53 protein-coding genes (1 of these 53 running past the window's edge) are annotated in these 57,671 nt (G+C 54.0%); 21 read left to right on the top strand and 32 right to left on the bottom strand.

Annotation, left to right across the window (positions count from 1 at the left end; all coding sequences use genetic code 11):
• The 7 genes from GRPL_RS21005 to dnaA form a co-directional block, all read right to left on the bottom strand.
• Window positions 1–287, bottom strand: partial view of a YidR family protein gene (locus GRPL_RS21005; protein WP_032697061.1) — the start only. Its footprint begins 940 nt before the window's first position; only the first 287 of its 1,227 coding nucleotides appear in the window; its start codon is at window positions 285–287; the stop codon falls past the left edge of the window.
• Window positions 288–627: 340 nt separating this feature from the next.
• Window positions 628–1,761: a BamA/TamA family outer membrane protein gene (locus GRPL_RS21010; protein ID WP_046853304.1), complete on the bottom strand. Its 1,134-nt coding sequence runs from the start codon at window positions 1,759–1,761 to the stop codon at window positions 628–630.
• A gap of 263 nt (window positions 1,762–2,024) precedes the next feature.
• On the bottom strand, window positions 2,025–2,837 hold the full coding sequence (gene yidA / locus GRPL_RS21015) for a sugar-phosphatase (RefSeq protein ID WP_032690173.1): 813 nt from the start codon (window positions 2,835–2,837) through the stop codon (window positions 2,025–2,027).
• Between the two features lie 213 nt (window positions 2,838–3,050).
• Complete coding sequence (gyrB, locus tag GRPL_RS21020) at window positions 3,051–5,465, bottom strand: DNA topoisomerase (ATP-hydrolyzing) subunit B (protein ID WP_004869170.1); 2,415 nt, start codon at window positions 5,463–5,465, stop codon at window positions 3,051–3,053.
• Between the two features lie 28 nt (window positions 5,466–5,493).
• Window positions 5,494–6,567, bottom strand: coding sequence for a DNA replication/repair protein RecF (gene recF / locus GRPL_RS21025; protein ID WP_032690172.1), 1,074 nt, complete (start codon window positions 6,565–6,567; stop codon window positions 5,494–5,496).
• A gap of 139 nt (window positions 6,568–6,706) precedes the next feature.
• Window positions 6,707–7,807 carry a DNA polymerase III subunit beta gene (gene dnaN / locus GRPL_RS21030; RefSeq protein ID WP_004869173.1) on the bottom strand — a complete coding sequence of 367 codons (1,101 nt, stop codon included), beginning with the start codon at window positions 7,805–7,807 and terminating at the stop codon, window positions 6,707–6,709.
• A 4-nt stretch (window positions 7,808–7,811) separates the two neighbouring features.
• A complete protein-coding gene (gene dnaA, locus GRPL_RS21035) occupies window positions 7,812–9,218 on the bottom strand; it encodes a chromosomal replication initiator protein DnaA (RefSeq protein ID WP_032690170.1) in 1,407 nt (468 codons plus the stop codon).
• A 322-nt stretch (window positions 9,219–9,540) separates the two neighbouring features.
• Between dnaA and GRPL_RS28550 the strand changes: the two genes are divergently transcribed.
• From GRPL_RS28550 to GRPL_RS21070, 11 genes are all read left to right on the top strand, one after another.
• Window positions 9,541–9,621 (top strand): hypothetical protein, encoded by an 81-nt coding sequence (locus GRPL_RS28550; protein WP_418325380.1) that lies wholly within the window; start codon window positions 9,541–9,543, stop codon window positions 9,619–9,621.
• A gap of 218 nt (window positions 9,622–9,839) precedes the next feature.
• Window positions 9,840–9,980: a 50S ribosomal protein L34 gene (gene rpmH / locus GRPL_RS26555; RefSeq protein WP_004871828.1), complete on the top strand. Its 141-nt coding sequence runs from the start codon at window positions 9,840–9,842 to the stop codon at window positions 9,978–9,980.
• 15 nt (window positions 9,981–9,995) lie between these two features.
• A complete protein-coding gene (rnpA, locus tag GRPL_RS26550; RefSeq protein ID WP_049264554.1) occupies window positions 9,996–10,355 on the top strand; it encodes a ribonuclease P protein component in 360 nt (119 codons plus the stop codon).
• Window positions 10,319–10,576, top strand: coding sequence for a membrane protein insertion efficiency factor YidD (yidD, locus tag GRPL_RS26545; RefSeq protein WP_015585463.1), 258 nt, complete (start codon window positions 10,319–10,321; stop codon window positions 10,574–10,576). The genes rnpA and yidD overlap by 37 nt, the downstream gene beginning before the upstream one ends.
• A 2-nt stretch (window positions 10,577–10,578) precedes the next feature.
• Entirely contained in the window at window positions 10,579–12,225 is a 1,647-nt protein-coding gene (gene yidC, locus GRPL_RS21040) for a membrane protein insertase YidC (RefSeq protein WP_032690168.1), read from the top strand.
• Between the two features lie 83 nt (window positions 12,226–12,308).
• A complete protein-coding gene (mnmE, locus tag GRPL_RS21045; RefSeq protein WP_032698486.1) occupies window positions 12,309–13,673 on the top strand; it encodes a tRNA uridine-5-carboxymethylaminomethyl(34) synthesis GTPase MnmE in 1,365 nt (454 codons plus the stop codon).
• A 181-nt stretch (window positions 13,674–13,854) separates the two neighbouring features.
• The gene (locus tag GRPL_RS21050; RefSeq protein WP_032690166.1) at window positions 13,855–14,259 is read left to right on the top strand and encodes a GNAT family N-acetyltransferase; all 405 of its coding nucleotides are present in this window, start codon (window positions 13,855–13,857) and stop codon (window positions 14,257–14,259) included.
• Window positions 14,260–14,377: 118 nt separating this feature from the next.
• Window positions 14,378–15,562, top strand: a complete 1,185-nt coding sequence (locus tag GRPL_RS21055; protein ID WP_032698485.1) for an MFS transporter — start codon at window positions 14,378–14,380, stop codon at window positions 15,560–15,562.
• On the top strand, window positions 15,531–16,490 hold the full coding sequence (gene yidZ / locus GRPL_RS21060; protein ID WP_032690164.1) for an HTH-type transcriptional regulator YidZ: 960 nt from the start codon (window positions 15,531–15,533) through the stop codon (window positions 16,488–16,490). The genes GRPL_RS21055 and yidZ overlap by 32 nt, the downstream gene beginning before the upstream one ends.
• Before the next feature lie 310 nt (window positions 16,491–16,800).
• The gene (locus GRPL_RS21065) at window positions 16,801–17,385 is read left to right on the top strand and encodes a 4'-phosphopantetheinyl transferase family protein (RefSeq protein WP_181890566.1); all 585 of its coding nucleotides are present in this window, start codon (window positions 16,801–16,803) and stop codon (window positions 17,383–17,385) included.
• Window positions 17,386–17,422: 37 nt separating this feature from the next.
• Window positions 17,423–17,989 carry an NADPH-dependent FMN reductase gene (locus GRPL_RS21070; RefSeq protein ID WP_032690162.1) on the top strand — a complete coding sequence of 189 codons (567 nt, stop codon included), beginning with the start codon at window positions 17,423–17,425 and terminating at the stop codon, window positions 17,987–17,989.
• Window positions 17,990–18,044: 55 nt separating this feature from the next.
• Here the strand turns inward: GRPL_RS21070 and GRPL_RS21075 are convergent, their stop codons facing one another.
• On the bottom strand, window positions 18,045–19,382 hold the full coding sequence (locus tag GRPL_RS21075) for an NCS2 family permease (protein ID WP_004869195.1): 1,338 nt from the start codon (window positions 19,380–19,382) through the stop codon (window positions 18,045–18,047).
• A 168-nt stretch (window positions 19,383–19,550) separates the two neighbouring features.
• On the opposite strand from GRPL_RS21075, the gene yieH reads away from it, so the two are divergent.
• Complete coding sequence (gene yieH / locus GRPL_RS21080) at window positions 19,551–20,216, top strand: 6-phosphogluconate phosphatase (protein WP_032697067.1); 666 nt, start codon at window positions 19,551–19,553, stop codon at window positions 20,214–20,216.
• 97 nt (window positions 20,217–20,313) lie between these two features.
• On the opposite strand, the gene phoU is transcribed toward yieH, so the two are convergent.
• From phoU to glmU, 7 genes are all read right to left on the bottom strand, one after another.
• A complete protein-coding gene (gene phoU, locus GRPL_RS21085) occupies window positions 20,314–21,039 on the bottom strand; it encodes a phosphate signaling complex protein PhoU (RefSeq protein WP_004869199.1) in 726 nt (241 codons plus the stop codon).
• Window positions 21,040–21,090: 51 nt separating this feature from the next.
• On the bottom strand, window positions 21,091–21,864 hold the full coding sequence (gene pstB / locus GRPL_RS21090) for a phosphate ABC transporter ATP-binding protein PstB (RefSeq protein WP_004869200.1): 774 nt from the start codon (window positions 21,862–21,864) through the stop codon (window positions 21,091–21,093).
• A gap of 45 nt (window positions 21,865–21,909) precedes the next feature.
• Window positions 21,910–22,800 (bottom strand): phosphate ABC transporter permease PstA, encoded by an 891-nt coding sequence (gene pstA / locus GRPL_RS21095; protein ID WP_032690160.1) that lies wholly within the window; start codon window positions 22,798–22,800, stop codon window positions 21,910–21,912.
• Window positions 22,800–23,759 carry a phosphate ABC transporter permease PstC gene (gene pstC, locus GRPL_RS21100; RefSeq protein WP_004869204.1) on the bottom strand — a complete coding sequence of 320 codons (960 nt, stop codon included), beginning with the start codon at window positions 23,757–23,759 and terminating at the stop codon, window positions 22,800–22,802. The genes pstA and pstC overlap by 1 nt, the downstream gene beginning before the upstream one ends.
• A 121-nt stretch (window positions 23,760–23,880) precedes the next feature.
• Window positions 23,881–24,921 (bottom strand): phosphate ABC transporter substrate-binding protein PstS, encoded by a 1,041-nt coding sequence (pstS, locus tag GRPL_RS21105; protein WP_032690159.1) that lies wholly within the window; start codon window positions 24,919–24,921, stop codon window positions 23,881–23,883.
• A 340-nt stretch (window positions 24,922–25,261) separates the two neighbouring features.
• On the bottom strand, window positions 25,262–27,091 hold the full coding sequence (glmS, locus tag GRPL_RS21110; protein ID WP_032698484.1) for a glutamine--fructose-6-phosphate transaminase (isomerizing): 1,830 nt from the start codon (window positions 27,089–27,091) through the stop codon (window positions 25,262–25,264).
• Between the two features lie 186 nt (window positions 27,092–27,277).
• On the bottom strand, window positions 27,278–28,648 hold the full coding sequence (gene glmU / locus GRPL_RS21115; RefSeq protein WP_032690157.1) for a bifunctional UDP-N-acetylglucosamine diphosphorylase/glucosamine-1-phosphate N-acetyltransferase GlmU: 1,371 nt from the start codon (window positions 28,646–28,648) through the stop codon (window positions 27,278–27,280).
• Between the two features lie 345 nt (window positions 28,649–28,993).
• Here glmU and GRPL_RS21120 point away from each other — a divergent pair, with 345 nt between their 5' ends.
• Entirely contained in the window at window positions 28,994–31,165 is a 2,172-nt protein-coding gene (locus GRPL_RS21120; RefSeq protein WP_032698483.1) for a right-handed parallel beta-helix repeat-containing protein, read from the top strand.
• 420 nt (window positions 31,166–31,585) lie between these two features.
• Here the strand turns inward: GRPL_RS21120 and GRPL_RS21125 are convergent, their stop codons facing one another.
• The 13 genes from GRPL_RS21125 to asnC all read right to left on the bottom strand — a co-directional run bounded on the left by GRPL_RS21125 (window position 31,586) and on the right by asnC (window position 43,081).
• Complete coding sequence (locus GRPL_RS21125) at window positions 31,586–32,005, bottom strand: F0F1 ATP synthase subunit epsilon (RefSeq protein WP_004869216.1); 420 nt, start codon at window positions 32,003–32,005, stop codon at window positions 31,586–31,588.
• A gap of 20 nt (window positions 32,006–32,025) precedes the next feature.
• Complete coding sequence (gene atpD, locus GRPL_RS21130; RefSeq protein WP_004869217.1) at window positions 32,026–33,408, bottom strand: F0F1 ATP synthase subunit beta; 1,383 nt, start codon at window positions 33,406–33,408, stop codon at window positions 32,026–32,028.
• Between the two features lie 26 nt (window positions 33,409–33,434).
• Window positions 33,435–34,298 carry a F0F1 ATP synthase subunit gamma gene (atpG, locus tag GRPL_RS21135; RefSeq protein WP_004869218.1) on the bottom strand — a complete coding sequence of 288 codons (864 nt, stop codon included), beginning with the start codon at window positions 34,296–34,298 and terminating at the stop codon, window positions 33,435–33,437.
• 50 nt (window positions 34,299–34,348) lie between these two features.
• The gene (gene atpA, locus GRPL_RS21140; RefSeq protein ID WP_004869219.1) at window positions 34,349–35,890 is read right to left on the bottom strand and encodes a F0F1 ATP synthase subunit alpha; all 1,542 of its coding nucleotides are present in this window, start codon (window positions 35,888–35,890) and stop codon (window positions 34,349–34,351) included.
• Between the two features lie 12 nt (window positions 35,891–35,902).
• Window positions 35,903–36,436, bottom strand: a complete 534-nt coding sequence (atpH, locus tag GRPL_RS21145; RefSeq protein WP_004869220.1) for a F0F1 ATP synthase subunit delta — start codon at window positions 36,434–36,436, stop codon at window positions 35,903–35,905.
• A gap of 14 nt (window positions 36,437–36,450) precedes the next feature.
• A complete protein-coding gene (gene atpF, locus GRPL_RS21150; protein WP_004869221.1) occupies window positions 36,451–36,921 on the bottom strand; it encodes a F0F1 ATP synthase subunit B in 471 nt (156 codons plus the stop codon).
• A 54-nt stretch (window positions 36,922–36,975) separates the two neighbouring features.
• Window positions 36,976–37,215 (bottom strand): F0F1 ATP synthase subunit C, encoded by a 240-nt coding sequence (gene atpE / locus GRPL_RS21155; RefSeq protein ID WP_000429386.1) that lies wholly within the window; start codon window positions 37,213–37,215, stop codon window positions 36,976–36,978.
• 47 nt (window positions 37,216–37,262) lie between these two features.
• Window positions 37,263–38,078, bottom strand: coding sequence for a F0F1 ATP synthase subunit A (gene atpB / locus GRPL_RS21160; protein ID WP_004869223.1), 816 nt, complete (start codon window positions 38,076–38,078; stop codon window positions 37,263–37,265).
• A gap of 8 nt (window positions 38,079–38,086) precedes the next feature.
• Window positions 38,087–38,467, bottom strand: coding sequence for a F0F1 ATP synthase subunit I (gene atpI / locus GRPL_RS0125520; RefSeq protein WP_004869225.1), 381 nt, complete (start codon window positions 38,465–38,467; stop codon window positions 38,087–38,089).
• Between the two features lie 614 nt (window positions 38,468–39,081).
• Window positions 39,082–39,705: a 16S rRNA (guanine(527)-N(7))-methyltransferase RsmG gene (gene rsmG, locus GRPL_RS21165; protein ID WP_032690155.1), complete on the bottom strand. Its 624-nt coding sequence runs from the start codon at window positions 39,703–39,705 to the stop codon at window positions 39,082–39,084.
• A gap of 114 nt (window positions 39,706–39,819) precedes the next feature.
• Window positions 39,820–41,709: a tRNA uridine-5-carboxymethylaminomethyl(34) synthesis enzyme MnmG gene (gene mnmG / locus GRPL_RS21170; protein WP_032697069.1), complete on the bottom strand. Its 1,890-nt coding sequence runs from the start codon at window positions 41,707–41,709 to the stop codon at window positions 39,820–39,822.
• Window positions 41,710–42,090: 381 nt separating this feature from the next.
• Window positions 42,091–42,531 (bottom strand): FMN-binding protein MioC, encoded by a 441-nt coding sequence (gene mioC / locus GRPL_RS21175; protein ID WP_004869231.1) that lies wholly within the window; start codon window positions 42,529–42,531, stop codon window positions 42,091–42,093.
• A 91-nt stretch (window positions 42,532–42,622) separates the two neighbouring features.
• On the bottom strand, window positions 42,623–43,081 hold the full coding sequence (gene asnC / locus GRPL_RS21180) for a transcriptional regulator AsnC (RefSeq protein ID WP_004869233.1): 459 nt from the start codon (window positions 43,079–43,081) through the stop codon (window positions 42,623–42,625).
• Between the two features lie 153 nt (window positions 43,082–43,234).
• On the opposite strand from asnC, the gene asnA reads away from it, so the two are divergent.
• Window positions 43,235–44,227, top strand: a complete 993-nt coding sequence (asnA, locus tag GRPL_RS21185) for an aspartate--ammonia ligase (RefSeq protein ID WP_032690153.1) — start codon at window positions 43,235–43,237, stop codon at window positions 44,225–44,227.
• Between the two features lie 17 nt (window positions 44,228–44,244).
• Here the strand turns inward: asnA and viaA are convergent, their stop codons facing one another.
• Both viaA and ravA read right to left on the bottom strand, forming a co-directional pair.
• Complete coding sequence (viaA, locus tag GRPL_RS21190; RefSeq protein ID WP_032690152.1) at window positions 44,245–45,693, bottom strand: ATPase RavA stimulator ViaA; 1,449 nt, start codon at window positions 45,691–45,693, stop codon at window positions 44,245–44,247.
• Complete coding sequence (gene ravA / locus GRPL_RS21195) at window positions 45,690–47,189, bottom strand: ATPase RavA (RefSeq protein WP_032690151.1); 1,500 nt, start codon at window positions 47,187–47,189, stop codon at window positions 45,690–45,692. Before ravA ends, viaA begins: the two co-directional genes overlap by 4 nt.
• Before the next feature lie 217 nt (window positions 47,190–47,406).
• Here ravA and kup point away from each other — a divergent pair, with 217 nt between their 5' ends.
• The 7 genes from kup (at window position 47,407) to rbsR (ending at window position 55,313) form a co-directional block, all read left to right on the top strand.
• Window positions 47,407–49,275 (top strand): low affinity potassium transporter Kup, encoded by a 1,869-nt coding sequence (gene kup / locus GRPL_RS21200; RefSeq protein WP_004869240.1) that lies wholly within the window; start codon window positions 47,407–47,409, stop codon window positions 49,273–49,275.
• Window positions 49,276–49,460: 185 nt separating this feature from the next.
• Window positions 49,461–49,880, top strand: a complete 420-nt coding sequence (gene rbsD, locus GRPL_RS21205) for a D-ribose pyranase (RefSeq protein ID WP_032690150.1) — start codon at window positions 49,461–49,463, stop codon at window positions 49,878–49,880.
• 10 nt (window positions 49,881–49,890) lie between these two features.
• Complete coding sequence (rbsA, locus tag GRPL_RS21210) at window positions 49,891–51,396, top strand: ribose ABC transporter ATP-binding protein RbsA (RefSeq protein ID WP_032690149.1); 1,506 nt, start codon at window positions 49,891–49,893, stop codon at window positions 51,394–51,396.
• A 5-nt stretch (window positions 51,397–51,401) separates the two neighbouring features.
• Window positions 51,402–52,367, top strand: coding sequence for a ribose ABC transporter permease (gene rbsC / locus GRPL_RS21215; protein WP_004869245.1), 966 nt, complete (start codon window positions 51,402–51,404; stop codon window positions 52,365–52,367).
• A gap of 27 nt (window positions 52,368–52,394) precedes the next feature.
• Window positions 52,395–53,285 carry a ribose ABC transporter substrate-binding protein RbsB gene (gene rbsB, locus GRPL_RS21220; protein ID WP_004869247.1) on the top strand — a complete coding sequence of 297 codons (891 nt, stop codon included), beginning with the start codon at window positions 52,395–52,397 and terminating at the stop codon, window positions 53,283–53,285.
• 99 nt (window positions 53,286–53,384) lie between these two features.
• Window positions 53,385–54,317: a ribokinase gene (rbsK, locus tag GRPL_RS21225; protein ID WP_162180056.1), complete on the top strand. Its 933-nt coding sequence runs from the start codon at window positions 53,385–53,387 to the stop codon at window positions 54,315–54,317.
• Between the two features lie 12 nt (window positions 54,318–54,329).
• Window positions 54,330–55,313, top strand: coding sequence for a ribose operon transcriptional repressor RbsR (gene rbsR, locus GRPL_RS21230; RefSeq protein ID WP_032690147.1), 984 nt, complete (start codon window positions 54,330–54,332; stop codon window positions 55,311–55,313).
• Here the strand turns inward: rbsR and mdtD are convergent.
• A complete protein-coding gene (gene mdtD / locus GRPL_RS21235; RefSeq protein ID WP_032690146.1) occupies window positions 55,310–56,707 on the bottom strand; it encodes a multidrug transporter subunit MdtD in 1,398 nt (465 codons plus the stop codon). The two genes, rbsR and mdtD, sit on opposite strands and share 4 nt — an antisense overlap.
• Before the next feature lie 12 nt (window positions 56,708–56,719).
• Complete coding sequence (locus GRPL_RS21240) at window positions 56,720–57,421, bottom strand: FadR/GntR family transcriptional regulator (RefSeq protein WP_032690145.1); 702 nt, start codon at window positions 57,419–57,421, stop codon at window positions 56,720–56,722.
• Window positions 57,422–57,671 lie beyond the last annotated feature (250 nt).

Raw genomic sequence — 57,671 nt, 5'->3', positions numbered from 1 at the left:
CGATGGTGAAAATCATACTGCCAGTTTTCATCCGGGTGTTCCGGACCATGTATAAAGACGTATTTATCCATCGCAGGATGAACGGTCACCACACCAACATGCGCCCCGTGTTCCGCACCATAGAGGATCTCTACGGCCCCGGTTTGCACATTAACCCGTTCAATCGTCTTTCCGGTAAAGGAGGCTCCCGACGGACGAACGTCAAAGGCCAGCCACTGGCTGTCCGCAGTCCAGGTGCGCGTGTTGGTTAGCTGATGATGGCGGGGAGCAAAGGTGACTTGTTTCATAGAGATACCCTGATGCACAACGTTCATATCAGGGTATAGCATCGGACAGAATTAACCTACACGTTTAACATCGCCCGCCGGCAGGATACAGGAGTTGCCCCCGGCAACGCGATTGCGGCACTACAGACCAGAACCGGGCCGGGATAACGCGCACAAACCAGGCAAGCGCAGGAAAACGTTGCTTATTCCCGCTTTAGTGGTGTCGAATCGCGCCTGAATATGAGCGGATGTTCCAGCCCGAATGCAGCGACCGACGTCGACTATGGCGATGTAAACCACGAGAGTAAACCGCGACACCACGGTACTTCTGCAGGTGGATTCACAAGGACAGAACCCGACATCAGAAGGCTTCACCGACCTGGAAGTAAAAGCCGCTGCTGCCTTTGCCGATACCATAGTCGAGGCGAATATTCACCCGCGGTTTAAATTCAAAGCGATAGCCAACGCCCGCCGTCGGTAGCCAACGGCCGTCATTCAGAGAATCAACGGAAGGTCCCATCGTCCCTGCGCCAACCCAGGCAACAATGCCATGGCGCCAGGTAAGCTGGCGACGATACTCCAGCTGGGTGCTCAGCACATTTTTATCGCGATAGCGCCCCTGATAATAGCCGCGCATGCGCTCATCGCTGCCGAGAAGCGGCAGCATGCTCCACGGTACATCGCCGTGGGTAAATACTCCGTCGCTCTCCCACGCCAGGACGCTTTTTTCGCTGAGCGCGGTGTAGCGGCTGTAGTGAAGATGCCATTCATCAAATCGGGTATCGCTCCCCAGCCCCGGAGCATAGTGGGTATAGCGGAGGTCCGCATACTGGCCCTGGCGAGGGTTCGGAACAAAATCCCGATCGTCCCAGTTCACATCGATGCTGAAGCCAGAACTGAATACCGAGGGCCCCTGAGGAGTGCTTTCAATTTTGGGCAAATCGTCGCGGTCCGTCTCATCGGCATTCTGGGCGGCCAGTGACCAGCCCACGCCAAGATACATATTGTCCACCAGCTGTCGATATACGGTGGGCCGCAGCGTCAGTACCTGCGCGGTATATTTCTCTTTGCCACCGTCGTTATCGGCGGCAGTGAAACCTTGTCCCCAGTAATACGTTGGCGTATTGGCCAGCGAACCTTCGACAAAGATGCGCCAGAGATCGTCGGCAAAAAAGGCGTAGTTTTTTACGCTAATACCAAATGCGCCGGTGGAACTGGCGTAGCCGCTGAGCGTTAACGTCGAATTTTGACTGACGGTATCGCCGGGATCGGGGCGATACATGCCAACCATTGCGGTGCCGATTCCCAGACCTAGCTCCGGCGTGTAGAACGGCCCGGGCATCACGCCCCAGTCGATCCCTTTCGAAGCATCAAACTGGTCGCTGGCCCCCAGGTTTTTCAGCCAGTCATCAATATGTTCCTGGCTCAACGCCTGCGCCTGCCCGATAAAAGAGCATGCGGTACAACACAGAATGACGCTACGCAGCGTGCTCAAAAACGTTTCTCTCCGAGATAAAGGTGATGACGGCCGGCAATACGAAACCGCGTCGGGTTTGATTATAGTTGGCATCCGGCGTGGCTTTTTCGAGGGCGGTACGGGTTCATCGATATAAGAAGGAAAGCTTATCGAATTTGCAGCAATGAAGGGGAGACTTCTGTGCGGACTGGCGTGCGGTGAGGCAAAAATGCCCTAAGCGGTTAATTTAATGCATCATCAAGGCAGAATCAGGCCCGAAAACGCCGGGCCTGAAGATCGGGTCAGGATAAAACGTACTTCTCAATCGCCCAGGCTACACCATCTTCAAGGTTCGATTTGGTGATGAAGTTGGCGGCTTCCTTCACGCTCGGAATCGCGTTATCCATCGCCACGCCGACGCCGGCAAACTCAATCATCGCAATGTCGTTTTCCTGATCGCCAATCGCCATGATCTCTTCCTGCTTGATATTCAGCGCATCGGCCAGAGACTTCACGCCGGTTCCTTTATTGACGCGCTTATCGAGGATTTCGAGGAAGTACGGCGCGCTTTTCAGCACGGTATACTTCTCTTTGACTTCCGCCGGGATGCGGGCGATAGCCTGGTCAAGGATTGCCGGCTCATCGATCATCATCACCTTCAGCAGCTGGATATTCGGGTCCATATTTTCTGCTTCGCAGAAGACCAGTGGAATCGTCGCCACGTAGGATTCATGCACCGTGTAGTAGCTCACATCGCGGTTCGCGGTGTATAGCGTATTGCGATCGAGAGCATGGAAGTGAGAGCCAACATCGCGGGAAAGCTGTTCAAGATAGCGGTAGTCATCATAGCTCAGCGCTGTTTGCGCCACGGTACTGCCGTCGCTTGCCTTCTGTACTAATGCGCCGTTGTAGGTGATGCAGTAGTCTCCCGGCTGCTCCATGTGCAGCTCTTTCAGATAGCTATGCACACCGGCATACGGCCGGCCGGTGGTGAGCACAACGTTGACGCCACGCGCGCGCGCCGCGGCAATCGCGGTTTTAACAGCAGGAGAGATGGTATGGTCAGGCAGCAGCAGCGTACCGTCCATATCAATTGCAATCAGTTTAATAGCCATGAGATCCCCAGGTAAGATGAGTCCTGGGCCATGCTAACGCGATTCCGCTCAAAAAACAGCAACAGAAGAAGGGGAAAACGAGGATAGGATCGAAACGAGGAATTCCTCTTTTAGGCCGGAGGAACGCCCGGATAGTGGCGCGAGGCGCCCTGTCCGGGCAACATATTCCGCAACCCCGGCCGGCATCGCGCCACCGGGGACCAGAAGATGAGCTTAGATATCGATGTTCGCCGCTTTCAGGGCGTTTTCTTCGATAAAGGCGCGGCGCGGTTCTACGGCATCGCCCATCAGGGTGGTGAACAGCTGATCGGCAGCAATCGCATCCTTCACGGTTACGCGCAGCATACGACGGCTATCTGGATCCATCGTGGTTTCCCACAGCTGATCCGGGTTCATCTCGCCCAGCCCTTTATAGCGCTGGATAGACAGACCACGACGGGACTCTTTCACCAGCCAGTCCAGCGCCTGCTCGAAGCTGGCTACCGGTTGACGGCGTTCGCCACGTTCGATAAACGCGTCGTCTTCGATAAGCCCACGCAGTTTCTCGCCCAGCGTGCAAATACGACGATACTCACCGCCGGTGATAAACTCGTGATCCAGCGGATAGTCGGTGTCCACGCCGTGGGTACGCACGCGGATAACCGGTTCGAACAGATGCAGCTCGGCATTTTCGTGAACATCGAATTTCCACAGGCTGCCGTGCTGCTCTTTCTCATTCAGATCGGTCACCAGCGAATTCACCCAACGGGTTACGGTCTGCTCATCGGACAGATCGGCTTCGTTCAACGTCGGCTGATAAATCAGCTCTTTCAGCAGCGCTTTCGGGAAGCGACGCTCCATGCGAACAATCATTTTCTGCGTCGCATTGAACTCGGCAACCAGTTTCTCTAATGGTTCACCCGCCAGGGCCGGGGCGCTGGCATTGGTGTGCAGGGTTGCGCCATCAAGGGCGATAGAGATCTGGTATTGATCCATCGCTTCATCGTCTTTGATGTACTGTTCCTGTTTGCCTTTCTTCACTTTGTACAGCGGCGGCTGGGCAATGTAGACATGGCCACGTTCAACAATTTCAGGCATCTGACGGTAGAAGAAGGTCAACAGCAGAGTACGAATGTGCGAGCCGTCGACGTCCGCATCGGTCATGATGATGATGCTGTGATAACGCAGTTTATCCGGGTTGTACTCATCGCGACCGATGCCGCAGCCCAGCGCGGTAATCAGCGTCGCCACTTCCTGAGAAGAGAGCATTTTATCGAAGCGGGCTTTCTCGACGTTGAGGATTTTACCCTTCAGCGGCAGGATTGCCTGGTTCTTACGGTTACGACCCTGCTTCGCAGAACCGCCCGCTGAGTCCCCTTCCACGAGGTACAGTTCGGAGAGCGCCGGGTCGCGTTCCTGGCAATCTGCCAGTTTACCCGGCAGGCCTGCCAGGTCCAGCGCGCCTTTACGGCGGGTCATTTCACGTGCACGACGCGCGGCTTCACGCGCGCGGGCCGCATCAATAATTTTGCCGACCACGATTTTGGCGTCAGACGGGTTTTCCAGCAGATATTCATTCAGCAGTTCGTTCATCTGCTGCTCTACCGCCGTTTTCACCTCGGAGGAAACCAGTTTGTCTTTGGTCTGTGAGGAGAACTTCGGATCCGGAACCTTCACGGAAACCACGGCAATCAGGCCTTCACGCGCATCGTCGCCGGTGGCACTGACCTTCGCTTTTTTGCTGTAGCCTTCTTTATCCATGTAGGCGTTCAGGGTACGGGTCATCGCCGCACGGAAGCCCGCCAGGTGCGTACCGCCGTCGCGCTGTGGAATGTTGTTGGTAAAGCAGTAGATGTTCTCCTGGAAACCGTCGTTCCACTGCAGCGCGACTTCAACGCCAATACCGTCTTTTTCGGTGGAGAAATAGAAGATATTCGGATGGATCGGCGTTTTGTTCTTGTTGAGATACTCAACGAACGCCTTGATGCCGCCTTCGTAGTGGAAATGGTCTTCTTTGCCGTCACGCTTGTCGCGCAGGCGGATAGACACCCCTGAGTTCAGGAATGACAGCTCACGCAGGCGTTTTGCCAGGATTTCGTATTCGAATTCGATGACGTTGGTGAAGGTTTCATAGCTCGGCCAGAAACGCACCATGGTACCGGTTTTTTCGGTATCACCGGTTACGGCCAGCGGTGCCTGCGGTACGCCGTGGGCGTAGATCTGGCGGTGAATCTTGTTGTCGCGCTGAATCACCAGCTCCAGTTTCTGTGACAGGGCGTTAACTACAGAGACGCCCACGCCGTGCAGACCACCGGAGACTTTATAGGAGTTATCATCAAATTTACCGCCTGCGTGCAGTACGGTCATGATGACTTCAGCTGCCGACACACCCTCTTCCGGGTGAATACCGGTCGGAATACCGCGGCCATCGTCCTGTACGGAGACAGAGTTATCGCTATGGATAGTGACAACGATGTCTTTACAGTAACCTGCGAGCGCTTCGTCGATAGCGTTATCCACAACCTCGAATACCATGTGGTGCAGACCGGTGCCGTCATCCGTGTCGCCGATATACATACCCGGGCGCTTACGCACCGCATCCAGCCCTTTCAGGACTTTGATACTGGAGGAGTCATAAGAATTCGACATCAACGTTTCTCGCTCATTTAAACTTAGGTTAATCCGTTATTTTACCCTTTTCCACGGTGAACATCTTCGAATTTTTGTCCGACATGTCCATTACGTGTTCAGCGCCGATCGCGCTGACGAAAACCTGCGACTGCGTGGCTTTTAAGCGGCTGGCAAGCAGTCCGCGCCGCGCGTCATCAAGTTCCGAGGCAAAATCATCTATCAGATACAGACAGCGTCTCCCGCTTTCGCGGGTTAAAAACTCGCCCTGCGCCAGTCGTAGCGCGCACATCAGGAGTTTAAGCTGCCCACGTGACAAAGTATCTTCGACCGGCGCACCATCGGCACGAATGCGGAAATCCGCTTTGTGCGGGCCGTGGGCGGTGTAGGTCAGCATGCGGTCACGCTCGAAGTTTCTCTCCAGCACTTCGGAATAATCCGTTTCTTTCTCCCAGCCGCGCTGGAATGAGAAGGTCAGAGAGAATTCAGGTAAAAACTGTTTACAGGTATCCGCCATGTCTTCGACGATCGCGGCGCTATATTCGGCACGCCAGCGGCTGATTTGTTCCGCCAGCGGAATCAGTTCCAGATCCCAGGGACGTATCTGCGCATAGCGGCTGACCTGGCGCAGCGCGGCATTACGCTGCTTCAACAAGCGCTTCAGATTGCTCCAGGCGGTAAAGAATCCGGCTTCGTTGTGAAAGCATCCCCAGTCAAGGAACGCTCTTCTGTATTTGGGGCCGCCGTTGAGTAATGTAAACCCCTCCGGCGTAATCAGCTGCATCGGCATCAGGTGCGCCAGTTCCGCCACTTTGTGGCCGTCGCTACCGTCAATACGAACCTTGCTGTCGCCCTGTTTATCTTTAGTCAGGCCAATGGAGATTTCACGCTCTTCGCCCTGCAGGCGTCCGTGCAGCACGAACGACTCCTGCTCATGGCGAATCACCCGGCCAATTTGCAAGCTGCGAAACGCCCGACCGTGGCCGAGCGTATAGATGGCCTCGAGCACACTGGTTTTGCCGCTGCCGTTGGCGCCAACCAGAAAGTTAAAGCCGGGAGATAAGGCGAGATCCGCATTTTCAATGTTGCGGAAATCTTTGATCAGGAGTCGGGATAGCGACATAGTCAGCTCATAACCAGGGCATTATCGTCGCAGTTAGTCTGGTTACGGCCAGCGCGCAGCAACCGGAGCGTACTAAAGTACGTGAGGATTGCGAGCACTGCCCGGAGCCAGAATAACAAGTAAGATAGCCCGATATTCTTTACAAGCGCATAGGCATGACAACGTAAGCTGCGGATTGTGATGCCGCATCCTCAATCTGCACGCTCGATACCGAGTCGGTCAGCAAAATACGCACATTTTCGCACTTCAGCGCATTAAGCACATCCAGCACATAGCTGACGTTAAAGCCGATTTCCATCTCGCTGCCGGAGTAGGAAACGTCGAGAATCTCTTCCGCTTCTTCCTGTTCCGGGTTATTGGCGGTGATTTTCAGCTGATTTTCGCTGACATAGAGACGCACGCCGCGGAATTTTTCGTTCGACAGAATCGCGGCACGAGCAAAGGCCTGCTTAAGAATATCGCAGCCGGCATCCAGATGTTTATCGGGATTCTTCGGCAATACCCGGCGATAATCAGGGAAACGGCCATCAACCAGCTTCGATGTGAAGATAAAGTCACCGACGTGGGCGCGAATATTGTTGCTGCCAATCTGCACGCGCAGCGGCGTATCGCCGCCATCAAGCATGCGCATCAGCTCAATCACCCCTTTACGCGGCACGATCACCGAATGGTTCGGCAACGATTCACCCAGCGGCATTGAACAGACCGCCAGACGGTGTCCGTCGGTGGCAACGGTACGCAGTTCGTCACCTTCGGTTTCAAACAACATGCCGTTTAAGTAATAACGCACATCCTGATGCGCCATCGAAAACTGCGTGGCTTCAATCAGGCGCTTCATCGTCGCCTGCGGCAGGGTAAATTCGACTTCACTCTGCCAGTCATCAAGATTCGGGAAATCGGCAGCGGGCAGGGTCGACAGCGAAAAACGACTGCGTCCGGAACGCACCAGCATCCGATCGCCTTCCAGCTGAACGGCAATCTCCGCGCCTTCGGGCAGGCCGCGGCAGATATCAAAGAATTTTCGCGCCGGAACGGTCGTTGCACCCGCCTCATGCGGTTGAATCAGCGCAACGCGCGCCACCATTTCCATTTCGAGGTCCGTACCGGTCAGCGACAGCGCGCCATCCGAGACCTGAAGCAGCAGGTTACCGAGAATTGGCAGCGTCGGACGACCCCCTAAGGGACCGCTCACCTGTTGCAGCGGTTTTAATAAATGTTCACGTTCTACGGTAAATTTCATAGCGTCACGAGGATAATGTTCTGATTAAATTGGAAAAGTCTTCTTTGATATCGTGGCTTTCTTCACGCAGCTGCTCAATCTTACGGCAGGCGTGTAGCACGGTGGTATGGTCGCGACCGCCAAACGCATCGCCGATTTCCGGCAAACTGTGGTTGGTCAGTTCTTTCGCCAGCGCCATCGCCATCTGGCGTGGACGCGCCACCGAACGGGAGCGGCGTTTCGACAACAGGTCCGCTACCTTAATCTTGTAATATTCCGCCACCGTCTTCTGAATATTGTCGATGGTGACCAGTTTTTCCTGCAGCGCCAGCAGATCGCGCAGCGCTTCACGCACGAAATCGATGGTGATCGCCCGGCCGGTAAAGTTGGCATTGGCGATAACGCGGTTCAGCGCCCCTTCCAGCTCACGTACGTTAGAGCGTAGACGCTTGGCAATAAAGAAGGCCACTTCTCCCGGCAGACGAATGTCGTTTTCGTCGGCCTTTTTCATCAGGATCGCCACGCGGGTTTCCAGCTCAGGCGGCTCGATCGCCACCGTCAGCCCCCAGCCAAAGCGGGATTTCAGACGATCCTCAACACCATTGATCTCTTTCGGATAGCGATCCGAAGTGAGAATGATCTGCTGATTACCCTCCAGCAGAGCATTAAAGGTGTGGAAAAACTCTTCCTGAGAACGCTCTTTATTGGCAAAGAACTGAATATCATCGATCAACAGGGCGTCGACGGAGCGGTAGTAGCGTTTAAACTCTTCAATGGCGTTGTTCTGTAACGCTTTAACCATGTCCTGAACAAAACGCTCCGAGTGCATATAGACCACTTTGGCGTTGGGTTTGCGCGCAACAATGCCGTTACCGACCGCGTGCAACAGGTGGGTTTTACCCAGACCGGTACCGCCATAAAGGAATAAAGGGTTATATGCGCCACCCGGGTTATCGGCGACCTGACGCGCCGCCGCACGAGCCAGCTGGTTAGATTTACCTTCCACAAAATTGTCGAAGGTGTGCTTAACGTTAACGTTAGAGCGGTAGGTAGGCTCCGCCGGTGCCGGGACGTTATCCCAGCCGGGACGCACGATCGTTGGCGCGACGCGCGCCGTCTGAACCTGCGCTGCCGGTACGGCGGTCGCAACATGCGTATTTACCGCGCCGCGTTGCGCCTGCACCGCCGGGCGAGTCCCGACTTCAAATCGCAGTTGTGGGGCATCAGCACCGCAAAAATCATTGAGGAGTCCATTGATATTATTGAGGTATTTATCCCTTACCCAATCGAGCACAAAACGGTTTGGCGCATACAGTGCCAACGTGTTATCGCTCAATTCCGCCTGCAACGGGCGTATCCACATACTGAATTCTGTGGCTGGTAACTCATCCTGCAATCGGGCAAGACACTGCTGCCAAAGCGAAAGTGACACGGCGGACTCCACTCGAACATAAAATCGATATAAAGAAAAAAAGAAACAATCGTGATTGTTGGCACACGTCGACAAGACCCAGCATTGGCCGAAAAGCCCCTGCACAAAAGGGGTGACGCGCGAACCGCTATCTGCGGTATTTATCCGATGCGGATCGGTGGATCGCGATCAGGACCGGGGATCATAGCCTAAACTGAGAAAGATATCTTGTGTTTCTCAACAGATTCTTCCCGATTTATCCACAGGAAGGATCAAAGCCGGGTAAGTGTAATCGATCCGGAGAGGAGTGAGGCACGATTTCGCCCACATATTGGAAAATTTAATGAGCTATGCTGGTTTAGGGCCTAAACGATCTAACAAAGATCCTTTACGATCCTTGCGCTTTACCCGTCAGGCCGTATAATCCTCCACCCGGCGCGTAATGCCCGTTTTCCGTTGCCTGTCGCAGGTCATTTTTTGTGCGACAAGGTGCGAGAAATAAGGAAAGAGAATTGACTCCGGAGTGTACAATTATTACAATCCGGCCTCTTTAATCACCATCGCTGCCGCGTAAGTCGTTCGAAGTTCGTTCGGGTATACGCAAAAGTCAGTGAAATTATTCAAGTTTAGGTAGAAACCGCCATGAAACGCACTTTTCAACCGTCTGTACTGAAGCGCAACCGTTCTCACGGCTTCCGTGCACGTATGGCTACTAAAAATGGTCGTCAGGTTCTGGCACGTCGTCGTGCTAAAAGCCGTGCTCGTCTGACCGTTTCCAAGTAATAAAGCTAACCCTGCGTGGTTAAGCTCGCATTTCCCAGGGAGTTACGTTTGTTAACTCCCAGTCATTTCACTTTCGTCTTCCAGCAGCCACAACGGGCTGGCACGCCGCAAATCACCATCCTCGGCCGCCTGAATTCGCTGGGGCATCCCCGCATCGGTCTTACCGTCGCCAAGAAAAACGTCAAACGCGCACATGAACGCAATCGGATTAAACGTCTGACGCGTGAAAGTTTTCGTTTGCGTCAACATGAACTCCCGCCAATGGATTTCGTGGTGGTGGCAAAGAAAGGGGTTGCTGACCTCGATAACCGTGCTCTCTCGGAAGCGTTGGAAAAATTATGGCGCCGCCATTGTCGCCTGGCTCCCGGGTCCTGATAGGCCTTATTCGGGTCTATCAGCGCCTGATTAGTCCGCTACTCGGGCCGCATTGTCGTTTCACGCCAACCTGTTCAAGCTACGGAATTGAGGCATTGCGCAGGTTTGGAGTGATAAAAGGCAGTTGGTTGACAGTGAAACGCGTATTAAAATGCCACCCTTTACACCCTGGTGGTGACGATCCCGTCCCGCCTGGACCATTTGATACCAGAGAACACTAACGATGGATTCGCAACGCAATCTTCTTATCATCGCTTTGTTGTTCGTGTCTTTCATGATCTGGCAAGCCTGGGAGCAGGATAACAATCCTCAGGCTCAGCAACAGACCACGCAGACAACGACCACAGCAGCGGGTAGCGCCGCCGACCAGGGCGTACCGGCCAGTGGCCAGGGGAAACTGATTACGGTAAAAACCGATGTGCTTGAGCTGACCATCAACACCCGCGGTGGTGATGTGGAGCAAGCGCTGCTTCCGGCTTATCCGAAAGCACTGAAGTCGACTGAACCGTTCCAGTTACTGGAAACCACGCCACAGTTTATCTATCAGGCTCAAAGCGGCTTAACCGGTCGTGATGGCCCGGATAACCCGGCTAATGGAGCCCGCCCGCTGTATAACGTCGATAAAGATGCGTTTGTGCTGGCGGAAGGCCAGAACGAAATCGTCATTCCGCTGACGTATACCGATAAAGCAGGCAACGTCTTCACCAAAACCTTCACGCTGAAACGCGGTGATTATGCGGTGAACGTGGGTTATAACGTGCAGAACGTTGGTGAAAAACCGCTGGAGATTTCTACCTTCGGTCAGTTGAAACAGACTGCCAACCTGCCAACCAGCCGCGATACCCAAACCGGTGGCCTGTCTACGATGCACACCTTCCGTGGTGCCGCGTACTCAACGTCGGAATCGAAATACGAAAAATATAAATTCGATACCATCGTCGATAACGAAAACCTGAACGTCAGCACCAAAGACGGTTGGGTGGCGATGCTGCAGCAGTACTTCACCACCGCATGGGTTCCGCATAACGCTGGTACCAACAGCTTCTACACCGCCAACCTCGGCAACGGTGTTGTCGCAATCGGCTATAAATCGCAGCCGGTACTGGTACAGCCGGGTCAAACCGACAAGCTGGAAAGCATTCTGTGGGTCGGTCCGGCCATTCAGGACAAAATGGCTGCCGTCGCGCCGCACCTGGATCTGACCGTCGACTACGGCTGGCTGTGGTTCATCTCCCAACCGCTGTTTAAGCTGCTGAAATTCATCCACAGCTTCCTCGGTAACTGGGGCTTCTCGATTATCGTTATCACCTTTATCGTTCGTGGCATCATGTACCCGCTGACCAAAGCGCAGTACACCTCCATGGCGAAGATGCGCATGCTGCAGCCGAAGATTCAGGCAATGCGTGAGCGTCTGGGCGATGACAAACAGCGCCAAAGCCAGGAAATGATGGCCCTGTATAAAGCAGAAAAGGTCAACCCGCTGGGTGGCTGCTTCCCGCTGATTATTCAGATGCCAATCTTCCTTGCGCTGTACTACATGCTGAGCGCCTCGGTTGAACTGCGTCATGCGCCGTTTATCCTGTGGATCCACGACCTGTCAGCGCAAGACCCGTACTACATCCTGCCGATCATCATGGGCGCGACGATGTTCTTCATTCAGAAGATGTCTCCGACCACCGTGACCGACCCGATGCAGCAGAAGATCATGACCTTTATGCCGGTCATCTTTACGGTATTCTTCCTGTGGTTCCCGTCAGGTCTGGTGGTTTACTATATCGTCAGCAACCTGGTGACCATTATTCAGCAGCAGCTGATTTACCGTGGTCTCGAGAAGCGTGGTCTGCATAGCCGCGAGAAGAAAAAGAGCTGATACTCTGCTTAAGCCGCAGTAGAATCAATGCCAGAGAAGGCGGTCAATAGACCGCCTTTTTTACATTTACATAGAGAGTCATCATGAGCCATAACGACACTATCGTCGCCCAGGCAACCCCACCGGGACGCGGTGGTGTGGGCATCCTGCGCATCTCCGGCCTTAAAGCGCGCGACGTCGCGCAAGCGGTTCTCGGCAAGCTGCCAAAACCGCGCTACGCCGATTATCTGCCCTTTAAAGATACCGACGGCACGCCGCTGGATCAGGGTATTGCGCTATGGTTCCCCGGCCCGAACTCCTTTACCGGTGAAGATGTCCTGGAACTCCAGGGCCACGGCGGCCCGGTGATTCTGGATCTGCTACTGAAACGAATCCTGACGCTGCCGGGCGTGCGTATCGCCAGGCCCGGGGAGTTCTCTGAACGCGCATTTCTTAACGATAAGCTCGATCTCGCCCAGGCTGAAGCGATTGCTGACCTGATTGACGCCAGCTCCGAGCAGGCAGCACGCTCGGCGCTCAACTCGCTGCAGGGCGCCTTCTCTGCCCGGGTGAATCATCTGGTGGAAGCGCTGACCCATCTGCGTATCTATGTTGAAGCCGCTATCGACTTCCCGGATGAAGAGATAGATTTCCTCTCCGACGGTAAAATTGAAGCCCAGCTCAACGGCGTGATTGCCGATCTTGATGCCGTTCGCGCCGAGGCCCGCCAGGGCAGCCTGCTGCGAGAAGGGATGAAAGTGGTGATAGCCGGCCGCCCGAACGCCGGGAAGTCGAGCCTGCTGAACGCGCTGGCCGGGCGCGAAGCGGCGATCGTGACCGATATTGCCGGAACCACCCGCGATGTGCTGCGCGAGCATATCCATATCGACGGCATGCCGCTGCATATCATTGATACCGCAGGACTCCGCGATGCCAATGATGAGGTTGAGCGCATTGGTATTGAACGTGCCTGGCAGGAAATCGAGCAGGCCGATCGGGTACTGTTCATGGTGGACGGTACGACCACCCGCGCCGTCGACCCGGCGGAGATCTGGCCAGACTTTATCGAGCGTTTACCGGCGAAACTGCCGATTACCGTGGTGCGAAATAAAGCCGATGTCACCGGCGAAACGCTGGGTATCAGTGAAGTGAATGGCTACTCGCTGATTCGGCTGTCGGCGCGAACCGGAGAGGGCATAGATGTCCTGCGCAACCATCTCAAGCAGAGCATGGGCTTCGATACCAATATGGAAGGCGGTTTCCTCGCCCGTCGTCGCCACCTGCAGGCGCTGTCAGAAGCCGCCAGCCATCTACAGCAGGGCAAAGCGCAGCTGCTTGGCGCCTGGGCCGGAGAGCTGCTGGCGGAAGAGCTGCGGCTCGCGCAGCAGGCGCTGAGCGAAATCACCGGCGAGTTTACCTCTGATGACCTGCTGGGGCGCATTTTCTCCAGCTTCTGTATCGGGAAATAACGCGGCATCACTGCGCATTGGTGAGCATGAACTAACCTGCATCAACATAATGTTTATGCAGGTTTTTTTATTTCTCTGGCAGGGGGTTTTCCCTTTAACCTCACGATCCCACCGACGCAAGGTTGCTTCCTGTAACGTGGCATCATTAAATGTCATGACCCTCCCACAGCAGGATAGCGTCATGACTTCTGATTACACCGTTATCGAGACCGTCCCGTCGGCAGAGGATTTTTGCCGTTTACGCCTTATTGCCGGCATGTCCCCGCGCCCGCTGGAGGGCGTGAAGGCCGGGTTGCCGCGCAGCTGCTATGGCGTGCATATCCTCTGGCAAGGCGTTCCCGTGGGCATGGGGCGCATCGTCGGTGATGGCGCGGTGAATTTCGACATCGTCGATGTGGCGGTCGATCCGGCGCACCAGGGGAAAGGGCTGGGAAGAGTCATCATGGAAAAGATCGTCAGCTGGCTGGACGCTAACGCCTGCCAGGGCGCCTATGTCACGCTGGTCGCCGACGTCCCCGGGCTGTACGCGAAGTTTGGGTTTACCCCGGTGCGCCCGGCCAGCGAAGGAATGGCCAGAGTCTGGTAGTTTATCGCAGAACGCAACGAGGGTTTTTCCTCTCAGGAAATCATTGTTGTCCAAATGGCAACTCGTACTGCCGCGCAATAGCCATTACTCTGTACGCCTCTATTCTCGCGGGGGTCTTATGGCACGCTTTCTTATCTGCAGTTTTGCGCTGGTTTTACTCTATCCATCCGGCATCGATATGTATCTGGTGGGTTTGCCGCGTATTGCGCAGGACCTCGGCGCCAGCGAAGCACAGCTGCATATTGCGTTCTCGGTTTACCTTGCGGGCATGGCCGCCGCGATGCTGTTTGCCGGCAGAGCAGCCGATAAATCCGGGCGTAAACCGGTCGCCATTTTCGGTTCGACGACATTTATTCTGGCTTCGCTGCTCTGTGCGCACGCGCAGACCAGCGATCTCTTCCTCGTCGGGCGTTTTATCCAGGGCATCGGGGCGGGGAGCTGTTATGTCGTCGCTTTCGCCGTGCTGCGCGATACGCTCGACGATCGTCGTCGCGCCAGGGTGCTGTCGCTGTTAAATGGCATCACCTGCATTATCCCGGTCCTGGCTCCCGTTCTGGGTCACCTGATTATGCTGAAATACCCGTGGCAGAGCCTGTTCTACACCATGACCGGCATGGGAGTGATGGTCGGCCTGCTCTCGGTCTTTATGCTGCGGGAAACGCGGCCGGCAGCCCCTTCGCATACTCTCGCCGGGCAGAAAAATGCCACGGAATCCCTGCTGAACCGCTTTTTCCTCAGCCGTATCGTCATTACGACCCTCAGCGTAACGGCGATCCTCACCTACGTTAACGTCTCCCCGGTATTGATGATGGAAGAGATGGGGTTCGATCGCGGACAATATTCGATGGCGATGGCCTTAATGGCGCTGGTCAGCATGACGGTGTCGTTCTCAACGCCCTTTGCGCTCACCCTGTTTAAACCGCGGACGTTGATGCTGACGTCACAGGTCATGTTCTTTACGGCCGGGACTTTGCTCAGCCTTGCCACCAGCCAGACGGTAACTATGCTGGGTCTGGCGCTGATTTGCGCTGGCTTCTCAGTGGGCTTTGGCGTTGCTATGAGCCAGGCCCTGGGGCCCTTTACCCTGCGTGCCGGGGTTGCCAGCTCGGTACTGGGCATTGCTCAGGTTTGCGGCTCTTCGCTGTGGATTTGGCTGGCCGCCATCATCGGGTTAAGTGCCATGAATATGCTGATCGGGATTCTCATTGGCTGTAGCATAGTGAGTATTGTTCTGATTCTGGCCGCTTCCTCTGTTCGGGCTGCGCAACATAATGAAGAAATCCCTGTCGAGTCTCGATCTTAATTTATTACTCTGTCTGCAGCTTCTGACCCAGGAGCTCAGCGTCACCCGCACGGCGAAACGCATGAACGTTTCGCCGTCGGCGGTGAGTAAATCATTAGCTAAACTGCGTACCTGGTTTGACGATCCGCTATTCGTCAAAACGCCGCTCGGTCTGTCGCCGACGCCATTGATGACCAGCATGGAGCAGGATCTGGCGGACTGGATGCAGATGGGCAACCAGATCCTCGATAAACCCCACCACATCATGCCGAGCGGTCTGAAGTTTGAACTGGCGGCGGAAACACCGCTGCTGATGATCCTGTTTAATTCGCTGTCGCAGCAAATCTACCAGCGCTATCCCCAGGCGCTAATTCGCCTGCGCAACTGGGACTACGACTCGCTGGACGCGATCATTCGCGGTGAGGTTGATATCGGCTTTTGCGGACGTGAAACGCATCCGCGTTCACGGGAGCAGCTCAGCCAGCTGCCGTGGTATATCGATTTTGAAGTCCTGTTTACCGACCTGCCTCAGGTCTGGCTGCGCGCGGATCACCCGGCACTCGACGAAGAGTGGAATCTGGAGACCTTTTTACGCTATCCGCATATCAATATTAGCTGGGAACAGAGTGATACCTGGGCGCTGGATGACGTTCTCCACGAGCAGGGGCATAAACGTACCGTTGCGTTAACGCTGCCGGGATTTGAACAATCGCTGTTTATGGCCGCCCAGCCGAATCACACGATGCTGGCCACCGCGCCACGTTATTGCCATCACTATAACCGGCAGCACCATCTGCCGCTGGTGTCGCGGCCGCTTCCGCTGGAGCCGCTATTGCTGGAAAAAACGCGGGTGCCCTTTACCCTGCTATGGCACAAACGCAACAGCGACAACCCGAAGATAGTCTGGCTCAGAGAAACGTTTAAGCGGCTCTATGCGGACCCCCTCTGACGTGATTTCTCCTGCCATCCCCGCCTGACTGCGCAAGAAATTGTAAAAATCGCGCAAATCCCTTTTCAAGGGGGGATTTCCGCATTAAAACCTATCAATACCAGGTGATAATAGATCCCCACAACTTTTTCTCTGACCATTAATCACGGAGCGACGAATGGCAACGCATTTTGCAAGAGGGATACTCAGCACCAGGGAGCCGCTATCGACACGACTGTCCGCGGCCTGTCATCAATCCGCACAGCGCCTGCCAGAATACCGACAGGCCCGCTATCGCGCATCACGTTCACTGCTCGCCGAACTGTTGTTTATGCTGTATGGCATTAGTGAGCTCCCCGAAATCATCAGCGAAGATAACGGCAGGCCCGTTTTTCGCGATCCCCACCTGCCCCGATTTTCCATTTCCTATGCCGGAAACATTGTCGGCGTGAGCTTGACGACGGAAGGTGATTGCGGACTGGATATGGAGCTTCAGCACGCCTCACGCGGCGTCCACCCGCTGCACGATGCCAACCGCTACGTGTTCAACAGCAATGAGAATTTATGGATTAACATCCAGCACGACCCTGACGAAGCGCGCGCCCAGCTGGTGGCGCTGCGCCGGAGCGTGCTGAAGTTAACCGCTGAAGCGCCCGTTCGTCTGCAGCTGCTACCCGGCGCGGGCCGACTGCGAACCACCAACATGCAGCCTGTTGAAGCCCTGTGCGATGCGGAAACGATACTGGTCTGGTCGATTGCCGCCACGCCGGCCATCGGCCCGCTTAAAGTCTGGGAATACAATTGTCAGGAAGGCTGGCGTAGTCTGCCGGACGCACAGATGCGAGCAAAGGAGTCCTCTGCCCGTCTGATGCGCTTTACCAGCCTGCCCATAGAAAAAGCACTCTCCCTCAACTGACCGGTCTGTCCGGCCATCATGATGCAAAGGAGCAATCATGTCTGATACGTTGAAAGTTGTTACGCTACTCGGAAGTCTGCGCAAGGGGTCTTTTAATGGCATGGTTGCACGCACCCTGCCTGGCATTGCGCCGGCGGGCATGGAGATCGTCGCGCTGCCATCGATTGGCGACATTCCGTTATATGACGCGGATATCCAGCAGGAAGACGGGTTTCCGCAAAGCGTGCAGGATATTGCACAACAGATTCGCGAAGCCGACGGCGTTGTTATCGTCACGCCTGAATATAACTATTCCGTTCCTGGCGGCCTGAAAAATGCGATTGACTGGCTGTCGCGTCTGCCTGAACAACCGCTGTCCGGCAAACCGGTCCTGATTCAAACCAGCTCCATGGGCGCAATTGGCGGCGCGCGCTGCCAGTATCACCTGCGTCAAATTCTGGTGTTCCTCGACGCGATGGTGATGAACAAGCCTGAGTTTATGGGCGGCGTGATTCAGAACAAGGTCGATCCGCAATCGGGAGAGGTGGTCGATCAGAGCACGCTCGACCATTTGAGTGGGCAGCTGAGCGCCTTTGCCGAGTATATTCAGCGAGTAAAAGCGTAAAAAAAAGCCCGGCATCGCTGCCGGGCTTTTTCATTATGCACGACATGCACGACGCTTAGTGCGCGTCGATAAACACGATTTTCAGTACGAACAGCAGCGAGACGATAATCACGCACGGGCTGAGATCGCGCAGGCGACCGGTACCAATCTTCATCACGCAGTAAGAGATAAAGCCTAACGCAATCCCCTCGGTAATCGAGAAGCTGAACGGCATCATCACCGCGGTCACAAAGGCCGGCACCGCTTCCGTCAGGTCGTCCCACTTCACGCGCGACAGGCTGGATGTCATCAGTACGCCCACATAGATCAGCGCACCTGCTGCGGCATACGCCGGCACCATGCCGGCCAGCGGCGACAGGAAGATCACCAGCAGGAACAGAATCCCCACCACCACCGCCGTCAGACCGGTACGTCCGCCCACGGAAACACCGGAAGAGGATTCGATATAGGCGGTCACAGACGAGGTGCCGATAAAGGACCCTGCCACCGATGAGATACTGTCAACAAACAGCGCCTGCTTCATCCGCGGAAATTTGCCTTTTTCATCGGCCAGGCCGGCTTTGTCGGTCACGCCGATCAGAGTTCCGGAGGAGTCGAACAGGTTGACCAGCATAAAGGAGAAGATGATACCCGCCAGACCGAGATTAAAGGAGCCGGCCAAATCAACATGGCCAATCACCGATGTAATGCTCGGCGGAGCGGAAACAATACCGGTGTAGTGAACATCACCCAGAATCCAGCCCAGCAGCGTCGTAACGATGATGGAGACCAGTACCGCAGCATGAATGTTACGGGAAGCGAGAATAGCGATAATAAAGAAGCCGAGAATCCCCAGCAGCACGCTGTGGGAGGTCAGGTTGCCGATGCTCACCAGGGTGTCTTTGTTTGCGACAATCACGCCGGCATTTTTCAGCCCCATCATGCCGATAAACAACCCAATACCGCTGGTGATCCCCACGCGCAGGCTGACGGGAATATTGGCGATCATCCAGTAGCGTACGCGGAAAATAGTCAGCAGCAGCAGACCAACGGCGCCCCAGAAAATAGCCCCCATCCCCACCTGCCACGGCAGCCCCATCGCCTGGACGACGACAAAAGCGAAGAAGGCATTCAGCCCCATTGCCGGCGCCAGCGCAACCGGCAGGTTAGCAAACAGCCCCATCAAAATACTACCGAAGGCGGCGATAAGACAGGTCGTCACAAAGACAGCGCTGGTATCCATACCCGCTACGCCAAGAATTTGTGGGTTAACGAAAACAATGTAGACCATTGTCAAAAAGGTGGTGAAACCTGCTATCGCTTCGGTACGTGCCGTCGTGCCGTGTTCACGTAGTTTGAATACGCGCTCCAGCAGACCCTGGCCAGAAGACTGGCTGGTTTGTTGTTGACTCATTATCGGTTTCCGAACAAAAGGAGGGAAAATTCGTCGCTATCCTATACCAAAATGCGACACCGGGGGCAGTTGTATGGTAATTTTTTTCATTGAATTTGCTTATACGGCAACGATTGCGTCTTGTGAATAGGCAGGACGAAAACGTTAACTTGTTAAAATGGAAACGGCATGTCCCAAATAGAAGCCCTGTTTTTCGACTGCGACGGCACGCTGGTCGACAGCGAAGTGATCTGTTCCCGCGCCTATGTTCACATGTTCAAAGCGTTCGGCATTACCCTGGATTTAGACGAGATTTTTAAGCGTTTCAAAGGCGTAAAGCTCTACGAGATCATTGATACCATCAACGAAGAGCACGGCGTTAATCTACAAAAACCAGAGCTCGAACCCCTCTACCGCGCCGAAGTCGCGCGCCTGTTTGATTCTGAACTGGAAGCGATTGCAGGAGCGGAAACGCTGCTGGATGCGGTCAGCGTGCCAATGTGCGTGGTCTCTAACGGCCCGGTCAGTAAAATGCAGCACTCGCTGGGAAGAACCGGCATGTTGCGCCATTTTCCCGACCGACTGTACAGCGGTTACGATATTCAGCGCTGGAAACCCGATCCGGCACTGATGTTCCATGCAGCAAAGGCCATGAACGTTAACGTCGAAAACTGCATTCTGGTGGATGATTCCAGCGCAGGCGCTCAGTCCGGGATTGAGGCAGGAATGGAAGTCTTTTACTTCTGCGCCGACTCGCACAACAAACCGATCGATCATCCAAAAGTGACGACCTTTACTGATTTGGCACAGCTGCCCGCGCTGTGGAAAGCCCGTGGATGGAATATTACGCGTTAATGAAAAAAGCCGGATAGCGCTAGCGCTTATCCGGCCTACAGGATCCGTGGTGTTAAAGGCCCGGTAAGCATAGCGCCTCCGGGCATTTTACGGCGGATCACTCTTTCGGGTCTTTACCCGCCAGCAGCTTATCCAGCTCATCGCCACCAACGTGGCGGAAATCCTGGCCTTTGACGAAGTAGAAAATATATTCGCAAATATTCTGGCAACGGTCGCCGATACGCTCGATAGAACGGGCGCAGAACAGCGCGGTCAGCACGCTTGGAATCGTACGTGAATCTTCCATCATATAGGTCATCAGCTGACGCACGATGCCCTCATATTCCTGATCCACCTTCTTATCTTCGCGATAGATACGCACCGCCTCATCGAGATCCATGCGAGCAAAGGCATCCAGCACGTCATGCAGCATCTGCACGGTATGACGCCCCAGCGATTCCAGGCTCACCAGCAGCGGCTGGTGCTGCTGGGAGAACTTCTCCAGCGCGGTACGGCAAATTTTATCCGCCACGTCACCGATACGTTCCAGCTCGGCGATAGTCTTGATAATTGCCATGACTAAACGCAGATCGCTGGCGGTTGGCTGACGCTTGGCGATGATACGCACGCAGGCTTCATCAATGGCCACTTCCATCATGTTGACCTGCTTATCGCCGTCAATCACGCGTTTTGCCAGATCGCTGTCCTGATTGTGCATCGCGGTGATGGCATCAGACAGCTGCTGTTCCACCAGCCCACCCATGGTCAACACCTGAGTGCGGATATACTCCAGTTCTGCATTGAACTGGCCAGAAATATGTTTGTTAAGATTTAGGTTGTCCATGGTGTCTCCTGAATGCCCAACGGGTTAGATCCTGTGAAAGCAGAAGGGCAATCAACCGTAGCGGCCAGTAATATAATCTTCAGTTTGTTTCTTCGCGGGCTTGGTAAACAGATCGTCCGTGTTACTGAATTCAATCAGCTCGCCAAGATACATAAATGCCGTATGGTCTGAACAACGCGCAGCCTGCTGCATGTTGTGGGTAACGATAACGACGGTGTAGTCCTGTTTCAGTTCGGTGATCAGCTCTTCAATGCGCCCGGTGGAGATCGGGTCCAGCGCTGAACACGGTTCATCCAGTAACAGCACTTCCGGACGAATCGCGATACCGCGCGCGATGCACAGACGCTGCTGCTGACCGCCGGAGAGAGAATATCCGCTCTGATGCAGTTTATCTTTGGTTTCGTTCCATAATGCGGCTTTGGTCAAGGCCCACTGCACGCGCTCGTCCATATCGGCACGCGACAGCTTTTCAAACAGGCGAACGCCAAAGGCGATATTGTCATAAATCGACATCGGGAACGGCGTCGGCTTCTGGAAAACCATACCGACTTTGGCACGCAGCAGAGCGATATCCTGAGTATTGGTCAGAATATTATCGCCATCCAGCAGGATTTCACCTTCCGCACGCTGCTCCGGGTAGAGCTCGAACATCTTGTTGAATGTCCGCAGCAGGGTCGATTTACCGCAGCCTGACGGGCCGATAAACGCCGTAACCTGGTTTTTGGTGATATCCAGGTTGATATTTTTCAGGGCATGGAATTTTCCGTAGTAGAAGTTCAGGTTACGAACTGAAAGTTTACCCGGGGTCGCATTCGCCATACTCATCAATCTCTTCCTCATTCGGCGCCGCATTTCGCCGCGCCGCAAAAATTAACCGTGTTTATTCTTCGCGAAAACCACGCGCGCCAGAATGTTCAGCAGCAATACGCACAGGGTGATAAGCAGTACCCCGGCCCATGCCAGTTGCTGCCACTCCGCGAACGGACTCATGGCAAATTTGAAAATGGTCACCGGCAGGTTGGCAATCGGCTGCATCATATCGGTGCTCCAGAACTGGTTGGAGAGCGCAGTGAACAGCAGCGGCGCCGTTTCCCCGGCGATACGCGCGATAGCCAGCAGGATCCCCGTCATGATGCCGGACACCGAGGCCTTCAGGGTGATGGCAGAAATCATTTTCCACTTCGGCGTACCCAGCGCATAGGCCGCTTCACGCAGGCTGTCCGGCACCAGTTTCAGCATATTCTCGGTGGTACGAATCACGATAGGCACCTGCAGCAACGCCAGGGCGATAACCCCAGCCCAGCCGGAAAAGTGCTGCATCTGCGCAACCACGATGGTGTAGACGAACAAACCCACGACGATGGACGGCGCGGAAAGCAGGATATCGTTAATAAACCGGATCACTTCCGCCAGCACAGACTTACGCCCGTATTCCGCCAGATAGATACCCGCCATAATGCCTAGCGGCGTACCGAAAACCGTCGACCACAGGATCAGCAGGCCGCTGCCCGCCAGGGCATTCGCCAGACCACCGCCCGCGGTGTTCGGCGGCGGCGTCATTTCGGTAAACAGCGCCAGACTCATGCCATCAATACCGCGGGTCACGGTGGACATCAGGATCCAGATAAGCCAGAACAGCCCGAAGACCATGGTTCCCATTGACAGGGTCAGGGCGATACGGTTTTTCAGCCGGCGTTTAGCCTGCATCTTACGACGCGATTCAGCCAGCTCTGTGCTGGTTTGCAATTCAATCGTTGCCATTAGCGCGCCCCCTCACTCTTCGCCAGACGCATCACCATAAACTTCGATGCGGCCAGAACAATAAAGGTAATCACAAACAGAATCAGCCCCAGCTCCATCAGCGCCGCCACATGCAGCCCGGTTTCCGCTTCGGCAAACTCATTCGCCAGGGCGGAAGTAATACTGTTCCCCGGCATATACAGTGAAACGCTATCCAGCTGGTAGGTGTTGCCGATAATGAAGGTCACCGCCATGGTTTCCCCCAGCGCGCGCCCCAGACCGAGCATCACGCCGCCGATAACCCCGTTCTTGGTAAATGGCAGGACGATACGCCAGATAACCTCCCAGGTCGTACAGCCGATACCGTAGGCCGACTCTTTCATCATCACCGGCGTTTGTTCAAACACATCGCGCATGACGGCGGCGATGTACGGAATAATCATGATGGCCAGAATAACGCCCGCCGCCAGAATACCGATACCAAATGCCGGACCGGCAAACAGCGCCCCGACAAACGGAATCGTCGACAGGACGTTGCCCACCGGCTCCTGAAAGTAGGTAGCAAACAGCGGAGCAAAGATAAACAGGCCCCACATGCCGTAAACGATACTTGGGATGGCCGCCAACAGTTCAATGGCGATACCAAGAGGGCGTTTCAGCCAGGCAGGGGAGAGCTCCGTCAGGAACAGCGCGATACCAAAGCTCACCGGAACGGCGATCAGCAACGCAATAAATGAGGTCACCAGCGTGCCATAGATAGGCACCAGCGCACCGAAAATTTCGTTGGGCGCATCCCACTCTTTGGTCCACAAAAAGGAAAAACCAAACTTCTGAATGCTTGGCCATGAAGAGATGATGAGGGAAACGATGATGCCGCCCAGCATCAATAGCACAATCAGCGCCGCCAGTTTGACCAGCACGCCGAAAATTATGTCACCCTTTTTCCCCGGAGGGTTAAATGCCGGCTTGGTTGCAGCCATAGATTACTCTTTAAGTTCGGGCCCGAAAGGCCAGTATTTTACTGACCTTTCGGGCAAAGGTAATGCTATACACATCATCCTTTAAGCTGCCACTGGCGGACAGCTTAAAGTCTGGCGGTATTTAGTACAGCGCTTTACCGCTGCTGTCTTTCACGTTGGTTTTCCATGCAGCGCGAACCTGCTCAACCACGCTTTCCGGCAGCGTTGCGTAATCCAGTGCGTTGGCTTCTTTACTGCCATTTTTGTACGCCCAATCGAAGAACTTCAGCACTTCAGCAGTCTGTTCTGGTTTGGTCGTGGCTTTGTGTACCAGGATAAAGGTGGTTGAGGTGATCGGCCATGCATTCTCACCTTTCTGGTTAGTCAGATCCTGTGCGAAGGATTTGCTCCAGTCGATACCTTTAGCCGCGTTAGCGAAGTTATCTTCCGTCGGGCTGACCGGCTTGCCATCTGCGGAAAGCAGTTTGGTGTAGGCCAGGTTGTTCTGCTTCGCATACGCGTATTCTACGTAGCCAATGGAGCCCGGCAGACGTTGAACGAAAGCGGCGATGCCGTCGTTACCTTTACCGCCCAGACCGGTCGGCCAGTTAACGGTAGAACCCGCGCCAATCTTAGATTTCCACTCTTCGTTCACTTTCGCCAGGTAGCTGGTGAACACGAAGGAAGTACCGGAACCATCGGCGCGACGAACCACGGCGATATTCTGAGACGGCAGCTTCATACCCGGGTTGAGTTTAGCGATCGCTTCATCATCCCACTTTTTAATTTTGCCCAGGTAGATATCACCCAGAGTTTTACCGTCCAGAACCAGCTCACCCGACTTCACGCCGGGCAGGTTGATTGCCAGAACCACGCCACCGATCACGGTCGGGAACTGGAACAGGCCTTCCTGAGCCAGTTTGTCATCGGCCAGAGGAGCATCAGAAGCACCGAAATCGACGGTGTTAGCAATAATTTGTTTTACACCACCGGAAGAGCCAATACCCTGGTAGTTCACTTTATTGCCGGTTTCTTTCTGATAGGTATCAGCCCATTTGGCATACACCGGTGCAGGGAAAGTTGCGCCCGCGCCAGTCAGGCTTGCAGCTGCAAATGCAGAGAAAGCGCTCATCGATAAGGTCGCGGCGACAACTGTTGCGACGGTGGTACGCATAACGTTCATAATGTCTCCTGCTGGATTCGTAAATCGTTGTTTCGAGGCTATGGTGAGCAAAATAGGACAAAGAGGTGACAGTAAAATGTACGAATTATTACAGTTTTATGACACTCAAAAAGACAGCCGACTGGTGAAAATAAAAACAATATAAATCATACTTTTAATTATTTAAGTGACCGTAAGATTGCAGAAAAATTTTCTTTTTATGACACTTAAAATCGTAGTCGAAGATGACGGTTTGTCATAAACCCGCGCAGCGGCATTTTTCACCAGAGCACTGAAAAACGATCGCCGGAAATAAAAAAAGGGCCGCCGGATGGCAGCCCTTTGTCTGATGCGTGTTGGCTTATTCTACGGTGACCGATTTCGCCAGGTTACGCGGTTGGTCGACGTCAGTGCCTTTAATCAGCGCAACGTGATAGGCCAGCAGCTGCAGCGGCACAGTGTAGAAGATCGGCGCAATCACCTCTTCAACATGCGGCATTTCAATAATGTGCATATTATCGCTGCTGTTGAAACCCGCCTCGCCATCGGCGAAGACATACAGCTGGCCGCCACGCGCGCGAACTTCTTCAATGTTGGATTTCAGCTTCTCCAGCAATTCGTTATTCGGCGCAACGACGATCACCGGCATTTCAGCGTCAATCAGGGCCAGAGGACCGTGCTTCAGCTCACCGGCCGCATAGGCTTCCGCGTGGATATAAGAGATCTCTTTCAGCTTCAGCGCCCCTTCCAGCGCGATCGGATACTGATCGCCACGGCCAAGGAACAGCGCATGGTGCTTATCGGAGAAGTTCTCGGCCAGCGCTTCAATACGCTTATCCTGCGACAGCATCTGCTCAATACGGTTCGGCAACGCCTGCAGCCCATGAACGATATCATGCTCAACGGCGGCATCCAGACCTTTAAGGCGCGCCAGTTTTGCCACCAGCAGCAGCAATACGGTCAGCTGAGTGGTAAAGGCTTTGGTCGAGGCCACGCCGATCTCAGTGCCCGCTTTGGTCATCAGCGACAAATCGGACTCGCGGACCAGAGAAGAACTCGCCACGTTACAAATAGCCAGCGATCCGAGGTAGCCCAGCTCTTTTGACAGACGCAGCGCGGCCAGCGTATCCGCGGTTTCACCGGACTGGGAAAGCGTAATCATCAGACTGTTGCGACGCACCGCCGATTTGCGATAGCGGAATTCAGAGGCGATTTCCACATCGCACGGCACGCCCGCCAGCGCTTCAAACCAGTAGCGAGAAACCATGCCGGAGTTATACGAGGTGCCGCAGGCTACGATCTGGATATGTTCAACCTGAGACAACATTTCACTCGCATGCGTGCCCAGCTCGCTGAGATCCACTTCGCCATGGCTGATACGCCCGGTGAGGGTGTTTTTGATCGCATTCGGCTGTTCGTAAATCTCTTTTTGCATGTAGTGACGGTAGGTGCCTTTGTCGCCAGCGTCGTACTGCAGATTAGATTCGATCTCCTGACGTTTCACCTGCACGCCTTTGGTATCGAATACGGTCACGCTGCGGCGAGTCACTTCCGCGATATCGCCTTCTTCGAGGAAGATAAAGCGACGGGTAACCGGCAGAAGAGCCAGCTGATCGGAGGCAATAAAGTTTTCACCCATACCCAGACCGATAACCATCGGGCTACCGGAACGCGCTGCCAGCAGCGTGGACGGGTCACGGGAATCCATGATCACCGTACCGTAGGCGCCGCGAAGCTGAGGAATGGCTCGCAGTACCGCTTCACGCAGCGTACCGCCCTGCTCCAGCTCCCAGTGCACCAGGTGAGCAATCACTTCGGTGTCAGTTTCAGAGACGAAGGTGTAACCACGCGCTTTCAGCTCTTCGCGCAGCGGTTCGTGGTTTTCGATGATACCGTTATGGACCACCACAATGTGTTCAGAAACATGCGGATGCGCGTTACCTTCAGACGGCTCACCGTGCGTTGCCCAGCGGGTATGGGCAATCCCCGTACCACCGTGTAACGGGTGCTCTTCTACCGCCTGAGCCAGCATCTGGACTTTACCGAGACGACGAACGCGGGACATATGCCCTGCGTTATCAACCACTGCCAGACCGGCAGAGTCATATCCACGGTATTCCAGACGACGTAAACCTTCGAGAAGGATTTCAGCAATATCACGCTGCGCGACTGCGCCAACAATTCCACACATAGTTAAATTTCCTGATAATGGCGTTATGCCATGCGTTGTCGCTGACCTGTATTTGCCCGCGTTACGGGCGCCCCGAGCCTTGTAGAGAGTGGGGTTATTTTTATGGTACTGCCTGCGGACGGGGACCTATATTGATCCTCTCATCCTGGTTCGCCGGGCGGTTTCCCCCCGGCGACAATCCAAACATTACGTCTTCTTCACCGGACGCTGCCAGCCCTGTTTATGGACCTGCGGCACACGGCTTAAAACCAGTTCGTTGTCGGCAATATCGCGCGTGACCGTCGTACCGGCGGCAATCGTGACGCCGTTACCCACGGTCACCGGCGCCACCAGCTGAGTGTCGGAACCGACAAACACATCGTCGCCGATAATGGTTTTGAATTTATTTGCACCATCGTAGTTACAGGTAATGGTACCGGCGCCGATATTCACGTTGTCGCCGATTTCCGCGTCGCCGAGGTAGGAAAGATGCCCTGCCTTCGAGCCTTTACCCAGTCGCGCTTTTTTCATTTCTACGAAGTTGCCAACATGTGCGCCTTCCAGCAGTTCGGCGCCAGGACGCAGGCGCGCGAACGGACCGATGGTGCAGGCAGCCTGCAGATGAGCATCTTCCACAACCGAATACGGGCTGATCTCACAGTCATCGCCAATGGTGCTGTTTTTGATCACGCAGCCGGCGCCGATCTTCACGCGTTCACCCAGAACCACGTTGCCTTCGAGGATAACGTTAGTATCAATCTCCACATCGCGCCCATGTTTCAGGGTGCCGCGGAGATCAAAACGCGCCGGATCGCGCAGCATCACGCCTGCCAGCAGCAGTTTTTCCGCCTGTTCAGATTGATAAACGCGCTCCAGACGCGACAGCTGCAGGCGGTTGTTTACCCCTTCAACTTCGCTTAAGCGCTGCGGATGAACGGCAACGATTTCACGCCCTTCCTGATACGCCATGGCGATAATATCGGTGATGTAGTATTCACCCTGTACATTGTTGTTCGTCAGCTTCGCCAGCCAGCGTTTTAAATCCGCCCCACCAGCGATCAAAATACCGGTGTTAATTTCCTGAATCTGACGCTGCGTATCGCTGGCATCTTTATGCTCCACGATGCCGGTAACCTGACCGTTTTCACGCGTAATGCGACCATATCCGCTCGGATCGTCCAGCTTCACCGTCAGCAGGCCAATGCCGCCCTGTGGCTTAGCCGCGCGCAGGCGTTGTAGCGTATCAACGGAAATCAGCGGAACATCGCCGTACAGCATCATGATGTCTTCATCATCATGGAAGAACGGTGCCGCCTGTTGCATGGCATGGCCGGTACCGAGCTGTTCAGCTTGCAAGACCCAGTTAAGATTATCTTCATGCAGCGTCTGGCGCAGTAGATCGCCACCGTGCCCGTACACCAGATGTACGGCCGAAGCACCGAGATCTTTAGTCGCATCAATAACATGCTGCACCATTGGCTTCCCGGCCAGGGAGTGCAGCACCTTAGGAAGATCGGAATACATGCGGGTCCCTTTGCCTGCGGCAAGGATAACCACGCTCATCGCACTGTTTGACATACGCATCCTGACAACAATTAGAACGAAAAGTAAAAGCCTTTCACGTTGAAATATCTACATATTTTTCATCATGAAACGAGACGAGGATAAAACGCCCTGGCTCAACGATATACACCATTTTATGGTGCTCTTTTTCACCGCTGCAAATGAGTTTATCTCCTAAAAACGCGCATAAGGGAGATAAATCCCTGCTATCTCACTGCTTTTCCTGTTTTTTTGACACCTGAATAAAGCAAGGCAATAAAATAAAACGCAGTTTCAATATTCGCCAATTGTGACGCAACAAATAGAAACACCATTTCATTATTATGATAATGCTGCTCAATAATTACCCAGGAGACAAAAATGAATAAAAAAATACCTTTGGCATTAGCCCTTTGCAGCACAATTATCGCATTACCGCTGCAGGCTGACGAGCAGCATGTCTGGCGAGGCATCGCTTTTGGTCAATCAACTGACGTGAATTTTTCCTCCAACGTACTGCCGGAAAAGATCGGCGTTAACGATGTAACGATAGCAGGAAAAAAACTGGCTCCGCAGGATGTTGCCAATCTCCAGGCTCCTGTCACCATTGAGAGTCGGGGCGGAAAAATAGCTAACTCGCACGACGGTCTGACCTTCTTTTATACTGAACTACCGGCCCGACAGAATTTCATCCTGCAGGCCACGGTGACGGTGGATCAATTTGGTCCGGAAAATGGCGCCCTTCCGGCAGCACAAGAGGGCGCAGGGCTGCTGGTTCGCGATGTCATCGGCCATCCGCGGCAGCAGCCTTTAGTGGTTGGCTACGAAGAGTTTCCGGCAGCATCCAATATGGTCATGAACGCGATTATGACCCAGGATAAAAAAGATCGCTCGCGCGTCAAACTCCAGGCCATTACCCGGGAAGGGATCGCGCAACCGTGGGGAAACGCAGGTTCGACTATCAACCGGCTGAGTTATAAAGAGAATATCGATCTTAAACAGACACCGGACTTCCAGCTCAGACTCGAACGTACCAACGAGGGGTTTGTCACATCATGGGCGCCCGTCGGCAGCGATAAGTGGGTGAGTCAAAAAGTGCCTCATGCCGATCTGATCACGCAACAGGATAAAGACAATTACTACGTTGGCTTTTTTGCTTCTCGTAACGCCAAAATCACCGTCAGCCATGCATCTCTGGTGACATCCCCGGCAAATATCGTTGCTTCGCAGCCCTATGTTGCCAAAACCTGGCCGGTGGTGATGCAAATCGCCTCAGGCGTACAAAGCCAGAGCGCAGATTACGTATTGCAGGCCCGAGCCAGTGACGACGGCGATTTCACTGTTCGTCAGGATGAGGTGACGATTGGGATGAATAAAAAGGTCAAAGCCGGTGAGATGTTTACTCAACCCGCGACGCTCAAAGAGAAAAGTACCTTTGAAATTGTTTTTACCCCCGCCAGCGGCCAAAAACCCATTACGCAAAGCCTGACGGTTGAACGCAACCAGCGTGTTGAAGGGAACACGCTGCATGTCTCCCCTGAGGGGCAGTCTGACGCGAAAGGGACGCTGGATTCTCCGCTCGATCTCTCCACCGCGGTCGATTTGTTGCCTCCGGGCGGAAAGATTATCTTAGCCGCCGGGGATTATCCGCAAACGGTGATTCCGCTTCAGGCCAGCGGGCTCAGAGAAAAGGTAAAAACGCTGCAGGCCAACGGCAAGGCGGTTATTCATGGCCTGCTGCTGGATGCCAACTACTGGCATATCAAGGGCATCTCGATAACAGACAAAAGCCTGCGCATACAGGGCAGCCATAACCTGATCGAGAACGTCACGGCCTACAAAAACGAGGATACCGGGATCCAGATATCCTCCCCGGACAAAACAGGTCGCCCACTATGGGCCAGCTACAATCGGGTCGTGAACTCAGAATCCTACGGCAATGAGGATCCCGGTAAGATTAACGCCGATGGTTTCGCGGTAAAAATGCGGGTAGGGGAAGGTAATCGCCTGGAAGGTTGCTACTCACACGACAATATCGATGACGGATTCGACCTGTTTAACAAAATCGAAGACGGCGCCAATGGCGTTGTGGTGATCGAGAATTCAATTGCCCGCAATAACACCAGTAACGGTTTTAAACTCGGCGGGGAAGGGCAGCCGGTTGCCCACGAAATACGTAACAGCATTGCTATCGGTAACCATCTGGATGGGTTTACCGATAATTTCAATCCCGGCAAGCTGGTAGTGGTCAATAACGTCGCGGTAGATAACCAGCGCTTTAACTATCTCTTCCGCCCCAGCCCATACGGTAAGCCAGAGACTCAAGGCGATTTCAGCGACAACCTGTCACTGCGCAGCCAGCCCGGAAAATATGATGATGCCGTTGTCGGGAATATTAAAGATAACAACTACTTTATTCGCGGCGGGAAAAGCGTCAATGCAGAGGGGAAGACCATTCTGAGCGCCGATTATCAAACCCTGGCGCTACCGGATCCGCTGCTGCGTCATGCCGATGGCAGTTTTGCTACCGGAGACTTTCTCAACCGTCGATAGCAAGGGCGTCTTGCGCTTTACCCGGCTGAGAAAACACAAAGGCCGCCCTCGGGCGACCTTTTTCGTTCTGCTTCACACCGCATGTGTTGTCGTTTTCGTTAGCGGTACAGCGCAAATGCAGAGAGGTTGGCGACTTAGTGATTGAAGGTACCGAAAGTGACGTTCATAGCACTGAAGAAAGCGATGATTTTGTTAAGCAGTTTCATGATGACTTCCTGGATAAAAAATGTGTTCTGGTAGATTTGTTTTGTGACTCACATCACAAAAACAAGTCTACGCTTCATTTTTTAACCGATCAACAGAAATGAGATATTCGTCACAAAAAATTAAAATGCCATTTTAGTTTTGATAAATATGAAACGAAGCCATAAAAAAAGCCAGCCTGGAAACCAGACTGGCTTTTTAACTTTCAAGCCGGTGTTACATCGCTTTTTTGGTCAACTCGATAACGCGCAGTTTGGCGATCGCTTTGGCCAGTTCCGCGGACGCCTGAGCGTAATCCACGTCGCCGTGAGAGCTGTTAATGTGCTCTTCCGCTTTACGCTTCGATTCCAGGGCTCGCGCTTCGTCGAGATCCTGGCCACGAATTGCCGTATCAGCCAGAACGGTCACGCTACCAGGCTGCACTTCAAGAATGCCGCCGGACAGATAGATAAACTCTTCATGACCGTGCTGTTTAACGATGCGAATCATACCAGGCTTAATGGCGGTGAGCAGCGGTGCGTGACCCGGGTAAATACCCAGTTCACCTTCACTACCCGTTACCTGGATTTTCTCGACCAGACCGGAGAACATTTGTTGCTCCGCGCTGACGACGTCCAGGTGGTAAGTCATTGCCATATCACCCTCCGATTAAGGCGTTAAAGTTTTTTGGCTTTTTCCACGGCTTCGTCGATAGAACCGACCATGTAGAACGCCTGCTCTGGCAGGTGATCGTATTCGCCTTCCATGATGCCTTTAAAGCCACGGATGGTGTCTTTCAGGGAGACGTACTTGCCCGGAGAACCGGTAAATACTTCTGCCACGAAGAACGGCTGGGACAGGAAGCGCTGAATCTTACGTGCGCGAGCTACCACCAGTTTGTCTTCTTCAGACAGTTCATCCATACCGAGGATGGCGATGATGTCTTTCAGTTCCTGATAACGTTGCAGCAGGGACTGTACGCCACGTGCGGTGTCGTAGTGTTCCTGACCCACAACCAGCGGATCCAGCTGACGGCTGGTGGAGTCCAGCGGGTCAACGGCCGGGTAGATACCCAGAGACGCAATCTGACGGCTCAGTACCACGGTTGCATCAAGGTGAGCAAAGGTGGTGGCTGGTGACGGGTCAGTCAAGTCATCCGCAGGGACGTATACGGCCTGTACGGAAGTGATAGAACCGGTTTTGGTGGAGGTGATACGTTCCTGCAGAACACCCATCTCTTCCGCCAGGGTCGGCTGATAACCTACCGCTGAAGGCATACGACCCAGCAGTGCGGATACTTCAGTACCGGCCAGGGTATAACGATAGATGTTATCGACGAACAGCAGAACGTCACGACCTTCGTCACGGAATTTCTCAGCCATGGTCAGGCCGGTCAGAGCAACGCGCAGACGGTTTCCCGGCGGCTCGTTCATCTGGCCATAAACCAGGGATACTTTATCCAGAACGTTGGAGTCGGTCATTTCGTGGTAGAAGTCGTTACCCTCACGAGTACGTTCACCGACGCCCGCAAACACGGAGTAACCGGAGTGCTCGATCGCGATGTTACGGATCAGCTCCATCATGTTTACGGTTTTACCTACGCCCGCACCACCGAACAGACCTACTTTACCGCCCTTAGCGAACGGACACATCAGGTCGATAACTTTGATGCCGGTTTCCAGCAGTTCCTGAGAACTGGACAGCTCTTCATAAGACGGAGCTGCGCGGTGAATAGCCCAACGCTCTTCTTCGCCGATGTCGCCTTTCATATCGATCGGCTGACCCAGCACGTTCATGATACGACCCAGCGTTGCTTTACCAACCGGGACTTCGATCGGGTGCTCAAGGTCTTTAACTTCCAGACCACGACGCAGACCGTCAGAAGAACCCATGGCGATAGCACGTACGATACCACCGCCGAGCTGCTGCTGAACTTCCAGCACCAGGCTCTCATTACCATTCTGTACCTCAAGAGCATCGTACACGCGCGGTACGGCATCCTGAGGGAATTCGACGTCAACCACGGCGCCGATTACCTGGACAATTTTTCCAGTAGCCATCTTGAATCCTCTACGAATTAACCTGGTTATACCGCGGATGCACCACCGACGATCTCGGTGAGTTCCTGAGTAATGCTGGCCTGACGAGCTTTGTTGTATACCAACTGCAGCTCTTTAATCAGGCTGCCGCCATTATCGGTTGCGGCTTTCATCGCCACCATACGTGCGGCCTGCTCGCTGGCCAGGTTTTCTACCACGCCCTGATAAACCTGGGACTCGACATAACGACGCAGGAGGGTATCCAGCAGCGCTTTCGGGTCTGGCTCATACAGATAATCCCAGGATTTACGCTTCAGCTCAGCATCTTCTGATGCCGGTAACGGCAGCAGCTGAGTGATGGTCGGAGTCTGGGACATGGTATTAATAAATTTGTTGCTGACAACGTACAGCTTGTCCAGACGGCCTTCATCATAGGCCTGCAACATCACTTTTACCGGGCCGATTAGTTCGGACAGCGATGGGTTATCTCCCATGCCAGTCACCTGGGCGACAATATTGCCACCGACGGAACTAAAGAAAGATACGCCTTTAGAGCCGATCATTGCGATGTCGCACTGAACGCCTTTATCGGACCATACTTTCATATCTGCCAGCACTTTCTTGAACAGGTTAATGTTCAAGCCGCCGCACAGACCACGGTCGGTCGACACCACCAGGTAGCCCACGCGTTTAACGTCGCGTTCTTCCAGGTACGGGTGCTTATATTCCAGATTACCGTTTGCAAGGTGACCAATCACTTTGCGCATGGTATCTGCATAAGGACGGCTGGCCGCCATGCGCTCCTGCGATTTACGCATTTTGGAAGCGGCGACCATTTCCATCGCTTTAGTGATCTTTTGCGTGTTCTGGACGCTTGCGATCTTACTACGTATCTCTTTTGCGCCGGCCATGAACTTCTCCTCAATGCCTTGCGGCCTGCCCTAAGGCAAGCCGCCAGACTTTACCAGGACTGGGTTGCTTTAAAGGAGTCGAGGATGCTTTTCAGCTTGCCTTCGATCTCGTCGTTATAGCCACCGGTCTGGTTAATCTCTTGCATCAGCGGAGCGTGGTCACGGTCAACGTAAGCCAGCAGAGCGGCTTCGAAGCTACCGATTTTCGCCAGTTCCACATCTTCGAGGTAACCGCGTTCAGCAGCAAACAGGACCAGACCCTGCTGTGCTACAGACATCGGTGCATACTGTTTCTGTTTCAGCAGCTCGGTTACTTTCTGACCATGGCTCAGCTGTTTACGGGTTGCTTCATCCAGATCGGATGCGAACTGAGAGAACGCAGCCAGTTCACGATACTGCGCCAGCGCGGTACGGATACCACCGGACAGTTTCTTGATGATCTTGGTCTGAGCAGCACCACCAACACGGGATACGGAGATACCCGGGTTAACCGCAGGACGAATACCAGAGTTAAACAGGTTGGTTTCCAGGAAGATCTGACCATCGGTAATGGAAATTACGTTGGTCGGAACGAACGCAGAAACGTCACCCGCCTGGGTTTCGATAATCGGCAGTGCGGTCAGGGAGCCGGTTTTACCTTTGACTTCACCTTTGGTGAATTTCTCAACGTATTCCGCGTTAACGCGGGATGCGCGCTCCAGCAGACGGGAGTGGAGGTAGAACACGTCGCCCGGGAATGCTTCACGTCCTGGCGGACGACGGAGCAGCAGGGAAACCTGACGGTAAGCAACGGCCTGTTTAGACAGGTCATCGTAAACGATCAGCGCATCTTCACCGCGGTCACGGAAGTATTCGCCCATTGCGCAACCGGCATATGGCGCCAGGTATTGCAGTGCAGCAGATTCAGAAGCGGTCGCCACGACAACGATTGTGTTGGACAGCGCGCCGTGCTCTTCCAGTTTACGTACCACGTTAGAAATGGTGGACGCTTTCTGGCCAATAGCTACGTACACGCACTTGATGCCGGAATCACGTTGGTTGATGATCGCATCGATTGCCATCGCGGTTTTACCGGTCTGACGGTCACCGATGATCAGCTCACGCTGGCCACGGCCGATTGGAATCATGGCATCGACGGATTTGTAACCGGTCTGTACCGGCTGATCGACGGACTGACGTTCGATAACGCCCGGAGCGATAACTTCGATTGGCGAGAAGCCATCGTGCTCAACCGGACCTTTACCGTCGATAGGTGCACCCAGGGTGTTCACCACGCGACCCAGCAGGCCACGGCCAACCGGAACTTCAAGGATACGGCCAGTACATTTAACCTTCATGCCTTCGGCGAGGTCAGCGTACGGACCCATTACTACTGCACCTACGGAGTCGCGCTCCAGGTTCAGTGCGATAGCGTAACGGTTACCCGGCAGGGAAATCATCTCACCCTGCATACAATCGGCCAGGCCGTGGATGCGGATAACACCGTCACTGACGGAAACAATAGTACCTTCGTTGTGAGCTTCGCTCACCACATTGAACTGAGCAATGCGCTGCTTGATCAGTTCGCTGATTTCGGTGGAATTCAGTTGCATGCTCCAGTCCCCTTAAGACTGCAAGACGTCTGCAAGGCGATCAAGACGGCCGCGTACGCTACCATCAATGACCATATCACCCGCACGGATGATAACACCTGCCATAACAGACTTATCGATTTTGCAATTCAGCTTAACTTTGCGTGACAGACGTTTTTCCATCGCGCCGACGATCTTCTCAAGCTGTGCTTCACTCAACTGGGAGGCAGAAATAACATCGACCTCTGCGGTTGCCTCACTGGCAGCGCGCAGGTGAATGAATTGCTCAAGAACATCCGGGAGCACTTGCAGACGACCATTTTCAGCCATAACCCGAATCAGGTTCTGGCCATTTTCGTCCAGTTGCTCACCGCATACCGCAATGAACGCGTCAGAGAGCGTTTCCGGCGCCAGAGCACCGGACAGAAGCTCTGCCATTTGTTCGTTTTTGGTCACTTCAGCGGCAAACGCCAGCATATCCTGCCAGCGTTCAACACTTTTGTGTTCGACGGCAAAGTCAAAAGCTGCTTTGGCGTAGGGGCGAGCTACCGTTACAAATTCAGACATCAGCCCCTCCCTCCTTACAGTTCAGCGACAAGTTTGTCCACGATGTCGCTGTTAGCAGCTTCATCCACGGAACGTTCGATGATCTTCTCGGCGCCAGCAACAGCCAGGATTGCGACCTGCTTACGCAGCTCCTCGCGAGCACGTTTACGTTCGGCATCGATTTCAGCCTGCGCCTGTGCGACGATTTTGGTGCGTTCCTGTTCTGCTTCAGCTTTAGCTTCGTCCAGCATCTGAGAGCGACGCTTGTTCGCTTGCTCGATGATGACCTGAGCTTCCGCTTTCGCTTTTTTCAGCTGGTCGGTCGCGTTGGCCTGTGCAAGGTCCAAATCTTTCTTAGCGCGTTCTGCAGAAGCCAAACCGTCAGAAATCTCTTTCTGACGTTTTTCGATGGCAGCCATTAACGGCGGCCATACGTACTTCATGCAGAACCATACGAAAAGAACAAACGCGATGGCCTGGCCGAGGATTGTTGCGTTCATGTTCACAGCACAATACCTCTTAAATTAACTCTGTGGCTTAGGTTTCTTTCGAACAACTTACTACGCGACAGCAAACATCACGTACAGACCCAGACCTACAGCGATCATCGGGATAGCATCCACCAGACCCATAACGATAAAGAACTGAGTACGCAGCAGAGGAATCAGATCCGGTTGACGCGCTGCGCCTTCCAGGAATTTGCCCCCGAGGATGCCGATACCGATCGCAGCACCGATCGCCGCCAGACCCATCATCACAGCGGCAGCCATGTACAGCAGATCCATATTCAGGTTTTCCATGACAGTCTCCAGTTTGTTTCAGTAAAAACGTAGTATGTTGGTAAAAATCAATGCTCTTCAGATGCCATCGACAGATAGACGATCGTCAGAACCATGAAGATGAAGGCTTGCAGCGTAATAATCAGGATGTGGAAAATGGCCCATGGCACATTCAGAACCCACTGTGACCACCACGGCAGCAGACCAGCAATCAGAATGAAAATCAGCTCACCGGCATACATGTTGCCGAACAGTCGCAGACCAAGTGAAACCGGTTTGGACAGCAGGCTTACCCCTTCAAGGATTAAGTTGACAGGAATGAATGCCCAGTGATTGAACGGCTGCAGCGTCAGTTCTTTAACGAACCCACCCACGCCTTTCATTTTGATGCTGTAGAAAAGAATCAGGATAAACACGCCAAGCGCCATCGACAGGGTGATGTTCACGTCAGCAGACGGAACCACGCGCAGTGCAGGCAGGCCGAAAATGTGTTCGCCGATGTAAGGAATCAGGTCGATTGGCAGCAGGTCCATCAGGTTCATCAGGAATACCCAGACAAACACGGTGAGGGCCAGCGGAGCAATCAGCTTGCTCTTGCCATGATACATGTCTTTGACGCTGCCATGGACGAAGCCAATGGTCATCTCGATAGCCGTCTGGAGTTTACCAGGAACACCGCTGGTCGCTTTTTTCGCAACGCTACGGAAAATGGTAAGGAACAACAGACCGAGCACCACTGAGAAGAACATGGAGTCAATGTTGAGCGTCCAGAAGGTGGCCGGGGGGTTGTGCGGATCCACCAGCGAGAAAGTACGCAGGTCCAGCTGAAGGTTGTTCAGATGGTGGCCTATGTATTCCTGCGGCGTCATATTTTCTGCAGCCATGATGCCTTTTACCCTTTGTTGTTAATTACAGCTGGTGCCAGAATTTGTACCACCAGCACCAAAACCCACGTCACTATCAGCGGCATGAATACCACTTTGAATACAGCCAGCGCCACCGCGAGGAGGGCAAAGGTCAGCAACACCTTGAAAGCTTCGCCGAAGGCGAAGGTCCAGGCCACTCGGCCTTTAGATGGTGTATGCGCCTGATGACGCCAGGCAAAAATCATAAACAACATGTTTGGCAAAACAACCGCCAAACCTCCACATACAGCGGAGACGCCCCAGAAGGGGTCTTTTAGGCTGAACAGCAGTCCACTTGCTATTACTGCCAGTAACTGAATAAACAGAAGCTTACGAGCAACGTTTCGACTCAAGAGCGACACAGACATCACGTTTTTACTCCTGCTCCCTTCGAGGTATGTCGCGTGTCGTATAAAACGTCCTTTAAGACGAAGAGTCAAGCATCAAAAAGCGGACAAATTATACGGTGACGCCCCGTGATTTCAAACAATAAGTAGCAAAATAGTGAATAAATGTTTAATTATTTTCCAGCTGGCAACTTTTCCTGCATTTTGCCAATCTGTGAGCCGTCATACGAAACTGCAAATACTGAGAAAACACAGAGATTAAAGCGTGCACCAGATCACATATTAAACATTTTAGAGGAATGCGAATTAATTCCGTTCATAAATTGTCTGTTTTCATCTTTTTGATATTAAAGATAAAAAATGAGCAGTTTTTATAAAACAACCACGCATACAATGAAAACCTTTTATTGACATTTATAATAAATATTTAACATCTGTATGCTCTGTCAGGCGCTCGATTTTTAGCGTACTGATATTTTCAATGTTGACTATTTTATGGGTTAACCAACCGTCAAAGTTAACTTCGAGATAACCCATAGTAAAAACATGGTTAAAATGCTCCGGGAATAGCTCGCAGTCACATTTATTTTTGTAACATGCTACGGTCTCATTTTTTTCACATTTTTTGATAAAAACTAAATCATTTTTGGCTTAATAACCACCAGGTGACGCTCCCCTTCCAGCTCAGGAACATGCAGCCTGATGATCTCGCTGACGGTATATCCGTTGGGAAGATTTGCCATTTCATCTTCCTGGGCCACCCCTTTCAACGCATAGAAGCAGCCGGTTTCTGACGGCAGATGATGACACCAGCTGACCATGTCATTCAGAGAGGCAAATGCGCGGCTGATGACGCCATCGAACGGCGGCTCAGCGGGGAAATCTTCCACGCGGCTCTGTACCGGAGCAATATTATCCAGTTTTAACTCATGCTGGACCTGACGAAGAAAACGCACGCGCTTACCAAGGCTGTCCAGCAGCGTGAAATGTGCTTGCGGAAGAACTATCGCCAGCGGGATTCCCGGTAGCCCTGGCCCTGTTCCGACGTCGATAAAACGCGTTCCCTGCAGATACGGCGCAACAACAATGCTATCGAGGATATGGCGAATCAGCATCTCATTCGGATCGCGAACGGAAGTCAGATTGTAGGCTTTGTTCCACTTATCCAGCATTCCAACATAGGCCACCAGCTGGTTTTTCTGGTGATCGGTGAGCGAAATACCGGCTTCAGCCAGCAGACGAGAAAGTTTGTTGAGCACGTTCAATACCTGTCCAGAAATAATGAGCCCGGAGGCGATGACGCTTACCGGGCCGGTGAATCAAAAGGGCGGAGGCGCAGTCTGCTATCCGCCAAATTCCGCCTCTCAGGGCAATCAGGCGCTACGGCGCAGCATCCCCTGCTTTTTCAACCAGACCAGCAAAATAGAAATCGCCGCTGGCGTGATGCCGGAAATACGCGAAGCCTGACCGATTGAAGACGGTTTGTGATCGTTGAGCTTGGCAATCACTTCATTCGACAACCCGATCACCTGACGATAATCAAGCGTTGCCGGCAGGATCGTATTCTCATTACGCTGCTGTCTTTCGATCTCTTCCTGCTGACGAGCAATATACCCTTCGTACTTCACCTGGATTTCGACCTGTTCTGCGGCCTGCACATCTTCGAGGCCCGGTGCGAACGGTGACAGCTGAACCAGCTGCTCATAGGTCATTTCCGGACGACGGAGTAAATCTTCTCCGCTCGCTTCGCGAGAAAGTGGTGCAGTCAGGTGAGCATTCACTTCTTCTGCGCTGTCTGCCGCCGGATAAACCCAGGTGGTTTTCAGACGCTGACGCTCCAGCTCAATGCTTTCCAGCTTCTCATTGAAACGCGCCCAGCGTTCATCATCGACCAGACCCAGTTCACGTCCCTGTTCCGTCAGACGCAGATCGGCGTTATCTTCGCGCAGCATCAGACGATATTCGGCGCGTGAAGTAAACATCCGGTACGGTTCTTTCGTTCCCAGAGTACACAGATCGTCGACCAGCACGCCGAGGTAGGCTTCTGAACGCGCCGGCGCCCAACCCTCTTTTTCCGCAGAGAAACGACCGGCGTTCAGGCCGGCAAGCAGCCCCTGAGCGGCAGCTTCTTCGTAACCGGTGGTGCCGTTAATTTGTCCGGCAAAGAACAGACCGTGGATATATTTACTTTCCAACGTCGGCTTCAGATCGCGCGGGTCGAAAAAGTCGTACTCAATAGCGTAGCCTGGACGAACGATTCTGGCGTTCTCCATGCCTTGCATAGAGCGAACAATTTGCATTTGTACGTCAAACGGCAGGCTGGTGGAGATACCGTTTGGATAAATTTCATTAGATGTCAGCCCTTCAGGCTCAAGGAAGATCTGATGCTGGTTACGATCGGCAAAACGCATCACTTTATCTTCGATCGACGGGCAATAACGCGGGCCGATCCCTTCAATCACCCCGGCATACATTGGGCTACGATCGAGGTTATTACGGATCACGTCGTGGGTTTTTTCGTTGGTATACGTGATATAGCACGGTACCTGCTGCGGATGCTGAGCCACATTGCCCATGAACGAGAAGACCGGCATGGGGTTATCACCATGCTGCGGCGCCAGAACGCTAAAGTCGATGGTACGGGCGTCAATACGTGGCGGCGTACCGGTTTTCAGGCGGCTGACGCGCAGCGGCAGCTCACGTAAGCGGCGAGAAAGCGGGATGGACGGCGGATCGCCTGCGCGGCCACCGCTGTAGTTATCCAGTCCGATATGGATCTTGCCATCAAGGAAGGTACCGACGGTCAGGACCACCGCTTTGGCGCGGAATTTCAGTCCCATCTGGGTAACGGCTCCGACAACCCGATCGTTTTCAACAATCAGATCCTCAACCGCCTGCTGGAAGATCATCAGGTTGGGCTGGTTTTCCAGCGCAGTGCGTACCGCCTGACGATAGAGTACGCGGTCTGCCTGAGCTCGTGTCGCTCGTACCGCCGGTCCTTTGCTGGCGTTTAGTATCCTAAACTGAATGCCTGCCTGGTCGATCGCTTTCGCCATCAGTCCGCCAAGCGCATCCACTTCTTTTACCAGGTGTCCTTTCCCAATGCCGCCAATCGCCGGGTTGCAGCTCATCTGCCCCAACGTGTCGATATTGTGTGTCAAAAGCAGGGTCTGCTGACCCATTCGCGCTGCGGCCATCGCGGCCTCAGTGCCTGCATGACCCCCGCCAATGATGATGACGTCAAAAGGATCCTGATAAAACATGGTGGTATGCCTCGCATAAAGCGGTTTGAAAATGGATTGAAGCCCGGGCCGTGGATTCTACTCAACTTTAGTCGATCGAGAAAGCTCCGGGATCTTGAGTATTAAAAAGAAGATCTTTTATTTAGAGATCTGTTTTATTGTGATCTCTTATTAGGATCGAACCTTTCTGTGGATAAGCCAGATCCGCGTTTTAAGATCAAATGCTTAAGAAGGATCACTATCTGTGAATGATCGGTGATCCTGTTCCGTATAAGCTGGGATCAAAATGAAGGGTTATACACAGGTCAAAAAGCAGCCACTGGTTATACGTTGGATAACTACCGGTTGATCAGAGCTTTTAAGTGTAGTTATCCACAGAGGATCGGACGATCTTTACAAAACTTAGAGCAAATCTTTCCAGGATCCGACCCAAATCTCAGCCGGATCCTCCGGAATTTCATGTTCCAGGACATTTATCTTCAGCGTTTCGCCGATCTGTTGTGCGCCACATGCCTTCAATGCGCTGTCGATTTTGTCGATGGCGCCGCAGAAGGTGTCGTATTCGCGGCTGCCGATGCCCACGGCGCCAAAACGAACGGCGGACAGGTCTGCCTGCTTTTCCTGAAGCGCTTCATAGAACGGCAGCAGATTATCAGGGATATCACCCGCACCATGTGTAGAGGAGATAACTAACCAGATCCCCTCAGCCTGCAGATCCTCGATCAACGGACCGTGCTGGATTTCGGTGCTGTAGCCCGCCTCTTCCAGCTTTTCAGCCAGATGCTCCGCTACATATTCCGCACTGCCCAGGGTACTGCCGCTGATAAGCGTAATGTCTGCCATGATCGTCTGCTCAATTATTCAGAGTGGCACATTGTACGCTGTGTGAGAGCTGGGATCTACCTGTGGAAAATGTGGGATTAAAAAAGCCCGATCACGGGCGGATGGTCCGCATGATCGGGTTCTGCAGGGAGATCAGGGTCTCGGTGGACTGAATTTCATCGATTGTTTGGATCTTGTTGATAAGTACCTGCTGCAGGGCATCGATCGAGCGGCACATCACCTTAATAAAGATGCTGTAGTGCCCGGTGGTGTAGTAGGCCTCGGTGACCTCGTCGAGACTTTCGAGTTTGGCCAGCGCGGAGGGATAGTCTTTGGCGCTTTTCAAAATGATGCCGATAAAGCAGCAGACGTCGTAACCGAGCTGTTTGGGGTTCACGTCGATACGGGCGCCGGTAATGATCCCTGCCTGTTTCATCTTCTCTACGCGAACATGAATCGTCCCCGGGCTGACGCCAAACTGTTTGGCCAGTTCGGCATAGGCGGTACGGGCATTGGCCATTAAGGCTTCCAGGATGCCGCGGTCCAGATTGTCGATCTGATAATTTTCCATAGGTTTTTCTTATGATGTTTGAAGATTCTTTCTATATTAGCCGTATATTTTAATGAATCAAAAGTGAACATGGCTTTTTGTTGTTTGATTATTGTATTGGTGGCCATTTTTGTTGCTTAATCAATATCAACAGGACGCAGGAGTAATAAAAAAATGAAAACCGCATACATCGCAAAACAACGCCAGATTAGTTTCGTTAAGTCTCACTTTTCCCGCCAGCTGGAAGAGAAGCTTGGTCTGATTGAAGTCCAGGCACCTATCTTAAGCCGCGTAGGAGACGGGACTCAGGACAACCTGTCTGGTTGCGAGAAAGCGGTTCAGGTGAAAGTGAAAACGCTGCCAGACGCCCAGTTCGAAGTGGTTCATTCACTGGCGAAGTGGAAACGTCAAACCCTGGGACAACACGACTTCAGCGCGGGCGAAGGGCTGTACACGCACATGAAGGCCCTTCGCCCCGATGAAGACCGACTGACCGCCATCCACTCTGTTTACGTCGACCAGTGGGACTGGGAACGCGTGATGGGTGATGATGAACGCCATGCCGGTACATTAAAATCAACCGTAGAGGCTATCTACGCCGGGATTAAAGCGACCGAAGCCGCTGTATGTAAAGAGTTTGGCCTGACGCCGTTCCTGCCGGAACAGATTCAGTTTGTCCATAGCCAGACGCTGCTGAGCCGTTATCCGGGTCTCGATGCTAAAGGCCGCGAGCGGGCGATTGCGAAAGAGCTGGGAGCCGTATTCCTGATGGGGATTGGCGGTAAGCTTTCTGATGGCCAGCGTCACGACGTTCGTGCGCCGGATTATGATGACTGGAGTACATCGGTTGAGGAAGGCTTTAGCGGCCTGAACGGCGATATTCTGGTGTGGAACCCGGTGCTGGAAGACGCTTTCGAGCTCTCCTCTATGGGGATCCGCGTGGATGCCGAGGCCCTGAAGCGCCAGCTGGCGATCACCGGTGATGAGGATCGTCTGAAGCTGGAGTGGCACCAGGCGCTGCTGCGCGGTGAAATGCCGCAGACCATCGGCGGCGGCATTGGTCAATCCCGTCTTACCATGCTGCTGCTGCAGCTGGATCATATCGGCCAGGTACAGTGCGGCGTATGGCCGGCGCAGGTTCGTGAGAGCGTGGCTTCGCTCCTTTAATCGCCCCGAGAGATCCGTTAACGCCGCCAGCGTCGCAGCAGGCGGCTACGTAACCCGGTATCAAAGCGCCAGATATGATCGAAGATGCGCATGATGCCGGGTTTGCCATGGACAGACATCGCTACCGCATGAAAGCGATGATGATGCTTACGCTGTAGCTCCCCCACCTTATTGATCACCTCATCCGGCAGCCGCTGGGCAATAAAATCAGAAATCACCACCGCATCGGCATCGACCCACTGCGGGTTTTGCATTCGCTCAATGATGGAACGGAAACAGCTGGCTAAATCCGTACCGCCGCGAAAACGCTGGCTCAGGAAGCGGATCGCCTGCTCCAGACCCTGCGGGCCCGTCAGCTCGTAATGCACGACCTCACTGGAGAAAAGCATAATAAAGCAGCGGCGATTGTCCGCCAGCGCCACCCGCATTAATGCCAGGCAAAACGCCTTGGCGCACTGTTCGTTGAAACCGCCCATCGAGCCGGAAGTATCGACGCAGACGATAAAAGGTCCGCGTGGCTGTTCGTCAACATCTTGTCGGGTCACCGGCCTCTCGGTGATTTTTTCCCGCCAGGCGTCGCCATGTAGCCGATAGGTCAGCAGCTGCTTTTCTACCAGCTTGCGATAGAACTCGAATTCCAGTTCAGTGATCCCCAGCGTCGCCAGCTCCGGCGGCAGCAGGCGCAGGATATCGTCGCTCTGTTGTAGGCCATCAACCTGTTCCGGTACCGTTGCCGGCTCACGAACCAGGCTGCGAAAGGCTTCCATCGGCGCATCCTTTTTCGGTACCGATTTGGCTTCCCGCGAGCGGCCTAACTGCTCAGCCAGCTGCATCAACTCCGGCTGCTGGCTGAGAAAGTCACCGTAGCGAACGATCAGCTGATAGTCGCCGCGCTTCAGCTCGCCTGCGCTCATATCCCACAGCCGGCCCGCGGCGTTATCGTTTTCCACCAGCACCGGTTCCAGCTGTCCGCTCAGGGTCATCCTCTCCTGGACTTCACTCAGCAGCTGATCGCGTTCTTCATCCAGCAGCTGCTGGTTGAGTGTGGTTGCCTGCACCACCAGACTCAGACGCCAGCGCTGTAAAAACAGGGTATGTAGTGCGGGCGTGAAGGTCGCATTGTCATCCACCAGCTGTTGCGCCTGGGCGGCAAACGGCGAGTGCAGCTGATGCAGCTGGCCAAGGATCTGCGGGAGCTGCACGATGAACTGCGAGGTGGAGAGCAGCTGCGATCGCTGATAGTTCTGGACTTCAACATCCAGCTCCGGCGGGATCGGCGTCTCTTTGAGTCGTGCTCTGACGGCTTCCCGCCAGCGCGGAATATCGGCGGCGATAATATTCTTCAGGCGCGGAAATTTTTCGAAGAACACGGCAAGCTGAGGAGAGGCCAGCAGCGCCAGCAGCATCTCTTCGATCATCCCCTCTTCGCTGACTGCCAGCATGACATTCAGCATATCCAGCGTCATGGCTGTCGCGCCTGTTTAATCTGCGTGCCGACGTCCTGCAGGCTGGCTTCAATACGTCCTAGCCAGTCACCGGGAATAAACAGACATTTTTGCTGTTCGCTAAAGCGGTTATGCTGCTGGTGCCACTCGTCATCCAGCGCTTCCAGCTGCTGGCGGATTTCGGCCGGCATGTTTTCTTGCGATTCGCTGCCGGGCAGCGAAAGGCGGGAGCCTTGCAGGCTGACGTCGCGAACGACCAGATGCTGGCTGGCATCGACATCGATATTCAGCTGCTGGGCGAAACCAATGCCGTTAAGCTTACCGCGGATTTCACCGCCTTTTTCCAGCCAGTGCGAGAGCTCTTCGCGGACGAAGGTTATATGAATAACTTCCATATCGTGCAGCTTAAGCGGCTGCTGGAGCAGCAGGGTCAGCGTGGTATCCTTGAGTTCAGACGGTAATTCATAATGCGGTTTACGGCTGAACATCCCGCCGAGGCGCGTGACCTTCAGCGCGGTTTTGTCGCTGTGCTGCTGTTGGATTTGGATGCGTCTTTGGGTTATGGCGCCCAGTTTGGTCAGCATTGCCTGCTGTTGCCAGGCATGGCTGGTCATCAAGGTTTCCAGCTGCTGTGACATCAGATTCATGCTTTCGATATCGTGCCACAGGCAATCTTTCAGCAAAATAAGATCGATAGGGGCAATGGTATCCCGGCCGCTGAAGAAGGCGCTGGCCTGCAGCAGACGAATGGCCTTTTTCCAGCGCCGATCCGAGACATAAGGCGAACCCGATAACGTATCCAGCTGCTGGCGGAGCTGGAAGATAAGCTCAAACACGCTGTCCGGTAGCTTCACGGCGCTGATATCCTGCTGCCACTGCCGGAACTCTTCGTCGCTGACCTGCAGGCTGGCAGGGACCGGGTTGCTGTTTTCATCCTGCTGGCTTATCAGCATCGAGCGGAAGTTCGTTTTATCCTGGACCTTATCCAGCCATAAACGGATGAGCATGCGATCGTACAGCGCTTCAAGGCTGCTGTCCGCTTCCGGTAATTCGTTTGAGGCCGCCACCAGCAGGCGCATGGGGATTTTTTCTTCTTTCGCCCCGTTGCGGAACTGACGTTCGTTGATTGCCGTCAGTAAGGTGTTGAGAATAGCCGGGCCAGCTTTCCAGATTTCATCGAGGAAGACGATTTCGGCTTCCGGAAGATAGCCTGTCGTCAGGCGCTCGTAGCGTCCTTCATCCTTCAGCGCCTGGATGGAGAGGGGGCCAAAAACCTCTTCCGGAGTAGAAAAGCGGGTCATCAGGTATTCAAAAGCGCGGGCTTGCTGAAAGGCGAATTTGAGGCGGCGGGCGATCAGGCTTTTAGCGATGCCCGGCGGACCGAGTAAAAAAACGCTTTCGCCGCTGAGTGCGGCAAGCAGGCAGAGTCGTATCGCGTGACTGCGTTCGAACAAACCTTTTTCGAGGGAGGCGCTGAGCCGGGAAATTCTTTCTGCCAGTAAATGTGATTGAGCCATAATTGAGTTGCGTGCTTTTTCATGTGTCGTTATTGATTCGAGTATAGATGTTTGATTAGGGATGGTAATAGCCTGAAGAATCGATTTATTTTCTTTGAGCCAGGTTAATATGATGTTTGTTAGGGGTACGATTCAGCAAATAATCGTGCATACTGTGCGCTTTTTGTGGGCCAAGGGACTAGGCACACATTTGTTTTATAAACGAAAAGACTAGTCTATGAGCACTGATAATAAGCAATCGTTGCCAGCAATAACGCTGGCGGCTATCGGCGTGGTATACGGAGATATCGGTACCAGTCCGCTGTATACACTTCGGGAATGTCTGTCTGGTCAGTTTGGGTTTGGCGTTGAACGTGATGCTGTTTTTGGCTTTCTGTCGCTAATATTCTGGCTGTTGATCTTTACCGTATCACTCAAATATATCACCTTCGTAATGCGCGCAGATAACGCCGGTGAAGGGGGGATCCTGACGCTGATGTCGCTGGCGGGGCGTAATACGTCTGCGCGAATGACGTCGGTTCTGGTTATTCTTGGCCTGATCGGCGGCAGCTTCTTCTATGGTGAAGTGGTGATTACGCCAGCGATTTCGGTCATGTCGGCGATTGAAGGGCTGGAAATTATCGCCCCTAATCTGGATACCTGGATTGTCCCCATCTCCATTATCGTGTTGACGCTGCTGTTTGCTATCCAGAAGCACGGGACCAGTATGGTCGGCAAGCTGTTCGCGCCGATTATGCTGATTTGGTTCCTGCTGCTGGCGGTGCTGGGCGCGCGCAGCATTATCGCCAACCCGGAAGTGCTGCAGGCGCTAAACCCTTACTGGGCGGTTCATTTCTTCCTTGAATATAAAACCGTCTCTTTTGTTGCGCTGGGCGCGGTGGTGCTGTCCATTACCGGTGTCGAAGCGCTGTATGCGGATATGGGGCACTTTGGCAAACTACCGATTCGCCTGGCCTGGTTTTCGGTGGTGCTGCCCTCGCTGGTGCTGAACTACTTCGGCCAGGGAGCGCTGCTGTTGCAGCACCCGGAAGCGATCAAAAACCCCTTCTTCCTGCTGGCTCCTGAATGGGCGCTGATTCCGATGCTGATCATTGCGGCGCTGGCGACGGTTATCGCCTCGCAGGCGGTAATTTCCGGAGTCTTCTCGCTGACTCGCCAGGCGGTTCGTCTGGGATATCTGTCGCCGATGCGGATTATTCATACCTCGGAAATGGAGTCCGGACAGATCTATATTCCGTTCATCAACTGGCTGCTGTATGTCTCGGTGGTCATCGTGATTATCAACTTCGAGCACTCTTCGAACCTCGCGGCGGCGTACGGGATCGCGGTAACGGGAACCATGGTATTGACCACGATTCTCTTCACTACGGTCGCGCGTAAAAACTGGCGCTGGAATAAGTTCGTTGTCGCGCTGCTCCTTATCGCCTTTATGAGCATTGATTTTCCGCTGTTCTCGGCCAACCTCGATAAGATTGTTTCCGGCGGCTGGCTGCCGTTAACCCTGGGTCTGGTGATGTTCACCGTGATGACGACCTGGAAAAGCGAGCGTTTCCGTCTGCTGCGTCGGATGCATGAACACGGTAACTCTCTGGAAGCGATGATCTCTTCCCTCGAGAAATCACCGCCGGTTCGCGTACCGGGGACTGCCGTATATATGTCCCGTGCGCTGAACGTGATTCCGTTTGCCCTGCTGCATAACCTTAAGCACAACAAGGTGCTGCATGAACGCGTGATTCTGCTGACGCTGCGTACTGAAGATGCGCCTTATGTGCATAACGTCCGCCGGGTGCAGATCGAGCAGATTTCGCCGTCGTTCTGGCGCGTGGTGGCCAGCTACGGCTGGCGCGAAACGCCAAACGTGGAAGAGGTGTTCCACCGCTGCGGGCTGGAAGGTCTGAGCTGCCGGATGATGGAAACCTCGTTCTTTATGTCGCATGAGTCGCTGATTATCGGCAAACGGCCATGGTATTTGCGTCTGCGTGGAAAACTGTACCTCCTGCTGCAGCGTAACGCCCTGAGGGCGCCGGATCAGTTTGAAATCCCGCCAAACCGGGTGATTGAACTCGGTACCCAGGTCGAAATCTGATGCTCTGAAGCCCTTCCGCGTGAAGGGCTTTTTTTGGTTTTTTGCCCCGCTTCACTTTTCCTTCCCGGCGTTTGCGAAACGTTTCGATGGCGATCACATTTCTCTCTTCTGGTGATGGTTTTTCATGCGTGTATTGACAATACTTGCGACAGCGAAACGTTTCGCTAATGGAGCAAAAGAGAAAAATGAAAAAAGGCACCGTACTTAACGCTGATATTTCTTCGGTTATCTCCCGCCTGGGTCATACCGATACGCTGGTGGTCTGCGATGCCGGTTTACCGGTTCCCCGCAGCAGCACGCGCATCGATATGGCATTAACCCAGGGCGTTCCCTCCTTTATGCAGGTTCTGGAGGTGGTGACGGCGGAAATGCAGGTTGAGGCGGCGATCCTGGCGGAAGAGATAAAGACACACAATCCGCAGCTCCATGCGACGTTGCTCACTCACCTTGAGCTGCTGCAGCAACACCAGGGAAACACCATTGAAATTCGTTACACCAGTCATGAGCAGTTTAAAAAACAAACCGCAGATAGTCAGGCGGTGATTCGCAGCGGGGAGTGTTCCCCGTATGCGAACGTTATTCTCTGTGCCGGCGTGACGTTCTGAGGTCGCCGATATGGAAGCCTTATTGCAATTAAAAGGGATCGATAAAGCGTTCCCTGGCGTTAAGGCGCTCTCCGGCGCCTCGCTCAATGTCTATGCTGGCCGCGTGATGGCGCTGGTCGGCGAAAACGGTGCCGGCAAATCCACCATGATGAAGGTGCTGACCGGTATCTATACCCGCGATGCCGGCTCGCTGTTGTGGCTCGGCAAAGAGGTCACCTTCAACGGACCGAAATCCTCCCAGGAAGCCGGTATCGGCATTATTCACCAGGAACTCAACCTGATCCCACAACTGACGATCGCGGAAAACATTTTCCTCGGTCGTGAGTTCGTCAACCGGTTTGGCAAAATCGACTGGAAAACGATGTATGCCGAAGCCGACAAACTGCTGGCAAAGCTGAATTTACGCTTTAACAGCCAGAAGCTGGTGGGCGATCTGTCGATTGGCGATCAGCAGATGGTTGAAATCGCCAAGGTGCTGAGCTTTGAGTCGAAGGTCATCATTATGGATGAGCCAACGGACGCATTGACCGATACCGAAACGGAATCTCTGTTCCGCGTCATCCGCGAGCTGAAAGCGCAGGGGCGCGGGATTGTTTATATCTCCCACCGTATGAAAGAGATCTTCGAGATTTGCGATGATGTGACGGTCTTTCGCGACGGGCAGTTTATCGCCGAGCGCGAGGTCGCCAGTCTGAATGAAGATCTGCTGATCGAAATGATGGTTGGCCGCAAGCTGGAAGATCAGTATCCGCACCTGGATAAAGCGCCCGGTACGGTTCGTCTGAAGGTGGACAACCTGTGCGGGCCGGGTGTTGAAAATGTGACTTTTTCCCTCCGTCAGGGCGAAATTCTCGGCGTCGCCGGGCTGATGGGGGCCGGGCGAACGGAGTTGATGAAGGTGCTGTACGGCGCGCTGCCGCGCACCAGCGGTTCCGTCACGCTCGACGGCCATGAAGTGGTGACCCGTTCCCCTCAGGATGGTCTGGCAAACGGGATTGTCTATATCTCCGAAGACCGCAAGCGTGATGGCTTAGTGCTCGGTATGTCGGTGAAAGAAAACATGTCGTTAACGGCGCTGCGCTATTTCAGCCATGCTGGTGGCCGCCTGAAGCACAAAGATGAGCAGCAGGCGGTGAGCGATTTTATCCGCCTGTTCAATGTGAAAACGCCGTCGATGGAACAGGCAATAGGCCTGCTCTCCGGTGGTAACCAGCAAAAAGTGGCCATCGCCCGCGGGCTGATGACGCGGCCGAAGGTGCTGATCCTTGATGAACCGACCCGCGGCGTGGACGTTGGTGCGAAGAAAGAGATCTATCAGCTGATCAACCAGTTTAAAGCCGATGGTCTGAGCATCATTCTGGTCTCTTCGGAGATGCCGGAAGTGCTGGGCATGAGCGATCGCATCATGGTGATGCATGAAGGGCATCTCGGCGGTGAGTTCACACGCGAGCAGGCCACCCAGGAAGTATTGATGGCTGCCGCTGTGGGCAAGCTTAACCGTGTGAATCAGGAGTAAAAAAGATGACAACCCAGGCTGTTACTGGTCGCCGCTATTTCACAAAAGCATGGCTGATGGAGCAAAAGTCGTTGATTGCCCTGCTGGTGCTGATAGCGATTGTTTCGACCATGAGCCCCAACTTTTTTACCGTTAATAACCTCTTCAATATCCTGCAGCAGACGTCGGTCAACGCCATTATGGCCGTCGGAATGACGCTGGTCATTCTGACCTCGGGGATCGACCTGTCCGTCGGCTCCCTGCTGGCGCTGACCGGTGCGGTTGCGGCATCGATTGTGGGGCTGGAGGTGAATGCGCTGGTAGCGATTGCCGCAGCGCTTGCTTTAGGCGCGGCAATTGGCGCGGTGACCGGCGTGATTGTGGCGAAAGGGCGTGTTCAGGCCTTTATCGCCACCCTGGTGATGATGCTGCTCCTGCGCGGGGTGACGATGGTGTACACCAACGGCAGTCCGGTGAACACCGGGTTTACCGATAACGCCGACCTGTTTGGCTGGTTTGGTATCGGGCGCCCGTTAGGGGTTCCGACGCCGGTATGGATTATGGCAATCGTCTTTCTGGCGGCCTGGTACATGCTGCACCATACGCGGCTGGGTCGTTATATCTATGCGCTGGGCGGTAACGAGGCGGCGACCCGCTTATCCGGCATCAGCGTCAATAAAGTGAAAATCATCGTCTATTCGTTATGCGGCCTGCTGGCTTCGCTGGCGGGGATTATCGAAGTGGCGCGCCTCTCTTCCGCGCAGCCGACGGCGGGTACCGGTTATGAACTGGATGCTATCGCGGCGGTTGTGCTCGGCGGCACCAGTCTGGCGGGGGGGAAAGGGCGTATTGTCGGTACCTTGATTGGCGCGCTGATCCTTGGCTTCCTGAACAACGGTTTGAATCTATTAGGCGTTTCTTCCTATTACCAGATGATCGTGAAAGCGGTGGTAATTTTGCTGGCGGTGCTGGTAGACAACAAAAAGCAGTAACTCAGAACTCTACAGGACATCTTAACTATGAATATGAAAAAACTGGCGACCCTGGTCTCTGCTGTGGCTCTCAGTGCAACCGTCAGCGCCAACGCGATGGCGAAAGATACTATCGCCCTGGTTATCTCTACCCTGAATAACCCGTTCTTTGTTTCCCTGAAAGAGGGGGCGCAGAAAGAAGCGGACAAACTGGGCTACAACCTTGTCGTACTGGATTCGCAGAACAACCCGGCGAAAGAGCTGGCGAACGTACAGGATTTAACGGTCCGTGGCGCGAAGCTGCTGCTGATTAACCCTACCGATTCTGATGCGGTAGGTAACGCCGTGAAGATGGCTAACCAGGCGAAGATCCCGGTGATTACCCTCGACCGTCAGGCTTCGAAAGGCGATGTCGTCAGCCATATCGCGTCTGATAACGTGCTGGGCGGTAAGATGGCCGGCGACTACATTGCGAAGAAAGCCGGTGAAGGCGCGAAAGTGATTGAACTGCAGGGTATTGCAGGGACTTCCGCGGCTCGTGAACGTGGTGAGGGCTTTAAGCAGGCCGTTGCCGCGCACAAATTCAATGTTCTGGCCAGCCAGCCGGCGGACTTCGACCGTACCAAAGGTCTGAACGTCATGCAGAACCTGCTGACCGCCCATCCTGATGTGAAAGCGGTATTTGCGCAGAATGATGAAATGGCGCTGGGTGCGCTGCGTGCATTACAAACGGCAGGCAAATCCGATGTGATGGTGGTTGGATTTGACGGTACTCCGGATGGCGAAAAAGCCGTAAATAGTGGCAAACTGGCAGCGACCATCGCTCAGTTGCCAGAGCAGATCGGCGTGAAAGGCGTCGAAACTGCTGATAAAGTGCTGAAGGGTGAGAAAGTGGATGCCAGCTATCCGGTTGAGCTGAAGCTGGTCATTAAGCAGTAATATGCGATTCGGGTCGGAAACGGTCCGAGGGACAATATAAAAAAGAAAAGCAGGGCATGCGCCACCGGAATCCGGTGGCGCGCTTTCCCGGGAACAGAAATAATGAAAACCGCAGGCAAACTTGTCGTCCTTGGCAGCATCAATGCCGATCACATTCTTAACCTTGAATCTTTCCCGACGCCGGGCGAAACCGTCACCGGTCATCATTATCAGGTGGCTTTCGGCGGTAAAGGGGCTAACCAGGCCGTCGCCGCCGGGCGAAGCGGCGCGGATATTGCGTTTATTGCCTGTACCGGCGATGACGATATCGGTGAACGCGTTCGTCGCCAGCTCCAGAGCGATGGTATCGATGTTGCGCCGGTGCGGGCGGTCAAAGATCAATCGACCGGCGTGGCGCTGATTTTTGTTAACGCCGAAGGTGAGAATGTCATCGGTATTCATGCCGGAGCTAACGCCGCGCTCTCTGTCGAGCAGGTTGAGGCGGAAAAAGTGCGTATTGCGGGTGCTCAGGCGCTGCTGATGCAGCTGGAGTCACCGCTGGAAAGCGTGCTGGCGGCAGCAAAAATCGCGCATCAGCATCAAACCACCGTGGTGCTTAACCCGGCACCGGCGCGTGAGTTGTCAGATGAACTGCTCGCGCTGGTGGATATCATTACGCCTAACGAAACCGAAGCCGAGAAGCTGACCGGCATCCGCGTGGAAAACGATGACGATGCGGCTAACGCGGCCCGTGTGCTGCATGACAAAGGCATTGGTATCGTGATGATTACGCTTGGCAGCCGGGGCGTATGGGTCAGCCATGAAGGTCAAGGCCGTCGGGTTCCCGGTTTTAAAGTTCAGGCCATCGATACCATTGCCGCTGGTGATACCTTTAATGGCGCTTTTGTGACGGCCTTACTGGAAGGAATCGCGCTGGACGAAGCGATCCGTTTTGCCCATGCCGCGGCGGCGATTGCCGTTACCCGTAAAGGCGCACAGCCTTCCGTACCATGGCGCGAAGAAATCGACGAGTTTTTACGTCAACAGGGGTAACGTTTGGCTACCATGAAGGATGTAGCCCGCGAGGCGGGCGTTTCCACTTCAACAGTTTCTCACGTCATTAATAAAGATCGCTTCGTCAGCGAGGCGATTACCGCCAAAGTTGATGCGGCGATTAAAAACCTTAACTATGCGCCGTCTGCGCTGGCGCGTAGCCTCAAATTAAACCAGACCCGGACCATTGGCATGCTGATCACCGCCAGTACCAATCCGTTTTATTCGGAACTGGTGCGCGGCGTGGAGCGCAGCTGTTTTGAGCGAGGCTATAGTCTGGTGCTGTGTAATACCGAAGGCGATGAGCAGCGCATGAACCGCAATCTTGAGACGCTGATGCAAAAACGCGTCGATGGTCTGCTGCTGCTGTGTACCGAAACGCATCAGCCTTCACCGGAAATTATGCAGCGCTACCCGTCAGTCCCTACGGTGATGATGGACTGGGCGCCGTTCGACGGCGATAGCGATCTGATTCAGGACAACTCGCTGCTGGGCGGCGATATGGCAACCCAGTATCTGATTGATAAAGGATATACCCGCGTGGCCTGTATTGCAGGGCCGCTGGATAAAACGCCGTCGCGCCTGCGCCTAGAGGGGTATCACGCGGCGATGGCGCGCGCCGGGCTTCCGGTGATGGACGGTTATGTCATTACCAGTGATTTCGAATTTGGCGGCGGATTTAGCGCCATGCAAAAGCTGCTCGCCTTACCCGAGCGGCCGCAGGCGGTCTTCGTCGGCAACGACGCGATGGCCGTTGGGGCATATCAATCGCTGTATCAGGCCGGGTTACGAATTCCGCAGGATATGGCGCTGGTGGGGTATGACGATATCGAACTGGCGCGCTATATGACGCCACCACTGACTACTATCCATCAGCCGAAAGATGAACTGGGCGAACTGGCCATCGACGTGCTGATTCATCGCATGGCCGATCCGGGTCAGAAGCAGCAACGCGTTCAGCTCACCCCGGAGCTGGTCGTTCGCGGCTCCGTTTAACGCTTATGCCGCTCTTTAATCAGGTTGCGGCCGTCTTTCGCTCTTAACAGCATAAATGTCAGCGCCGAAACCACGGTAATCGCCCCCATCGTAATAAAGGTGTAGTGGAACTGCTCAACGGTACTGGCGCTGTCGAACCCTTCATAAAAGCGTAGCACTGCGGCACTAATGGCGACCCCGAGGCTAATGGATAGCTGTTGCGTCACGGCCAGCAGGCTATTGCCGCTGCTGGCGTTATCATCGGTCAAATCGGCCAGCGTGATGGTATTCATCGATGTGAACTGGGTGGACATCGCCATCCCCAGCACAAACAGCGGTAGCAAGAGCATCCAGACAGGCATTGCCGGAGACTGGAAGGAGAACTGGGCAATCATCAGTCCGATAAAAATGGTGACGCCGACCAGGGTTTTCCGATAGCCGAGCCAGCGTAAAATCTGAGTCACGGTTGATTTCGCGATAATCGAGCCGATTGCGGTGGGAGCGATCATGCAGCCTGCGACGATCGCTGGATAGCCAAAACCGACCTGCAACATCAAGGGCATCAGAAACGGCACACAGCCGGTGCCCAGACGGGTGGCCAGATTACCGGCAATACCGACCGAAAAGGTGCGCGTCTTAAATAAAGAAAGCGAGATCAGCGGAGTCGGGTGGCGACGCGCGTGGCGGATATAAGCCAGCAGCAGTATAACGCTAAGGGCAATGACCGAAAGAGCTATCCAGGTTGCGACGATTTTCTCGCCAAACAGTTCGATGCCGCTGGAAAACAGTACCAGGCTCAATCCAAACAACAGAAAACCGCTGGTATCGAAACGGCGGCGCGGCGTGGTGAAATCCGGCATATATTTGCGCGCGTACAGTATCCCGATAATGCCGATAGGAATATTAATGAGGAAAATCCAGTGCCAGCTGGCCCAGGTGACCAGCACGCCGCCGAGCACCGGCCCAAGAATCGGGCCAACAAGTCCGGGCATAGTGACGAAGTTCAGTACGGGGAGCAGTTCGCTGCGCGGGTAGGCTCTTAATAATGCCAGGCGCGCCACCGGCATCATCATGGCGCCGCCTATCCCCTGAATCACGCGAAAGATAACCAGCTCCATTAATGAACTGGAGAGGGCGCAGGCCAGTGAACCGAGCGTAAACAGGCCGACGGCAATGATAAACACCTTACGGGTGCCGAAGCGGTCAGCTAACCAGCCGCTGACCGGGATAAGCATAGCGACCGTTAATGTGTAGCTGATAATGGCAGACTGCATGGCCAGCGGTGAACGGTTTAGGCTATGCGCAATGGCGGGAAGGGCGGTGTTGAGAATCGTGGCATCCAGCGCCTGCATAAAAAAAGCCATGGCTGCAATCCACGGCAGTCCGGCCATACTGCGCCCTTTTTTTTCGCTCATGCGGAACCCTTGTTACTTGCCTGAATGGTTTGGTGCGTTCAATAACGTCTGGCAGGCGTTAAGCGCTCGCGGGCCATCGCTATCCTGGATAGCGTCGACAATGGCCTGGTGGAGATCCAGCTTTACCACTTCGTTCTGAGTAATCGAAGTGAAGTAGGTGTGGTAGACCGAATGAAACAGAGAAGCGAATGCGATCAGGAACGGATTTCCGCTCATTTCATAGATGTGCTCATGCCAGGCCATATCGACTTCTATCCAGCGTTCGCGCAGAAAGCGTTTTTTTAACTGGCCCATCTCTTCCATTAAGGTATTGAGCTGGGCCTTTTGTTCTGCGTTGCCAAAGGTGGCCGCCAGAAAACAGGCCTGAGGCTCCAGGCTGCTGCGCATAACCAGGAAATGGCTCACCACCTCTTCAAAGTTATCTTCCGTTAACCACCATGAGAGCAGCTCCTTGTCGAGGAAGTTCCAGCTACTGCGTGGCATGACTCGGGTACCGATACGCGGGCGCGGCAACAGCATCCCTTTGGCGGTAAGCGTCTTAACCGCTTCGCGTACCGCGGTGCGACTCACGCCAAACTGTTCGCCCAATTCCATTTCGCCAGGAAGAATACTTTCCGGCGGGTATTCGCCGGTCAGGATTTTTTGAGCCAGTTTCTCTGCTAATACCCAGGAGATGTTCTTTTGTGCCGCCAGTTGCTGTGCGCTTAAAGACATATATGCCGTTCCTTTCTCTTTTTATCTGTATCAGTATGCCATCTGGTGGACTATTTCGTTGGTTAAAACAGCAAAACGCTGGTTTTTTGCCACGTTACGAGCTGGTTTGGTGAAAAAAGAGACGGTTGAAAAGTTTTTTTAAAACAGGGCTTGTCAACGTCTCAGAACTCCCTATAATGCGCCTCCACTGACACGGAACAACGGCACGCAAGCCGCCGGGTCAGCGGGGTTCAGAGATGAACGCCAACGG

Origin of the sequence: Klebsiella planticola ATCC 33531 (assembly GCF_000735435.1) — a bacterium.
Lineage (GTDB): Bacteria > Pseudomonadota > Gammaproteobacteria > Enterobacterales > Enterobacteriaceae > Klebsiella > Klebsiella planticola.
Note: the sequence above shows the minus strand (reverse complement) of the source record. Positions and strands in the feature narration are given on the sequence as shown.

Coding starts and splice junctions, on each gene's coding strand:
- yidA (WP_032690173.1), bottom strand. CDS start 2,837: ATGGCTATTAAACTGATTGCAATTGATATGGACGGTACGCTGCTGCTG.
- gyrB (WP_004869170.1), bottom strand. CDS start 5,465: ATGTCGAATTCTTATGACTCCTCCAGTATCAAAGTCCTGAAAGGGCTG.
- recF (WP_032690172.1), bottom strand. CDS start 6,567: ATGTCGCTATCCCGACTCCTGATCAAAGATTTCCGCAACATTGAAAAT.
- dnaN (WP_004869173.1), bottom strand. CDS start 7,807: ATGAAATTTACCGTAGAACGTGAACATTTATTAAAACCGCTGCAACAG.
- GRPL_RS28550 (WP_418325380.1), top strand. CDS start 9,541: ATGAGCTATGCTGGTTTAGGGCCTAAACGATCTAACAAAGATCCTTTA.
- rpmH (WP_004871828.1), top strand. CDS start 9,840: ATGAAACGCACTTTTCAACCGTCTGTACTGAAGCGCAACCGTTCTCAC.
- yidD (WP_015585463.1), top strand. CDS start 10,319: ATGGCGCCGCCATTGTCGCCTGGCTCCCGGGTCCTGATAGGCCTTATT.
- yidC (WP_032690168.1), top strand. CDS start 10,579: ATGGATTCGCAACGCAATCTTCTTATCATCGCTTTGTTGTTCGTGTCT.
- mnmE (WP_032698486.1), top strand. CDS start 12,309: ATGAGCCATAACGACACTATCGTCGCCCAGGCAACCCCACCGGGACGC.
- GRPL_RS21050 (WP_032690166.1), top strand. CDS start 13,855: ATGACTTCTGATTACACCGTTATCGAGACCGTCCCGTCGGCAGAGGAT.
- GRPL_RS21055 (WP_032698485.1), top strand. CDS start 14,378: ATGGCACGCTTTCTTATCTGCAGTTTTGCGCTGGTTTTACTCTATCCA.
- yidZ (WP_032690164.1), top strand. CDS start 15,531: ATGAAGAAATCCCTGTCGAGTCTCGATCTTAATTTATTACTCTGTCTG.
- GRPL_RS21065 (WP_181890566.1), top strand. CDS start 16,801: ATGCTGTATGGCATTAGTGAGCTCCCCGAAATCATCAGCGAAGATAAC.
- GRPL_RS21070 (WP_032690162.1), top strand. CDS start 17,423: ATGTCTGATACGTTGAAAGTTGTTACGCTACTCGGAAGTCTGCGCAAG.
- GRPL_RS21075 (WP_004869195.1), bottom strand. CDS start 19,382: ATGAGTCAACAACAAACCAGCCAGTCTTCTGGCCAGGGTCTGCTGGAG.
- yieH (WP_032697067.1), top strand. CDS start 19,551: ATGTCCCAAATAGAAGCCCTGTTTTTCGACTGCGACGGCACGCTGGTC.
- phoU (WP_004869199.1), bottom strand. CDS start 21,039: ATGGACAACCTAAATCTTAACAAACATATTTCTGGCCAGTTCAATGCA.
- pstB (WP_004869200.1), bottom strand. CDS start 21,864: ATGAGTATGGCGAATGCGACCCCGGGTAAACTTTCAGTTCGTAACCTG.
- pstA (WP_032690160.1), bottom strand. CDS start 22,800: ATGGCAACGATTGAATTGCAAACCAGCACAGAGCTGGCTGAATCGCGT.
- pstC (WP_004869204.1), bottom strand. CDS start 23,759: ATGGCTGCAACCAAGCCGGCATTTAACCCTCCGGGGAAAAAGGGTGAC.
- pstS (WP_032690159.1), bottom strand. CDS start 24,921: ATGAACGTTATGCGTACCACCGTCGCAACAGTTGTCGCCGCGACCTTA.
- glmS (WP_032698484.1), bottom strand. CDS start 27,091: ATGTGTGGAATTGTTGGCGCAGTCGCGCAGCGTGATATTGCTGAAATC.
- glmU (WP_032690157.1), bottom strand. CDS start 28,648: ATGTCAAACAGTGCGATGAGCGTGGTTATCCTTGCCGCAGGCAAAGGG.
- GRPL_RS21120 (WP_032698483.1), top strand. CDS start 28,994: ATGAATAAAAAAATACCTTTGGCATTAGCCCTTTGCAGCACAATTATC.
- GRPL_RS21125 (WP_004869216.1), bottom strand. CDS start 32,005: ATGGCAATGACTTACCACCTGGACGTCGTCAGCGCGGAGCAACAAATG.
- atpD (WP_004869217.1), bottom strand. CDS start 33,408: ATGGCTACTGGAAAAATTGTCCAGGTAATCGGCGCCGTGGTTGACGTC.
- atpG (WP_004869218.1), bottom strand. CDS start 34,298: ATGGCCGGCGCAAAAGAGATACGTAGTAAGATCGCAAGCGTCCAGAAC.
- atpA (WP_004869219.1), bottom strand. CDS start 35,890: ATGCAACTGAATTCCACCGAAATCAGCGAACTGATCAAGCAGCGCATT.
- atpH (WP_004869220.1), bottom strand. CDS start 36,436: ATGTCTGAATTTGTAACGGTAGCTCGCCCCTACGCCAAAGCAGCTTTT.
- atpE (WP_000429386.1), bottom strand. CDS start 37,215: ATGGAAAACCTGAATATGGATCTGCTGTACATGGCTGCCGCTGTGATG.
- atpB (WP_004869223.1), bottom strand. CDS start 38,078: ATGGCTGCAGAAAATATGACGCCGCAGGAATACATAGGCCACCATCTG.
- atpI (WP_004869225.1), bottom strand. CDS start 38,467: ATGTCTGTGTCGCTCTTGAGTCGAAACGTTGCTCGTAAGCTTCTGTTT.
- mnmG (WP_032697069.1), bottom strand. CDS start 41,709: ATGTTTTATCAGGATCCTTTTGACGTCATCATCATTGGCGGGGGTCAT.
- mioC (WP_004869231.1), bottom strand. CDS start 42,531: ATGGCAGACATTACGCTTATCAGCGGCAGTACCCTGGGCAGTGCGGAA.
- asnC (WP_004869233.1), bottom strand. CDS start 43,081: ATGGAAAATTATCAGATCGACAATCTGGACCGCGGCATCCTGGAAGCC.
- asnA (WP_032690153.1), top strand. CDS start 43,235: ATGAAAACCGCATACATCGCAAAACAACGCCAGATTAGTTTCGTTAAG.
- viaA (WP_032690152.1), bottom strand. CDS start 45,693: ATGACGCTGGATATGCTGAATGTCATGCTGGCAGTCAGCGAAGAGGGG.
- ravA (WP_032690151.1), bottom strand. CDS start 47,189: ATGGCTCAATCACATTTACTGGCAGAAAGAATTTCCCGGCTCAGCGCC.
- kup (WP_004869240.1), top strand. CDS start 47,407: ATGAGCACTGATAATAAGCAATCGTTGCCAGCAATAACGCTGGCGGCT.
- rbsD (WP_032690150.1), top strand. CDS start 49,461: ATGAAAAAAGGCACCGTACTTAACGCTGATATTTCTTCGGTTATCTCC.
- rbsA (WP_032690149.1), top strand. CDS start 49,891: ATGGAAGCCTTATTGCAATTAAAAGGGATCGATAAAGCGTTCCCTGGC.
- rbsC (WP_004869245.1), top strand. CDS start 51,402: ATGACAACCCAGGCTGTTACTGGTCGCCGCTATTTCACAAAAGCATGG.
- rbsB (WP_004869247.1), top strand. CDS start 52,395: ATGAATATGAAAAAACTGGCGACCCTGGTCTCTGCTGTGGCTCTCAGT.
- rbsR (WP_032690147.1), top strand. CDS start 54,330: ATGAAGGATGTAGCCCGCGAGGCGGGCGTTTCCACTTCAACAGTTTCT.
- mdtD (WP_032690146.1), bottom strand. CDS start 56,707: ATGAGCGAAAAAAAAGGGCGCAGTATGGCCGGACTGCCGTGGATTGCA.
- GRPL_RS21240 (WP_032690145.1), bottom strand. CDS start 57,421: ATGTCTTTAAGCGCACAGCAACTGGCGGCACAAAAGAACATCTCCTGG.